Genomic DNA, 57,671 nt, shown 5'->3' with positions numbered 1-57,671 from the left:
TCAGTGCATTTGCCATATCCAGGATATCACCCGCAGTCTGAATTTCAGCTTTCTGGGTAAGATCACCTTCAGAGATGGCACGTACTACTCGAGACACTTCCAGCACCGGCGTAACTATAGATTCTAACAGATCATTAAGTGTATCAACCAGTTCTTTCCAGCTACCACCCACGCCTTTCAGTGTAGCGCGTTCTGTCAGTTTACCTTCCACACCCGCAACTCTTGCCACACGAGATACCTCACCAGCCAGTCTGTTCAGGTCAATCACCATGGTGTTGATCGTTTCGGCAAGTTCTGCTACTTCACCACGTGCTTCCAGGCTTAGTTTCTGGGTAAGGTCGCCTTTCGATACCGCTGTTACTACTTTTACAATACCTCGCACCTGTGTTGTAAGGTTCGATGCCATCGTATTTACGTTATCAGTAAGCTCTTTCCAGGTACCACCAACGTTCGGCACTACTGCCTGACCGCCAAGTTTACCTTCCGTACCTACTTCAAGAGCCACACGAGTTACCTCACCGGCAAATATGTTCAGGGAGTCAACCATCTGGTTAATGTTCTCTTTCAGTAAGAGCATCTCTCCTTTTACATCAACTGTAATTTTCTGGGTAAGGTCACCTTTCGCAATGGCAGTAGAAATGTTCGCGATATCACGTACCTGCAGCGTAAGGTTGGCAGCCATCGAGTTTACATGGTCTGTAAGGTCTTTCCATACACCAGCCACATTCGGAACTATAGCCTGACCGCCCAGTTTACCTTCCGTACCTACTTCACGTGCCACACGGGTTACCTCGTCAGCAAAGATATTCAGGGAATCCACCATCTGGTTCATGTTCCCTTTCAGGTCGGCAAGCTCGCCTTTTACATTCACCGTAATTTTCTGGCTCAGGTCACCTTTCGCTACCGCAGTCGCTACATTTGCAATGTCACGCACCTGGCTGGTAAGGTTGCTGGCCATATAGTTTACGTTGTCGGTCAGGTCTTTCCATACACCACCAACGTTCGGTACATTTGCCTGGCCACCCAGTATACCCTCGGTGCCTACCTCACGTGCCACACGCGATACTTCCGCGCCGAACACATTCAGTCTGTCCACCATTTCATTCAATATATCCTTCAGGTCACCCAGCTCACCTTTCACATCCACAGATACTTTCTGAGTTAAGTCACCCTTCGCAACCGCGGTTGCTACGTTAGCGATATCTCGTACCTGAAGTGTTAAGTTAGAAGCCATCAGGTTTACATTTTCAGTAAGCTCCTTCCAGGTTCCTTCTACTTTTGGCACATTTGCCTGGCCACCTAATTTACCTTCTGTACCTACCTCGCGGGCAACACGGGTTACCTCACCAGCAAAGATATTCAGGGAGTCCACCATTTGGTTGATGTTCTCCTTCAGGTCAGCCATCTCACCGCGAACATTTACCGTGATTTTCTGCTTCAGGTCGCCTTTCGCAACAGCAGTTGATACGTTTGCGATGTCACGTACCTGAGAAGTCAGGTTCGATGCCATCGTGTTCACGTTATCAGTAAGTTCTTTCCAAACACCACCAACATTAGGCACTTTCGCTTGGCCGCCCAGTTTACCTTCCGTACCCACTTCACGTGCCACACGGGTTACCTCGTCAGCAAAGATGTTAAGTGAGTCCACCATCTGGTTTACGTTATCCTTCAGTTGGGCAATTTCACCACGAACATCCACCGATACTTTCTGAGTAAGGTCACCTTTCGCAACCGCTGTAGATACGTTGGCAATATCACGTACCTGAAGTGTCAGGTTGGCAGCCATGGTATTTACATTATCGGTCAGGTCTTTCCATACACCCGCTACGTTTGGTACCGATGCCTGGCCACCCAGTTTACCTTCCGTACCCACTTCAAGCGCCACACGGGTTACCTCACCGGCAAACAGGTTCAGGTTGTCGATGGTACGGTTAATCGTTTCGGCCATCACCTTAAAGTCACCCGATACCGGGATCTGGAATGTTTCATCCAGGTTACCGCGCGAGATGTTCTTAAGTACTTTACCTACCTCGAGTACCGGTACCGCAATCGAATCCACAAGACCGTTGATGTTGTTGATCATGTCCTTCCAGAAACCGGAAGCGTTCTCAGCAGAAGCACGGGCTTTCAGGTTACCCTCCACACCGGCTACTTTTGAGATACGTGACACCTCGCCACCCACACCACCGATCATTTCCACCATCGAGTTATAAGCTTCTGCTATCTCGGCAAAAATATCGTTGTTCTGTTTGGTAAGTCGCACCGAAATATCACCTTTTTTAAAGGCATCGAGTGCGTAAAGTACCTTGTTCAGCTGCTCGTTAATGTAATCAGGGTTTTGCAGCAGGCTTTCATCTGTAATGCGGGCATCCTTGCCGTTTGTTGATTTTGGGGGCATCGATGCTTTATTAAGGTCTGAAGGTTTATCTGCGGTTGCAGTGTTCAGTGTTGCTGTTGCATCGGGTGTGTCTGCAACGGCCGTTGAAGTAGCCTTTTTGCTACGCTCGGCTTTAGGTGCCGGTGTAGTTGCTGTACTGCCTTCTACGTCACTGATGAGCTTGTCCTTACTCAACTTCAAGTTTTTACCTAAGGCCATATGTGTTTTGTTGAATTGCTTTTTGAATTGTACTAAAAAGGCCGGATATGCCTTTAACACACTTCGCTCCTGTTACCGGATAAAAATGTATGACATGCAAATTAATCAAATTAATCGGATCGTTCAAATACTGTTGTAAAGGTTGCTTACCTGGATATAAATTCGTCAGCAAGCGCCATGTAGTCTTTTGCACCATTCGATGTTGCGTCGTAGTCTAAGATGCTTCTACCAAACGAAGGTGCTTCGGCAAGTTTAACATTAAGACGTATGTTCTGTTTAAAAATGTACTCTTTTATATTCTGCTGCAGGTAATCCAGCACTTCCTGGCTCAGCTTTCTGCGCATATCAAACATGACAACTACGATCCCTTTTATTTTAAGTTTCGGGTTAAACGCTTTTTTTACTTTTTCTACTGTATTTAATATCTGATCGAGGCCCTGAAGCGTCAGAACCTCCATTTGTAGCGGTATCAGTACTTCGGTTGCGGCAGTAAGTGCATTCAGTGTTAAAACCGATAAGGAAGGCGGACAATCTATCAAAATATAGTCGAAGCCTTTCAGGTCTTTGATCATTGTTTGCAGAAATTTCTCACGCTCGGGCTGAGACACAAGCGATATCTCTATATCAACCAGCTCGTTAGAACCTGGAGCAACCCAGAGGCCGTCTTTTTCTACCAGCACATCCTGTAAGGAAGTATTTCCTAAAAAGGCATCGGCCAGAGTTGCTTTTGGCTCTGTCACAGCTAAGGAATAAGAAAGATTGCCCTGCGGATCGAGGTCGAGCAGTAAAACGCGTTTACCCTGTTTGCTTAAAGCACTTCCTAAGTTTATAGTTGTAGTGGTTTTACCTGTGCCGCCCTTCTGGTTTATGACGGCTACCGTGGTTGTTGCCATTGCGTGTTTTTGTTGAAATAGATCAGCTATAGTTAACTGCAGCCCTAATCTAAGTATAAATTAAGTTTAAGCCAAAACTAAGGAAACTTACATGGCCTGCGAAAAACTATCGGCAGCAATTGTTCCGGAAGTTATATAAATGTCCTGCCAGTGTTCCAGGTCTATAGACACAACTATAACCTGACCCGGCTCCAGGTACCCTAAGTTACTGTTCACCAGGTTCCTCACCATTTGGGTGAGTGCCGGGTTGTGCGAAACGATCAGAACTTTCGTAACTGAATCAGGGAGATGGCTTAGCGATTGAAGTAACTGGGCCTCTCTGGGATTATAGATTTCGGGGTCGTAGGTAATTTTATCCTGATCGAAGTATAACCTGTTGGCTATGATCTGGGCTGTAGCGCTGGAGCGGCGTGCCGGACTTGCTACTATAGCATCTAATTTCAGGTACTTTTCCCGCACCCATTTGCCCGTTTCGTTTGCCTTCCGTATACCTTCAGGTGTGAGCTCCCGTTCAAAGTCGGGTTGTAGAGGATAAGGGTCGTAAGTTTCTGCGTGTCGGCAGATAAGTACATATCGCTGCATAAATTTTGCAAATGTGGTCGTATAGCTGCTTAAAGGAAATAACTGCTTCTGTAATAAAGGTAATTTAAGCACTATTAAACCTATGTTATATGCCAGAGGTTGTAAAAGTCAGAAAAAAAACATGAACTTTGGGCAAAATTGAGCTCCGACCGGTTGTAACTATAAAGGATGATAAAAAACTTAGTCATAGTAGAGTCGCCTGCCAAGGCCAAAACGATAGAAGGGTATTTAGGAAAGGATTTCATTGTAAAGTCGAGTTTCGGCCACGTACGTGATCTGCCTAAAGACAACAATGCTATCGACATCGAAAATGGATTTAAGCCCACTTATGTTATTAGTAGCGACAAAAAAGAAGTAGTTGCTCAACTCCGTAAACTGGCAAAAGAAGCAGATACCGTATGGCTGGCATCGGATGATGACCGCGAAGGAGAAGCTATTTCGTGGCACCTGACCGAAGCCCTTAATCTAAACGACTCTAAAGTTCGCCGCATTGTATTCAGGGAGATAACCAAAAACGCTATCCTGAACGCGATTAATTCGCCGCGCAACATAGACATGGACCTGGTAAACGCACAGCAGGCCCGCCGTATACTTGACCGCCTGGTTGGTTTCGAACTTTCTCCTGTTCTCTGGAAAAAGATCAAGACCGGTTTATCAGCTGGCAGAGTGCAGTCTGTGGCTGTGCGTCTGGTAGTAGAGCGCGAGCGCGAGATAGAGAAATTTAAATCAGAAGCATCTTTCAGAATCACGGCCTCTTTTGATGTACAGGGCAAAACTCTGGAAGCTGAACTGCCAACAAAGTATAAAACCGAAGAAGAAGCACAGGCCTTTTTAGAAAAATGCATTGGAGCAGCTTATACTATAGAGAACCTGGAGAAAAAGCCGCTGAAGCGCAGCCCCGCTCCTCCGTTCACGACCTCTACCTTACAACAGGAAGCCAGTCGTAAACTATATTTCTCAGTTGCGCAGACCATGACGGTAGCTCAACGCCTGTACGAAGCCGGTAAGATCTCCTACATGCGAACTGACTCCGTTAATTTATCGGAAGAAGCTATACAGGGTGCCTCTAACGCTATCCAGAATTCGTTTGGGGAGAAATTTGTAAAAACACGTCGTTTTAAAACTAAGTCAGCATCTGCTCAGGAAGCGCACGAAGCCATCCGTCCGACTGATTTTTCGCAGCTAACCGCCAGCAACGACCGCAATGAGCAGCGTCTGTACGAACTTATCTGGAAACGTGCCATCGCCTCGCAAATGGCTGATGCTGAAATAGAGAAAACAACGGCAACTATAGGGATCTCTACCCAACCAGAAAAACTTATTGCTACTGGTGAGGTCATCAAATTCGAAGGTTTTTTGACGGTTTATATTGAGTCGAAAGATGATGATGATGCTACGGATGAAGATGTAAAAGGCATGCTCCCTCCTATTTCTGTGGGACAAACTATAAGCCTGCGCCAGATGCTGGCTACACAGCGTTATAGCCGCCCGGCAGCCCGTTATACGGAAGCCAGCCTTGTAAAGAAACTGGAAGAAATGGGAATTGGACGCCCTTCTACTTACGCACCTACCATCTCAACTATACAGAAGCGCGGATATGTAGAGAAGGACAGCAGAGAAGGTAAAGAAAGACCTTATCGTGTGCTCACGCTCAGCAAAGACCAGGTTAGCAGTCAGACCAAAACAGAAATGACCGGCGCTGAGAAGGCGAAACTCTTCCCTACGGATATGGCCATGGTGGTAAATGACTTTTTGGTAGAGCATTTTCCGACTGTCATAGACTATTCATTTACAGCTAAAGTTGAAGCTGAATTTGATGAGATCGCGCAGGGAAATGAAGAGTGGAAATCGATGCTTGATAAGTTCTATGGTAAATTCCATGCACGTATTGAGTCGAGTGAAAACATTAATCGTGCAGATGTTTCGGGTGCCCGCGAGCTTGGAACAGACCCCGTTTCCGGGGAGAAATTAATTGCCAAACTTGGTCGTTTCGGGCCGTATGTACAGTTGGGCGAAGAAGATCCTGAAACTGGTAAAAAACCAACTTATGCCAGCCTGCGCAAAGGTCAGTTTCTAGAAAGTATTACGTTAGAAGATGCCTTGGAATTGTTTAAACTGCCACGCGTGGTTGGTATGTATGAAGATAAGGAAATGAAAGCTGCAATTGGTCGTTTTGGTCCGTATATCAGCCACAACAGCAAATTCGTGTCGTTGCCGAAGCACCTTGATCCAATGCTTGTAACACCAGAAGAAGCTATTGCTCTGATTGAGCAGAAACGTAAAGCTGAAGCCGAAAAGCTGATCAAATCGTTTGACGAGAATCCGGATGTACAGGTGCTGAACGGTCGTTATGGTCCTTATATAGTAGTTGGTAAGAAAAACGTAAAGATCCCGAAAGGCAAAGAACCTTCAGAACTAACTTTACAGGAATGTCTGGACCTGGCTGAAGCAACGCCTGAGAAAAAAGGAAAAGGCGGGTTTAAAAAGAAAGCTGAAACTACTACAACTGAAAAGAAATCAGCTACCAAAAAAGCTCCAGCTAAAAAAGCAGCGGCTAAGCCGAAGGCTGCAGCAAAACCCAAAACTGCAGCAAAGCCTAAAGCTAAGAAGTAAACTATAGTTTATTATTAGAAATTGAGAAGCGCAGCAAGTTTATACTTGTTGCGTTTTTTTTATACCAGCTGTCCTTTTAAACTACCTCTAATCCTGGGAGCTTTACTTACCTATAGTTTCATCTTCAACTTGGCTCCCTCACGGCCGGGAGGCCCCGTCTTCGGGCATCGCGCTGTGCGAATCTCTTTTGCTCCTGCGTCGCAATGCCTGCGGCACCAGATATTCACAAGGCGCTCAACCCAAAGACTGCGATCTTTCGCATCGCAACCGCCTATCTATAGTTTGAAATTGTAAGCTTCGAGATTTATCGTGGTTGTATTTCCATAGGCACAGGTCACGACCTGTCCGTGGATGGACTGCAACTATAGAACTATAAAGCCAAAGGAAACAATAGTAGAAAGTCCCCCTTTGAAGGGGGCGAAGGGGGATGTTAAACTGTATCAGATCTCTCACGCTGTTCGAGATGACAAAGTAAAAAGCAGAAAACTCCCCGCCTTAGTTAAGGAGGGTTGGGGATGGCTGGACCACGGAAACTATAAAACCAGACTCTTGCAGTAGCTGCGCACAATGCTAGGTCTATAATAATCCTGTAAATCCAAACTAATTCTGAAAATCCTGATTCAGAAAATTATAGCCTCCTCAACCATTCCTCCACTGCATGCTCATCAACACTATAGTTTTCCGACACATCTCCAGCCGATCCAACTATAGAACTATAGTTAAATCCTAAGCCTTTGCATAGCAGGAAATAATGCGTTTTAATGAGGTTAGCCGGGTGAAACTCCAGAACATTGCAATGCTCAGAGAATAAAAGGTTGGTCAAACCGGCACCGTGTGGGGCAATTACAGCTTCAGTGTTATAAAATAGCTGCACTTGCTGCTGGTAGGTCATCTCTTCTGCCCGGATCACTTCAAAGCCATAGTTGCTAAGCAAAGACAACAGCTGGGTTTCGTTAAGCACACGGCGGGTTTTGGCATTGGCCCTGCTGATGTAGATTCTTTTTTTCTGGCTGGTCTTCTCTACCTTATAGCCTTTCCATATCTTTTCGCGAAGCCATGCGCTTATAGGTTGCGGCAGGTAACCACTTTGGGCATTACTTACAAAAGACGGAAGAATGTATTGCTCTGTTTCCCACTTCTCATGTTTGCCGATATATACCACTTTTGCCTTCGGATATTCAGAAAGTATAAACAGCATAGTTTCATGCTGGTAGGCTGGCAGGTCGCGGCGCATAATGATGTTGATTGGCTGTTGTATAGTTTGCAGCACATGGTATATGCGCGGCAGACAATCGAAGAACCAGTGATAGTTGTTATTTTCGGCCCAGGGAAAATGCAACACTGACGTATAAAGGCCCTTTTTATAGTTTGAGAGCAGCAACGCAGGTGTTTTAAAAGCAGGGGATTTTGCAAGTCGGCTCACATCAAAAACCGACTCCACTACAACTTTCCCATCCTGAACTACAGCCCCTGAATTGCCTAAGATCACAGCTTTGTTCAGCGTAACTAAAAACTGCTCTTTCTGCCGGTAACCCAAACTATAATCCAAACTATAGTTAAAACTGGCCGCCGATTTTTCCAGGAAGTCCCTCTCCTCTTCATTAAAAAACAACACCTGTGTTTGCGCCAGTACCCGTTTAGAAGGATGATGCAGTACCGATGTGTAACGAAAATAATAACCGGCCGAATGAAGCAGTTTAAACAGTAGCTTTTTTATCATGAGGGCAAAACTATCCCCGAAAGTACGAATTATAGTTTATAGTAAAGAAACTGCTCTATCCCATAAATTGACAACATATAACAATTAATCTATTCAACAATTAATTCAATCAACAATTAAATATTTAACTTGCACCTTGTGTCGGGTAACCACAACGTGCCCGGTGTATTAAGCAAAAAATAAAGCATGGCATTAGACCTCAATAATAAATCTATACTGGTAACGGGTGGCACGGGCTCGTTTGGAAAAAAATTCGTGGAGATGGTATATGCCCGTTTTCCGGATGTGAAACGACTGGTGATTTACTCACGCGATGAGTTGAAGCAATTCGAAATGTCTCAGACCTTCCCGCACAGCAAGTACAAATCTATCCGCTACTTTATTGGTGATGTGCGTGATGGCGAGCGCTTTAAACGTGCCTGCGAAGGGATCGATATCATTATCCATGCGGCTGCCATGAAACAGGTTCCTGCCGCTGAGTACAACCCCATGGAGTGCATCAAAACCAATGTACTGGGTGCAGAGAATATCATTAATGCGGCCCTGGATTGCGGCGTAAAAGACGTGGTTGCTCTATCAACAGATAAAGCGGCTGCCCCTATTAACCTATATGGCGCTACCAAATTATGTTCTGATAAGCTGTTTGTGGCAGCTAATAACATGAAAGGCAAGCGCGATATCAAGTTCTCGGTAGTGCGTTACGGAAACGTAATTGGCTCCCGTGGCTCAGTAGTACCGTTTTTCCTGAAGAAGCGCGAAGAAGGTGTTTTACCGATCACGCACCAGGACATGACACGCTTTAATATTTCGCTGGAAGAAGGTGTAGAAATGGTGTTCCATGCGCTGGAAACACATTGGGGCGGTGAGATTTTTGTTCCGAAAATTCCATCATATGTGATCACAGAACTTGCAAAAGCCATTGGTCCGAATTGTAAACAGGAGATCGTAGGTATTCGTCCGGGAGAGAAACTGCATGAGGAAATGATAACCGAAACCGACTCGCTGAACACAGTAGAGTTAGATAAATACTACGTGATATTGCCATCTACGCCAACCTGGACAACTGAAGATTTCCTGAAAGCCTTTAATGGTAAAATGGTTGAAATTGGCTTTAAATACAACTCCGGCACCAACGACGAATGGCTGTCAGCAGAGCAACTCCGCGACCAGATACGCCAGCACGTAGATCCGGAGTTTAGTGTGTAATTATGAATGACTAATTCTCATTTTATTACATCACTTATTACTCATTAATCATTCTTAATTACTCATTATATGGAGCCAATTCCTTACGGCAGGCAGCACATTACACAGGACGATATTGATGCGGTAGTGGCTACGTTGCAATCGGATTTCCTGACGCAGGGACCTAAGGTGGCGGAGTTTGAGCAGTCTTTTGCCAACTATGTGGGTGCAAAGTATGCGGTGGCGGTAAGCAACGGAACGGCGGCACTGCATTTGTGCGCGATGGCGTTAGGTGTAAATGAAAAATCTCGGGTAATTACAACCCCTATCACGTTTGTGGCATCGGCTAATTGCGTGCGCTATTGCGGCGGAACTATAGAGTTTGTTGATATCGACCCTACTACTGCCCTACTGGATATAAATAAAGTACGCGCGTTGCTCGAGAGCAAACCCAAAGGATACTATACCGGCATCATTCCTGTTGATTTTGCAGGAAATACCGTGAACCTGGAAGAATTCAGGAAACTGGCTGATGAGTATGGTTTATGGATAATCGAAGATGCCTGCCATGCACCGGGCGGTTATTTTATTGATAGTAACGGCGAAAAGCAGCTCTGCGGAAACAGCAACTATGCTGACTTGGCTATTTTCTCATTTCACCCGGTAAAACACATCGCGACCGGCGAAGGCGGCATGATCACCACTAACGACGAAGCCCTTTACCAGAAACTACTGCTTTACCGCACCCACGGCATCACCCGCGACCCGCAACTGCTTGAAGAAAACCACGGCCCATGGTACATGGAAATGCAGGAACTGGGCTACAACTATAGAATTCCGGACATGCTGTGCGCCTTAGGTATTTCGCAGTTACAACGTGCTGATGCCGGACTGGCAAGACGACGGGGAATTGCCAAAGTATATGACGAAGCATTTGCTTACGTAGACGGCATAGAAATATTACAGACTGCCACTGAGGCGCTGCAGGAAGACAGCGAAACCGGCCATGCCTACCACCTGTACGTGATAAAAGTAGCTGATCGAAAAGGCCTGTATGATTTTCTTAGAACGCACAATATTTTTGCACAGGTACATTATATCCCGGCCCACACTATGCCATATTATAGAGATCTTGGCTTTAAAAAAGGCGACTACCCCGAAGCCGAACTATACTATAGCCAGTGCCTGAGTTTGCCTATGTACCCGAGCCTGACGGCAGAGGAGCAAGAATTTGTGATTGAGAAGGTAAAGGAGTTTGTGAAATAGTGAACGCAGCCGGAGCGAAAAATATAGCGAAACTGGTGTTGGGCACAGCCCAGTTCGGGCTCAACTATGGCATCAGCAACCAGCGTGGCCAACTGCAGTTACCCGAAGTACAAACTATACTTTTAGAAGCTAAAAAAGCCGGCATCACAACCCTGGATACGGCGGCCGCTTATGGTAACAGCGAACAAACTATAAAACAAGCTATTTCTGCCTCCGGCGCACATTTCAAAATCATATCCAAGTATCCGCCTAATAAACCTGAGCTAACTATAAAACAGGCTTTTGAGTCATCTCTGGAGCAATTGGGTGTAGATAATTTGTATGGTTACCTGTTGCATAGTTATAGTTCGTATAGCAGTGATCCGGCAATTATAGAGCAACTACTGGCGCTTAAAACGAAAGGTAAAGTACAGAAGATCGGTATCTCGCTTTATCACCCTGCCGAGGCCGAAAAACTGCTTAACCAGAATGCCCCGATCGATATAGTACAGTTGCCCTATAGTATCTTTGATAGGCGGTTTGAGCAGATCCTGCCTGAACTACAAAAACGCGGCATCGAAACGCATGTGCGCTCGGTATACCTGCAGGGACTGTACTTTATGCAACCGGATCAATTACCAGAACATCTTGCACCCGTAGCTGATAAAATTACGACATTGCAGCAGCTGGCAGCAAACTATAACCTGCCTGTTGGTGCTGTTTCCTTGGGTTTTGCTCTTGCTAATAGTAATATTAACAACATAGTTATCGGCATAGAAAGCCTGCAAACCTTACAGGAAAACATCAGTTATTGTGATCTGGAATTTCCGAAAGAACTTTTGTCAGAATTACAGCAACTTAGAGAAGATAACGAAGACATCATACTACCTTATAAGTGGCCAACTCCATGAATCAAACTATAAACCAACTGTTTTCTCTGGAAGGTAAAGTAGCGCTTGTTACGGGCGGTTACGGTCATCTGGGTACGGCTATAACAAAAGGCCTTGCCGAAGCTGGCGCTATAGTTTATGTGCTGGGCCGAAGCCAGGATAAATTCAACGATGCATTCCCGGGGATTCCGGAAACTATAAAATTCCAGTACTGCGACATAGCTGACACGCAAACTATTAAAGATGCCTTTGAAACTATAAAACAAGAGGCAGGAACGGTAGATGTGCTAGTAAACAACGCTTTTTACTCCAAAGGCCAGAACCCGGAAGCGCTGACAGATGAAGAATGGGCGTATGGCATTGACGGCAACCTGAACAGCGTGTACCGCTGCATCCGGGAAGCAGTGCCATTCCTGAAAGAGCGTGGCGGACGCATCATAAATGTGGCTTCTATGTACGGTTTGGTTTCTCCGGACTTTAGTATTTACGACGACAACCCATCTTTCCTGAATCCGCCGCACTATGGTGCTGCCAAAGCCGGCGTACTGCAGCTTACGCGCTACTTTGCTTGCTACCTGGGTAAATATAGCATTACTGTAAATGCCGTTACGCCTGGCCCTTTCCCAAGTGAAAATGTACAGCAGAGTGAGAAGTTTATAACGCAACTACAGCGTAAAAATCCATTGAACCGCATTGGCAACCCTGATGATCTGAAAGGCGCTTTTGTGTATTTGGCATCTGACGCTTCGGCGTTTATGACCGGACAAAATATGGTGATAGACGGAGGCTGGACCGCATGGTAAAAGTTGGCGCGATCATCCAGGCACGCCTTGGCTCCGAGCGGTTGCCTAACAAAGCCTTGTTGCCACTGCCCTTTAGCGGTGGCCCTGCCCTGCTGCAGCATGTGATAAACCGCGCCAAAGCAGCCACTAAAGTTGATGAAGTTATAGTTGCCACGACTGAAAATACTGCAGATAATGCCATTGAAAGTTTATGTAAAGAACAGGCTATAGTTTTCTTTAGGGGCGATGAGCAGGATGTGCTTGACAGGTTTGTAAAAGCAGCTGCCAACTATAATCTTGATATTATCGTGCGCCTGACAGGCGACAACCCGTTTATATCGCCCGAAACTATAGACGCAGCCATACAGCACCATATTTACAAAGATGCAGATTATACTATAACCGAGGGCCTCCCGCTGGGAACGAACATAGAAGTTATATCTTTTTCGGCATTAAAACTGGCTGCTGACAAAGCAAGCGAGCAGGCAGACCGTGAGCATGTAACACCGTATGTCCGAAGAGAAGCTGGTTTTAACAGGCTAACTATACCTTTTGATTTTCCGGTAAAAGATTTGCGCCTGACTGTAGATTATCCTTCGGATTACGCACTGGCATCGTTGCTGTTCGAAAAGATGTATCCTGCACAGCACCTTTTTGGTTTTGAAGAAATCGTGGAACTACTGCAGAAGAACTTGTGGCTAAAAGACGTGAATGCCGGAAACACACAACGAACCGCTTTTGCTGATGAAGCAGATGAAATACAACAGGCGAAACAATTGCTGCAAAAAGCAGGTTTTACACGGGCACTGACCAGATTATAAATAAATGAACACAAACCGCCGTATCATTTTCAGGGCAGATGGCAACAGCCGCATAGGCTTGGGTCATGTGGTGCGTTCGCTGGCGCTGGCGGCTATACTGCGCGATGACTTTGAGTGCGTGTTTGCGATACAGGAACCCGACAAAGCTTTAAAAGAACAGATACTCCAGACTTGTCACGGACTAATAACATTACCGGTCTGCACCCCCGGCGAAGCCCGATTTACCTATGAACTGGCGGCCTATATTTCGGAAGAAGAGATCGTGGTGCTGGATGGCTATAATTTCGGCACGGAATACCAGCAAACTATAAAATCGCGTGATGCGGTGTTGGTTTGTATTGATGATATTCACTCCTACCCTTTTGTGGCGGATGTGATACTGAATCAGGCAGGCGGTGTAGAAGCATCAAACTATAGAACTGCGCCTTACACCAAACTGCTGCTCGGCCCGGAATATGCTTTGCTGCGGGAGCCATTCTTAAAAGCATCAAAAGCAAAAAGAGAATTACCGAAAGGCAAGCTCAAGATCCTGCTAAACCTGGGCGGCGCCGATCCAGATAACCATACCTTACAAATAGCTAAGGAACTGGCAGAAGTGCAAACTATGGCAACTATACAGGTTGTAGTTGGAAGCGCTTACAAACATTTACCTGAACTACAGGATTGGCTGCACGCGCACAAAAACTATAGACTGCACCAAAACCTGGACGCCTCACAAATGGCCAGCCTGATGAAAAAGTGTGCAGTAGCTATTACATCGGCAAGCGGCGTGGCATACGAATATGCAGCAGTTGGCGGTGTGCTTTTTGTAAAACAGACAGCCGATAACCAAGCCGGTTTATATAAATTTCTGACAGAGAACGGAGTTGCACAGGTTTATAGTTCTGATGCTTTAAAGCAGGACGTGCCGGATCAGTTTGAAGCGCAGATAGCTGTTCAACGACAGTATTTTGATGGCAACAGTGACGAACGGTTACGTCAGGTATTCCAGCAACTTAGCCTTACTACCAACCTTGCTTTGCGCCACGCTACTATAGAAGATATAAAATTGGTTTTCGACTGGAATAATGATTCTGAAGTTCGTAAGCATTCCTTTAATCCGGAGCCAATTTTACTTGAAAACCATATCCGTTGGTACAAGGCAAAACTGGAAGATGCCAGCACTACGTTTTATATTGCAGAAATAATTGGCACTCCTGCCGCACAGATCCGGTTTGATGTGAACGCTGACACGGCAACAATAAGCTACCTGATCAGCAAGGGCTTCAGGAGCAAGGGACTTGGCCACAGTGTTTTACAAAAAGGAGTCAGCAAACTCACTCGTGAGAATAAAACTATAAAAACTATAGTAGGGCTGGTGCAGAAGGATAATTTAGCCTCGGTAAGGGCATTCGAGAAAGCCGGTTTTGCCTATGACGCACCAGATCCGCAACATCCCGATGCGCACCGTTTTGTGCTGGATTTGCCTCAAAAAGTATAGATTTAAACAATCATGATCAAAGATATAAACATAGCCGGCCGCATGGTTGGGCCAAACCATAAGCCTTTTATCATTGCCGAAATGTCGGGCAACCATAACCAGTCGCTGGAGCGCGCGCTGGCTATAGTGGATGCTGCTGCCGATGCAGGGGCCGATGCCATAAAGCTGCAAACCTACACCGCCGACACCATGACATTGCCGGGCGCTTTCACTATTGAGGACCAAAATTCGCTTTGGAAAGGCCGCGAACTATACGACTTGTACAAAGAAGCTTACACGCCCTGGGAGTGGCATAAACCAATTTTCGAAAGAGCAATAGAGCGAGGCATGATCGCTTTTTCGTCGCCTTTTGATGAAACTGCTGTTGATTTCCTTGAAGAACTAGGCGCTCCGGTTCATAAGATTGCATCGTTCGAGAACACTGACCACCCACTGCTGCGCAAAGTGGCTGCTACCGGCAAACCGGTTATTATGAGCACAGGCGCTGCTACTGTGCAGGAAGTAGCCGAAGCGGTAGAGGTTTTGCGTAATTCCGGTTGCAAGGAGCTTATCTTACTGAAGTGTACAAGTACCTATCCATCTACCCCCGAAAACACGAACCTGCTAACAATACCGCACATGCGCGAACTATACGGCGTGCAGGTCGGCCTGTCGGACCATACCATGGGTGTGGGTGCAGCAGTGGCTGCAGTGGCATTGGGTGCTACCGTTATTGAGAAACATTTTACACTGCGTCGTGCTGATGGCGGGGTGGATTCTGCTTTTTCGCTGGAGCCGGAAGAGCTGCAAATGTTAGTGGTGGAATCGGAAAGGGCGTGGCTGGCGATGGGGCATGTACAGTATGGCGTTCAGAAGGCCGAAGAAAAAAGCCGTTTGTTCAAACGCTCAGTATATGCAGCCCAGGATATTAAAGCCGGCGAAACACTTACCAAAGAAAATATCCGGGTTATTCGTCCGGGACTAGGCTTGGCACCAAAACACTACGACGAACTACTGGGTAAACCTGCAGCTACCGATATTAAAGCCGGAACTCCGTTCACCTGGGACATGGTATAGCCCATGAAGAAATGGTACACCCTCTATAACAACATCTTACACCTGCACTTTTCAGAAGGCTTTTATAGTTTACCGGAGAGTGCCAGGAACGCCGTATCTCCTGCCCAACCGCCTAAACGCTTTTTAAAAGTAGCCGGCTATAGTTTGATCAGGCTGATCGGGAACATGTTTAAGCAGGTGAAGCAACCAGAGAAACTGCAGGGAAAGGTGTGGTTGTATGTGGTAAGCCAGAATAATTACGACAGCCTGAAGTTTATAGAAGCAGGTTTGTCTGATGCTGTTTTTGTGGCCGGTCAAAGTAAGGATATCGGGAAATACAATGCTATAGTTAACCGGCTGTCGCTTCGCAGAAAAGTAGTTTATTACTATAAATTTCTGCCACTCTACCTGGAGTTCCTGAAACACAAAAAAGAAAGCACACTTCGTTTTTATGATGTGCTGTTTGATGCTGTCGGGTTTTATGAAGTGTACCTGCAGAAGCTGCGAAAATACAAGCCAGCAACTATAGTTTTCGCTAACGACCACAACCCCGATGCACGTGCCATGTTGCTTGCCGCAAAAGCTGCCGGAATCAAAACAGCTTATATTCAACATGCCAGTATAAGCCCGATCTTCCCGCCCCTGCAGTTTGACCTGAACCTGTTGGAAGGCCAGGACGCGCTGGATAAATATAAATTATGCGGGCCTGTGGAAGGCAAAGTAGAGTTGATCGGAATGCCGAAAGCTGATGCGTATGTCAACTATAGAAACCACAAAAGAAAAATAAAAACTATAGGAATTGGCTGCAACTTGATGGATGATATTTCGGAGGTAGAAAAGTTATTGTGCCAGTTGACTCTAGATTTCCCAACTATAAATTTTATCCTTCGCCCCCACCCACGCGATACCCGCAGCTATAGCGCTATCACAGCTATAAGCTCCAACATCAGCATTTCAGATGGACGTACAGAACCGACCTTTGATTACCTGCGCCGGATTGATGTACAGTTAAGCGGAAACTCTGGTATACACCTGGAAGCTGTTTTGCTAAATGTTTGGTCGATATTTTATAATATGAACACGAAGGAGAACCTGCACGATTACTATGGTTTTATAGCACAAGGCTTGGTGGATGCTTGTACAGACTATGAGGGCTTGAGGGCATTACTACAGGAGCATCTGCAAAACAAACCTGACGTGTACCAGCGGGCTGCTTACTATAACGCTACCGTTGGTACCGAATATGATGGTAGAAGCGGTGAACTGGCATTGCTTCACATCAAATCAATTTTAAAATAGGGAAATCTCTATTATATTTAGATTACTAAAATTACAATCATATTTTATTCAGCGCCCTTGAAAACAACTCTAAACTTCCTGTTAGTTTTAATACTCCTTTCAGTTTCGAATTTATCAAGTGCACAGGGGCCTGGCAAGGCTATTAGTTTAGATGGAAATGATGATTATATAGAATGCGGGACTAATAATAGAGGAATTACATCAACTATTACTGCAGAAGCTTGGGTCAAGACCAGTTCTTATAAATACCATTGGATAGTTGGCAAATATGACAGAGATGCTCAGGGTGGCTATCATTTAATTATCAAAGAGGGAAAAGCAGCATTTGCTGGCAGAGATGGCTCTGGGATTTATAAAATATCAGGTTATTCCAGCGTGTTAGTTAATGATAATCAATGGCACCACCTTGCCGGGGTTAGCGAAAACGGTACCTGGCAAATTTATGTAGATGGCATTTTACAGAACCAATTAGTTTCTGGCTACAACGCTACCAATCTGACAAGCACAGCCATGATGGCAATTGGAAAAGATTTCCTGGCAAATAATGAAAACTATAAAGGCCAGGTAGATGAAGTCAGAATATGGAAAAGAGCGCTTTCTCAAGATGAGATCCGCCAGAATATGTGTCAGAAAGTTCTACCTACATCTACCGATCTTGTAGCTTACTTTAATTTAAATGATGGTACAGGCAGCACTATACAGGACTTAAGTGCATCAAAAATAAACGGTACCTTTAAAAACATGAGCCCAAGTTCAGCCTGGGTTATTTCAGGTGCGCCGATAGGCGATATAAGCGTATACAGATATACAAACAAATGGGATAGCTCACTTGAGTTGGTCACTACTAATGTTTCAAACTTCTCTGTATTAAATGTTGATCCAACTATAATGGGCTTTCATCTTTACAAGGTCAATTCACCACCGGCGCAAACAAATGGCATAAATAATGCTCAGACAGTAGATGCCTATTTTGGCGTTTTTAAAGTTGGAAACAGTAACAAAAAGTATAAAGTGTCTTATAAAGATTATGCGCTTACGTGTGGCATTACTTTATACAGACGTTCAGATAATACTGCCTCAAGCTGGCAAGCAGTAGCCGATACTATAAATTCACCTGTTATACGCTATAATAACGCTTTTAATTATGGTGAATTTGCGATAACCTCTCGTAACCTGCCTTCAACAAATACAGAAGCTTCAGAATACTTGTCCTGTAACGATACCCCTGTAACCTTAAAGGCTCCAATCAGTCAGAATTCTGTATACTTATGGAGTAACGGGCAAACATCACAAGCTATTCAGGTTAAAGCAGCAGGTACCTATAGTGTAACAACTACAACTTCCCAAGGCTGTCAAATAATCACAAATTTTAATGTGGAAGCTGACGAATGCCCTATCATCCCAAACATCATCACGCCTAACAACGACGGCAAGAATGACACCTTTGTGGTAGGTGGCTTAAACATTGATAACATCGACATAGAGATATTTAACCGTTGGGGCAAAAGCATCTACAAACGTTCGGGATATGATAATACCTGGACTACCGGAGCTACCGGAATTTACTACTACAACATAAAAAGCCGGCTTACCAAAAAAGACTATAAAGGCTGGTTAGAGGTTGTAAAGTAACTATAGTTGCCCTTATTTTATTTATTCATACAAGCCCCAAAACCTTTACCTTTGCTACCTGACTTTAGCCAATGAGTAGAACTTTACAGCGCGAAGGTATCTGGAACACCGTGATCTCGTATGCCGGTATCGCGATCGGTTACGTGAACGTGATCCTGCTTTTCCCGAACATCCTGAACGAAGAACAGGTGGGCTTGACGCGCCTTTTGCTTACCATTTCCGAAATGTTTGCCCAGTTTGCGGCACTCGGTTTTGTAAACATGAGCGTGCGCTACTTCCCCTACTTCCGCGACAAAGCAAAACAACACCACGGTTTCCTGTTTCTGCTGCTCTCGGTGCCTATGCTGGGTTTTGGGCTAATAACAATCCTCTTTCTGCTGTTTAAGCCAGCTATATCCGACTATTACCGCGAAAACTCCGGCCTTCTGTTGGATTACTATTACTACATCATACCGCTGGCCTTTTTCACGCTGTTGTTCAACCTGTTCACAGCTTACCTCCGGTCGCTTTTCAAAACTATAGTTTCGTCGTTTGTAAAGGATTTCCTGTCGCGCTTCCTGATTCTGGTGCTACTGGTGGTGTATACATTCGGCGTGATGGATTTCCATACGTTTGTGGTGCTGTATGTGGGCATTAACTCGGCTATTGCGCTGGTGCTGATGGTGTATACCATGTGGCTTAAACAGTTTCACATCAGGCCGTCGCTGGCGGTGGCTGCCGGTATAATTCCGTTGCGCGAAATGCTGTTCTTCGGGTTGTTCACGTTCATGGGCAACGTGTCGGTTACCATCATCAAAACTGTGGATCAGGTCATGATCAGTGCTGTTAGTCTCGGCGCTAATGGTATCTACACCACAGCATTTTTTATTACCAGCGCCATTATTACGCCGGCACTGGCCATCTATAAAATTGCCTTTCCGCAGGTAGCCGAGTTCTGGAAAGACAAGAACCTGCCGGGCCTAGGTAAGTTCTATAAACAGATTACGCTCATCAACCTGATTATCGGTTTACTTCTTTTCGTAGGCATTTGGGCGAATATTGATAACCTGTTCTCGTTTATGCCAGAAACGTACCGTCAAGGCAAATACGTGGTACTATTACTGGCTATAGCCCGACTCGTAGACCTGGCAACCGGCATCAACGGCATCATCCTGGCTACTTCCGACAAATACCGCTGGGACCTTCTTTTTAATATCGTACTGGCCGGCCTTACTATCTGGACCAACTATATTTTTATACCCCTTTATGGCATGAATGGCGCCGCTTTTGCAACTATGCTGTCGCTGGTTTTCATCAACCTGTTGCGGATGTTCTTTGTGCAGTGGATATACAAAATGCAACCATTCGCCTGGAGTTCAGTGGGTATAACTATAATTGCAGCTGTTGCGCTGGGCGTTTCTTATCTGATTCCTTACCTCGGCAATGTGTTCCTGGATATAGTCGTGCGCTCCGTGGTGATAACTATAGTTTACGGGTCGCTGACGCTGGGCTTTAAAGTATACCCGGAGCTGAATGACTGGGTGCGAAAGCTTATAAGAACCTACACTGGGTGGTAATTACCTATCTGGCTGCAACCCTCGTTTTATGGAGCCGTTAACCTGAGTTAAGTATCTCTATAAGACTATACTATGACACAGAAATTTTATACTTACCTCTCTTTCTCCCTGGCCTTGCTATTCTTCTGCAACTGCAACGGGGACCGCGACAACACAAACCAGGAAGCACTCCAAAACTATAAGAATTTTGTAACGCAGGTAGAAAAAGATACTGCCCGCGCTATAGATGGTTCCGAACCTGACAGTATCTGGCTGACACGGACCAACACCCTGCTCTTACAGCATGATAGCCTTGAGAACCAAGCCTTAATAGCCAAAGATTATTACTCGCCAGAGCAGGAACAGGAATTTGAGGACCTGGGTAATCGTTTTGAGGAAGCTGAAGGAAAGATTAAGGTGAAGCAGGAAGAAATCAGCAAACGCTACAAAATGCGTAAAGACATGCTTGGCTTAAAAGTGCAGACTGATGATATGTCGGTGCTAACGGCAGCGGACCTGGCTCCTACTTACAAACATTTTGTAGAACAAGTAAATGCAAACTATAAAAACTATACCTACACAGATTGGCAACTGATTGAAGGCTGGTGGAATGCGTTGAGTAACAGAGCCGAAGGCCTGTCAAAAGAATTGACGCCGGAAGCTCAGTCTGAAATTGAAGCGGCCAGAAACGAATACATCCGCATCCGGAAAGACGCGAACATCACCCAGCCAGCAGATTAATTAGTAATTGGCTGTCGTGAACGCGAAGGTTTCTTTATTAGAGTCTAGTACCTTACCGCTTTCGCACTTAAGTACCCGTTTCGGGTAACGGTTGATGATCTCGTAGTTGTGCGTTGCCATCAGTACGGCCGTACCGCTGTTGTTGATCTCCATGAAAAGCTGCATGATGCCATCGGCTACGATCGGGTCAAGGTTACCCGTTGGTTCATCAGCAATAAGTATAACCGGCTCGTTCAGCAGGGCGCGGGCAACAACAATACGCTGCTGCTCTCCACCCGAAAGCTGGTGGGGCATTTTGTTCGCAGCTGAGTCCAGGCCTACACGCATCAGCACTTCCGAAATACGTTGCTTTATCTTGCTCTTATCCTTCCAGCCGGTTGCGCGCAGCACAAAACTCAGGTTCTCGGCTACGCTACGGTCAAACAGCAATTGGAAATCCTGGAAAATGATACCGATACGGCGACGCAGAAAAGGTATCTTTTTACGCGGAAGTTTAGTTAAATTAAAATCAGAGATGAACGCAGAACCTGTTAACAAAGGCAGGTCAGCGTAAAGAGTTTTCAGTAACGAACTTTTCCCGCTGCCTGTGCGCCCTACAAGGTACACAAACTCACCTTTTTCAATATCAAAACTTACGCCACTCAATATGGTGTTGCTGTCCTGGTAAACAGCTACATCGCGAAGGGATACTACGGGTGAAGAAGAAAAACTCATTTATACTTAACGCTACTTAAATCTCTAATTTCTGCAGTTTACCAAATTCCAACGACTCTATCAAAGCCGCCAAGGCATCTTCCTTCCCTTCCAGACCATAACGATCCAGATTTTTCAATGGTCGGTCGGCCCGGAAATACGCTATGAGCACGAAGTTGGCATCGCGCAGCTGTATGTAATCCGGAATTTTAGCCTTGCCTTTTACTTTGATGATATACATTGATTGGAGAATTAAAAATTAGTAATGACTAATAATTAATTAATAGAACTATAAATGAACAATGATTAATGAGCTGAAAAAGCAGAGAACGATGTCCCTATTTTTCATTACTCATTAACCATTATTCATTAAAAGAGTTATTTATTGCCTTTGGCGTGGTCAGCCAAAAACTTAGACAAACCAATATCAGTAAGTGGGTGGTTCAGCAGGCTTGTAATTACGTTAAGCGGGCAGGTTACCACATCAGCACCAATCTCAGCGCACTGCACCAGGTGCATTACGTGGCGAACCGAAGCAGCCAATACCTGTGTCTGGTAGCCATAGTTGCTGTAGATCTGCACGATCTGATCGATCAGTTGCATACCGTCTGTAGAAACATCATCTAAACGACCAACGAACGGAGAAACATACGTTGCACCAGCTTTAGCAGCCAAAATAGCCTGGCCAGCAGAGAATACCAGCGTGCAGTTAGTTTTTATGCCTTTTTCGCTGAAATAACGGATCGCTTTCACGCCGTCGCGTATCATAGGCACTTTTACCACGATGTTCGGGTGCAGCTCAGCTAAGAATTCGCCTTCTTTAATGATGGTTTCATAATCTGTGGCAATAACTTCAGCACTGATGTCACCGTCAACGATCTCGCAAATTTTCTTGTAATGCGCCATTACATTGTCGTGGCCGAAGATACCTTCTTTCGCCATCAGCGATGGGTTGGTAGTAACGCCGTCCAGTACACCAAGATCGTGCGCTTCCTGAATTTCCTGCAGGTTTGCAGTATCGATAAAGAATTTCATAATAGATGGGATGTTTATAGTTACAAAGCTAAACTATAAATCCTGAAACCGGAAAGAAAGCGGATAATTTTAAGGTGGCTGGGGATGAGCCTTGAGGTATGGGCAAAAAAAAGTGGCAAACCAACATCGCGCCGCTTCGACCGCCTACCCTTGCTACCTTCCGGTCCTGGGGGATTTGGCAGGAGCTGGCCGTGCCGATTTGCCGTTACAAAAGTACGTAAATTCTGATGCAATGCAAACTATAGAACTATAAAATCTGATATAATTCGACTCATTAACTATAAATCACATATTGTCAGATGATTTCATTTTAATCCAATCTACTATCATATCATTTATAGCGTAGCTGAAGGGTATTATGTGTCCTATAGTCTAATTAGTCTTCAACCTGAACCAAGTCATAGTTGCAAATTACTTCTAATCCTGGGAGCTTTACTAACCTATAGTTTCATTTCCAGCTTTGGTGCCCTCACGGCCGGGAGGCCCCGTCTTCGGGCATCGCGCTGTGCGAATTTCTTTTGCTCCTGCGTCGCAATGCCTGCGGCACTAGATATTCACAAGGCGCTCAACCCAAAGACTATGATATTTCTCATAGCATCTGCTGAACTATAGTTTGAACCGATAAGCTTCGAGATTTATCGTGGTCATAGTTCCGTAGGGACAGGTCGCGACCTGTCAGATCTTAGGCTGTAACTATAGAACTATAGCTACCAATTATAGCAACAACAGAAATTCCCCTCTTGGGAGGGGCAGGGGTGGGTTAAGATGCCAACAATAAAAAGATATCTCCAAGCGATAACTATAAAACAACAACCGAAGAAATTACTGAAATCCTCAACCGCCCAGCACATATCTTCAAAACTATTGGCAATTACTATAAAAGCACCTTACCTTTGCGCATGCCAGAAAAAATTCTCATCCTCGACTTTGGCTCCCAATATACCCAGCTTATAGCAAGACGGGTTCGCGAGCTTAATGTATACTGTGAGATTTACCCGTACAATAATGTACCTCCCCTCTCAGATGATGTAAAAGGTGTAATCCTGTCAGGTAGCCCCTGCTCAGTACGCGACGCCGAACACCCAACTATAGATCTCGATCAGTATTTAGGCAAATTGCCGGTACTGGGCGTATGCTATGGGGCGCAGCTGATTGCACATGAGAGCAAGGGTGAAGTAACGCCATCAACAATCCGCGAATATGGCCGTGCAAGGCTTTCGGAGCTACACAATGCCAACCGCCTGATGAAAGAACTCACTCCCGGTTCTGTAGTCTGGATGTCGCATGGCGATACGATAAAGGAAGTTCCGGACAATTTCGAGATTATTGCCAGTACCGAAACCGTACGTGTAGCGGCATACAAGCTACGCGATCAGGAAACCTACGGCATTCAGTTCCACCCCGAAGTAACGCACTCCGACGAAGGAAAAACCTTATTAAGAAACTTTGTAGTTCACATCTGTGAGTGCCAGCAAGACTGGACTTCTGACCAGTTTGTGGATGCGACCGTTGCGGATTTAAAGCAACAGCTTGGTGATGACAAAGTAGTTCTTGGACTTTCAGGTGGAGTGGATTCTAGTGTGGCTGCCATGCTCATCCATCATGCCATTGGTAAAAACCTGTATTGCATATTTGTAGACAACGGCCTGCTACGCAAAGACGAGTTCGAAAATGTTCTTGACTCTTATAAGCACATGGGCCTGAATGTGAAAGGCGTTGATGCGAAAGATAAGTTCTATTCGGCCCTTGCTGGTTTAACTGACCCGGAAGACAAACGCAAAGCCATTGGCCGTGTGTTTATCGAAGTGTTCGACGAGGAAGCCCATAAAATTGAAGACGTGAAGTGGCTGGCGCAGGGTACCATTTACCCGGACGTGATCGAGTCGCTGAGCGTAAAAGGACCTTCGGCAACTATAAAATCGCACCACAATGTAGGTGGCCTGCCCGACTTTATGAAACTAAAAGTGGTAGAACCGCTTAAGACCTTATTTAAAGACGAAGTGCGACTGGTAGGTAAAACCCTGAAAATTGATGATGCCATTCTAGGCCGTCACCCGTTCCCGGGTCCCGGCCTTGCCATTCGTATCATGGGCGATATTACGCCGGAAAAGGTACACGTATTGCAGCAAGTAGATCATATCTTTATCAGCAACCTGAAAAAATCAGGCTTGTATGATGATGTGTGGCAGGCTGGGGCTATACTTACTCCTCTACAGTCAGTGGGTGTAATGGGCGATGAGCGTACTTATGAAAATGTAGTTGCCCTTCGTGCTGTAACAAGTATAGATGGCATGACCGCCGACTGGAGCCGCTTACCATATGAATTCCTGGCTGATGTTTCGAACGAGATCATAAATAAAGTAAAAGGCGTAAACCGCGTAGTATACGACATCAGCTCAAAACCACCGGCAACTATAGAGTGGGAATAAGTTAATGCATGAATTTTGATTGAATAAATGAGTGATTAACAATAATAATTCACTCATTTACTCAATCACTCCTTCAAAATTAAAAATATGAAGAACAACTTCTGTAAGCGTTTATTTTTTGTGTTATCGCTGACGCTGGCCACACCTGTTTTTGCACAGCAGAACGAAGATGTAACCTATAGTAACGGTAAAATACTGTTGCAACAGCAGCGCTACGAACAGGCAATGGCTGAATTTATGCCGCTAACTATAGCCAGTTCTGCATATGCCCCGGAAGCTTCATATTTTTATGCCTTATCAGCTTTTAAAGCTAAAAGATACAAGGAATCGCAGGAAATGCTGCAGCAACTAAAATCTCAGCATCAGGATTGGGAGCAGATGAATGACGCTACTTACCTGCTGTCCAACGTACTGTTTGAAAGAGGTAACTACGACGAGGCACTAACGCAATTACAACAGCTCGCCAATACCCCACTTGCTAACGAAGCAGCCTCCCTGGAACGCTTTTATCTTCAGAAACTGACTGATAAAAAGGAGTTTGAAAAACTGGTGCAGCGTTACCCAAACGACAAGGTGCTGGGAAAAACATATGCCGACAAATTGATAAGTGTATGGTATAACCCAGCAAACAAAGCAACTTTAGAGCGCTTGATAAGTAAGCACAATTTAGATCGTAGCAAGTATCTGAATGCAGCAGCCCGCCGAAAGCAAGGTTATAATGTAGCACTCCTCCTTCCGTTCCAGTTAAACCAGGACCTGAGCCATAATGTACGTAAGAACCAGTTCGTAAACGACCTGTATGCGGGCATGCAGCTAGCTCAGGATGTAATGGAAGAGCAGGATATAAAGCTTAACCTTTTCACCTACGATGCCGGAACGGATACCTCAACTGTAAACCGTATTTTCAGTTTACCCGAAGTAAAGCAAATGGACCTGGTAATAGGACCGGTTTATAAAAGCTCAGCCCCTATCGCTACCAGATTTGCCCAACAAACCGGCATCCCGGTAATCAATCCATTGTCGCAGGATATAGAAATAGCCGGGCAAAATAGTAATGTATTCCTTTTTGAGTCTTCGGTAGCTACGCAGGCGCGCCAGGCTGCTGCTTATGCTTACAATACCTTCTCTCCTAAAACAGCCGTCATTCTTTTCGAAAAATCAAACGACGACACAACCTTTGCTTACTATTATAAAGAGCATTTCAAAAAACTGGGAGGAAAAATTAAGGCGTATAAAAAGATCAACTCAGCCCAGTCCACTACCACAGCTTCTACCTTCAAAAACCTGGTATTAACAGAAGTGGGCCACATGGCGGTTTTCTCCGATAAAATGACTGCTGCCGTAAATGCTACAAGTAAACTACAATCAACAGCAGCACAATTACCACTCATAACCTACCAAAGCTGGCTAAATATTAACCAAATTACCTTGCGTCAGCTCGATAATCTTGAAGTGTATTTCATAAGCCCTAAGTTTGTGGATGCTACATCACCTGCGGTAAAAGATTTCAGAGAACGCTATCTAAGTCGATATAACATCCCGCCTTCGGTATATGCTTATGCAGGTTTCGAGATGCTGTATTTTTATGGCTCGATGCTGCAACAATATGGTCCTAACCTGACGCAGGCTTTACTGGAAACCGGCATTAAACCTGGCGCCCTTTACCCTGCTGTAGGCTACACAAACCGATCAGACAGAAACCAATTACACCCGGACAACCAGTTTGTACCGATCATTAAATTAGAAAACCTTCAACCTATAGTTGTAAACACGGTTTACTAACTATACCATAAAAACTATACCGATGAAGACAGCACCCATCAGTGAAGAACTGTTTCAGAGAGCTAAAAACTTTATACCTGGCGGCGTAAATTCACCTGTAAGAGCTTTCAGAGCTGTAGGTGGCAACCCGCGCTTCATAAAATCAGCCAAAGGCGCCTACTTATTCGATGAAGACGGTAACCGTTACATGGAATTCATAAACTCGTGGGGACCTATGATACTGGGCCATGCCGCTGAAATTGTACAGGAAGCTGTAATGCAGGCAATTCCTAATTCTTTATCCTTTGGTGCGCCTACCCGCAAAGAGATTGAGATAGCCGAACTGATCATCAGCATGGTACCTAGCATCGAAAAAGTGCGCATGGTTAACTCTGGTACTGAAGCAACTATGTCGGCCATCCGTGTGGCGCGTGGCTATACTGGTCGCGATAAAATGATCAAATTCGAAGGCTGCTATCATGGCCACGGCGATTCTTTCCTGATAGCTGCCGGTAGTGGTGCTATTACCCTTGGTGTTCCGGATAGCCCGGGTGTAACCAAAGGCGTTGCTAATGATACGCTTACTGCTCCCTATAACAACCTTCAGGCTGTACAGACATTAGTTGATGCTAACAAAGGACAGGTAGCAGCTATTATTTTAGAGCCTGTTGCAGGTAACATGGGTCTGGTACTTCCAACTCAGGAGTTCCTGCAGGGCTTGCGCGACCTGTGTACCAAAGAAGGCATTGTGTTGATCTTTGATGAAGTGATGACAGGTTTCCGTCTGGCACCGGGCGGAGCACAGCAATTGTTCGGCGTTACACCGGATATGACCACCTTAGGTAAAATTATAGGTGGCGGTATGCCGGTTGGTGCTTATGGCGGTAAAAAAGAGATCATGGATTGTGTGGCTCCTGCCGGTCCGGTTTACCAGGCGGGTACTTTATCAGGTAATCCAATTGCGATGTCGGCTGGCATGGCCATGCTGAACTATTTGAAAGACAATCCGCAGGTTTATACGCAGCTAGACGAAACGACAGAGCGCATGATCACAGGCATGAGTAATAACATGCAGCAGCTTGGCTTGAACTATATGATCAATAAGGTTGGCTCCATGTTCACGATCTTCTTTACAGACCAGCATGTTACAGATTTCGACAGCGCTAAAACGTCGAACACTGCTTTATTTGGCCGTTACTTTAACGAAATGCTGCAGCGTGGCATATACCTTGCTCCATCTCAGTACGAGTCACTGTTTGTTTCTACAGCCATCACACCAGAATTAGTTGATGAATATGTACAGGCAAATTATGAGGCGCTGAAAGCTATTCAGGGTTAAAACCTATAGTTATAACTATAAAATAAAGCGGCAGTGCCTGTAAATGGTGCTGTCGCTTTATAGTTTATTTTGGTGTATATAGCCTTAATTCATTACTTTTACACTCAACTTTTTAGCGTGCATTTCCCATGATCTTAACAGATAACCAGATTTTAAAAGAGATAGAAAAAGGTACTATCCTGATAGAGCCATTTAACCGTAATAGCCTTGGCACAAACTCTTATGATGTGCATTTAGGACGTTACCTGGCAACCTACCGCGATGAGATACTGGATGCACGCATGCACAATGAGATCGATGTGTTTGAGATACCGGAAGAAGGAATTGTTCTTCGCCCGGAGACGCTGTATCTAGGTGTAACATTAGAATACACTGAAACGCACGCACATGTACCTTTCCTAGAAGGTAAATCAAGTGTTGGACGTTTAGGTATCGATATTCATGCTACGGCTGGTAAAGGCGATGTGGGCTTCTGTAATACCTGGACCCTGGAAATTTCGGTTACACAACCAGTACGCGTTTATCACGGAATGCCTATTGGACAGCTGATCTATTTTGAGGTGAGCGGCGGTATCGAGAACTATTATAACAAGAAAGAAAACGCTAAATATAACAATCGCACCATTGCTCCCGTTGAATCCATGATGTGGAAGAACAACTGGTAACATTTAGTAAAAAAAATTGAAATAAAAAGGCCATTCTTTACAAGATTGGCCTTTTTGGCATAATTACTGCACTATAACTACCATAAGTCAATCAGTTGAAAATCAGAAATAAATTATCTGAAAACGGAATTAAAAACGCTCCGGATTGGTTTACAAAAAGACAACAGGGAATAAAGTAAAACAGGAAAAGACAAACACTATGAAAAGATTATTGGTATTAACATTCGCACTTTTAGGTTTCATCTTCACAGCATCAGCTAACGGAAATGAGAAAGCTGTAACTGTAGAAAACAGAGCCAATCATCTTTCTGATCAAATGATCCGTGAACTGCGCCTTAACAATTACCAGTCTAATAAGATCAGAGAAATAAACCTGGATGTAGTTGCTAAAATGATGGCTGTTGAAGCTGAGTTTAATGGCAACCAGGAACTGATAGAGCAGAAATGCAAGGCAATTTGCGCTGAGCGTGATGTGAAACTGGAAAATGTGTTAAGTACTGTACAGTATAACGACTATTTCGGTGACCGTACATACTATAGCAATTTCGATAAGGAATTTGTAGCAAGCGCTGGCCAAACAATTAACAATTCAAATGCCTTGGCTAACACGACAACTGCTAACACAGCATCAAATACGATTAACTAGTCTATATCCAATCTATAAAACAAAAGGGCCGCTAACTATAGCGGCCCTTTTGTTTTATAGTATATACTATTGATTGCTCTTCTGACGTTCAGCTTCTACGTGGTTCATCAGGTCTTCGCAAAGCGCTTTCATCTTCTGAGCCATCACGGAGTCGCTGGTAGCTGTAGCTATACTTTGTGCCATCGCTCCTATTGTATCAATGTAAAAATATTTCATCTCATCAACAGGCATATCTTTTGTCCAAAGATCAATTTTCATGGTACCGGCTTCGTCTCTGTCCCAAAGCGATATGTTGATGGCTTTCGCAAAATGTATCTTTTCTCCGGCATCAGTCGCACGCCAGCTAATGGCTTCCGGTATCTTCTGATCATCAAGAGCTATGCTAAAGTATATTTCTGACTTCTTCATTTTCTTAATTTTTAAACTTTATAGTATCTAAATCTCGTAATATGCCTGATTACATATATTACCTACAAAGTTACGCGATGCGCCACGGAATAAAAACTCTCTTTACGCTTTTTACCCTTATCACCCTGTCCGGCTGTGCCAGTATCCTGTCTAAGTCAGATAAAACGTATGCTGTTGGCTTCTATAACCTAGAGAAACTATACGATAGCAAAGCCAATGCGCGCAATATGGACTATACGCCAAACGGCTCAATGAAATGGGATGACGAACGCTATCAGCATAAACTTAAGAATTTAGCGCAGGCTATAGTTACGATCGGCGGCAAAGACGGTCCTGCTGTATTGGGCATAACAGAAGCTGAAAGTAGAAAAGTACTGGACGAGCTTGTGCAAACGCCCCCACTCAAGAAAAAGAAATATCAGGTTATTCATTTTGAGTCGGAAGACCCGCTGGGTCTGGATGTGGCCTTACTATACAACCCAAAACGCTTTAAGCCTACTCTACAAAAAGTTGTGAAAGTAGATTATCCGCAACGCAACTTTAAAGGCAAAGACATACTACTGGTAAAAGGCATGATGGCTGGCGAGCCTGTAACTATATATGTTAACCACTGGCCGCCAAACTATGGCAATACACGCCAGGGAAGCCGTAACAGACAAGCAGCTGCCAGAAAGCTGCGTCAGCAGATAGACGCAGAACTTAAAACCAACCCAGACGCTAATATTATAGTTATGGGCGACTTTGACGAAGAGCCAAAGTCAAGGATACTACAGCAAACCCTGAAAGCGAACGGCAGACCAAACCCACTCTATAAAGAAGACCTGTTTAATACCTTTTATATAAACTATGTACAGGGCCTGGGCAGCTTTCATAAGCGCGGTGACTTTAAAATGTTAGATCAGGTGCTGGTATCTAAAGGTATGCTGGACAGCAAAGGATTGGAATATGTAATGGGTTCAGCGCAGATCCACGATCCGGAATTTCTGAAATACACCTTTGGCAAGTACAAGAACACGCCAAGAACTACTTATTCGGGAACCACCTACATTGGTGGTTACTCGGATCATTTCCCGGTGTTTATAAAGGTTAAGGTAATGAAGTAAGAAGCACTCAGGCAGGAGAATACTATAAGGCGCAACTTCAGCGTCTTTTTTTTATGCCTTATAGTTTGGACTAAAATACAGAAGTCGGGCTTTGTGGGCCCGCCTTCTGCGCGTTAGGAGAAATATATATCCTTATACGTAATTGTTAAGCATTACAGGCATTACCAGCATCAAAACATTTTCGTTGTCTTCGTTGGCAAGTGGCATAAGCAAACCAGCTCTGTTCGGAGTTGAAAGCTCAAATGAGATCTCATCAGAATCCATGTTGTTCAGCATCTCAACCAGGAACTTGGCATTGAAACCGATCTCCATGTCTTCGCCATCGTACTGGCACGCTAAACGCTCATTTGCCTCGTTCGAGAAATCCAGGTCTTCAGCAGATACCTGCAACTCAGAGCCAGACAATTTCAGACGGATCTGGTGTGTAGTTTTGTTTGAGTAGATAGAGATACGCTTAACAGAGCTTAATAACGCCTGGCGCTCAATAACCAGTTTGTTAGGGTTCTGTACTGGTATCACGTTCTCATAATCCGGGTATCGCTCATCAATCAGACGGCAGATCATACGGATATTATCGAAGCTGAAGAATGCATTTGAGTTATTGAACTCTACGCGAACTGCAGTAGCTTCTGTTGGTAATGTAGATTTTAACAGCGTGAAAGCCTTACGCGGAATAATAAGCGATGCTTCCTGGCTTGTAGCAATGTCGGTACGACGGTAGCGTAACAAACGGTGACCGTCTGTCGCTACAAACGTAACGTTATCAGAACGCAACTGCACAAAAATACCTGTCATGGCCGGGCGAAGCTCATCGTTGCTAACCGCAAAAATGGTCTTGTTAATAGCACGTGCCAATACATTTGAAGGAATTTCAATGGCATTACCACCTTTAACAACCGGTACACGCGGGAAATCAGTAGCATTCTCGCCAGACAGCTTGTAACGGCCGTTGGAAGAGCTGATCTCGATCGTATAGGTTTCTTCGTCGATAGTGAAAGTAACCGGCTGGTCCGGCAGGTTCTTCAGAGTATCAAGCAATATTCTGGCAGGAGCAGCTATACGGCCGTTCTCTTTCGCTTCAACAGGCAACTCCGTTATCATAGAAGTTTCAAGGTCGCTGGCTGTGATAGTAAGTGTGCTGTCGCTTATCTCGAACAAAAAGTTCTCAAGAATCGGCACGACCGGGTTGTTGGTTACTACCCCATTTATGCTGGCTAACTGCTTAAGCAGCGCAGATGAAGAAACTATAAATTTCATTCTATATCGCTATAATGTTATTTAGGCAAAGTTAAAAATAATTCGGATTTATACTACCTATATCGGCAAAGGTTTTCGAGTTTTATACCTGTTTCGGCATGTATTTCTAGAATTTTTCGTACCTGCGTTTGCGCATATAGTAACGCGTTATACCAAACAATGCCAGCAGGGCAATCGGAGCAACCAGGTTAAGTATCTGCCAATACGTTTTGTCTTCCTGCACACGTACTCTGTCCAGTGGGCGAAGCTTGATTTCCTTGCTTCTAATATTGATAAGACCTTCTGAATCCAGCAGGTAATGGATGGTGTTCATGGCCAGTTCTTTGTTCGCAAATTTAATGTTGTTAAACCTATCGAAACCTAGTTCATAAGCCTGCCCGGTTCGTGGGTTTACATCGTTGCGAATCAGGTCGCCATCTGAGAAAACAGCAATTTTAGTTGGTACGCCCTGCTCTTTTATAGTTGTATTCGGGATTCCTTCCGGTGCACGACGGTTGCGGAACAGCGATGTAAAGGAGCCTTCCAATAAATAGCCAACCGGCTGCTCCCCTGCCTGGTATTGTTCCGGGTTCACTTCCATACGGGCTTCTTCCAGGGTTAGCGGAACAGGAGCCTGCATAATGCGCGAGTATTGAGAGGTATAAATCAGTGGCGTTTTACGGATTCCGACAGCTTTAACGGTATCTATAGTTCCGATAAACTTGCTATAAACGGCATCCAGGTTTCGGGTTACGGGGTGTTTGCTAAAGGTATTAAGAAGTGGATAAAAGCGCCAGTTGATCATTTCGGTCTGTGGCTTGCCCCCGGTAAAACCAGTTACCAACGGAATAAAACCAGAGTTCAGGTCCATGATAAGTGTTTGATTCAATCGCACGCCATAACGGAACAACATATCATCTATGTTCAGGTTATAAGGCATGGCAAACGTACCGCCTCTTCCCAAACTATCCAGATCTGCATTCAAGGCGTCAACAAAGAACACAGCCTTGCCACCGTTCATGATGAACTGGTCGATCTTAAACTTATCAGCTTCGGAGTAAGCGGAAGTTGGCTTGGCAACTATTATTAGGTCCAACCCTTTTAATGTCGGAATCTGGTCTAGGTCTCCCAAGGCAACTCTATAGTACTCCTGCAGCGAACCAAGCAGGTCGGTAGCATGCTGTTGTGGCAACTCACCTTGACCGGTAATGTAGCCTATCACTTTATTTCCCTGGAAAGCGACTTTACGCACTGCCGCGGCTAACTCATACTCCACTCCTTCCACCGACTGGTTCAGGCGCTCATCCGGCGAAGCTGCCAGGTTACCTTTTAGAAAATTAACAGCAGTCTCTTTGCCTTTGTACCGAACTATAGCTCCCGGAAATACAAGGCGTTCTACCTGCTTTCCCTCTTCGGTTGCTTTAAGGTTGGTTGGCTGTATTCCTTTCTGGGCAAGTTGCTGCATAAACTCTGTTCGCTTCTGCTCATCGGTTATCGAGTTCGGGTCGAAGAAAACAAAACGAACCTTACCATCCGAATAGATTCTGAACTCTTCCAGGGTTTCTCTGACAGACAGTTGCAAACGCTTGAACCCTGCCGGGAAATCCCCTTCCAGGTAAACTTCAACAAACACTTCTTCCTGCAGGTTTCCCAGCATTTGCTCTGTTACCGGTGCTATTGAATAGCGTTTATCTTCCGTCAGATCTAATCTAAAGAAATAGTTATAAACCAGCATGTTAACCACCACCAGTACAACTATAGCTATAACATAGCGGGTAAGGTCGCGGCGGCGTTTGCTGGTTGGCTTATTAATTTCCTGCGTTACCATTTTCTGCTGCTTAATACCAGTTTAGTTGATAGGATCATGATGGAAATTACTGTTAAAAAATACAGCACATCACGCGAGTCGACAAGCCCTTTGCTGATGGCATCATAATGGTAAGAGATACCCAATTGACTGATCGCGTAACTATAGTTTGACAAGGCCGGAATAGATGCCAGCAGGTCGAAGCCGGTGTAGATGAGATAGCACATGAACAGCGCAACTATAAACGAGATGATCTGGTTACTGGAAATAGAAGACGCAAAAACCCCGATCGCACAGAATACACCTGCCAGGAAAATCAACCCTAAATAAGAGCCAACTACAGCTGCAGAATCTACGTTGCCCTGCGGATTGCCCAGTTCGTAAACCGTATAGTAATACAGCAGCGTAGGCACCAGCGCAAATAAGGCCAGCAGCAGCGCAGCAAAGTATTTACCGAGTATAAGTTGCAGATCAGTAATGGGTTTAGTGAGTAGCAGTTCTATAGTTCCTTCACGCTTTTCCTCAGCAAACGTACGCATGGTTATAGCTGGTATCAGAAACAGGAATAGCCACGGTGCCATCGAGAAGAGCGTCTGCATATCGGCAAAACCATAGGTAAGTACGCTGCTCTCCGGGAACACCCACATAAACATACCAGTAGCCACCAGAAATACCGCAATCACCATGTAAGCGATCAGCGAGTTCAGGAAGCCATTAAATTCTTTTTTAAGTATGGATAACATCTACGATGTAATTAAAAATTATGAATTAGAAATTAGAAATTAAGCGGCCTGAGTTGCGAACTATAGTTATTGGCGAGCTTTTCTCTCCTCATCTCTAATTTTTAATTTTGAATTTCTAATTATTTAGTCAATTGTTGGAAAATCTGTTCGAGTGAGTTTTCTTCCTGGCGAAGTCCAACCAACGGCCAGTTCTGTTCAGCCGCGATCCGGAAAACAGATGCGCGTATATCTGCGTCCTTACTGGATGTAATGCGGTAGGTATTGTTTTGCACCAGTTCCACTTTCTCAACACCAACTATAGTTTGCAGCTGATCTATGTTTATCGGTTGCTCAAATTCTACCAGGGTTGATTTTCCTCCCCTGTTACCGGCCTGCAGGCTTGCCACATCGCTGTTAGCTACCAGTTTGCCACGATTTATGATCACGACACGATCGCAGATAGCAGTAACTTCCTGCATGATGTGGGTGGAGAAAATAACGGTTTTGTTCAGCCCGATGCGTTTGATAAGTGAGCGGATCTCTACGATCTGGTTCGGGTCGAGGCCGGTAGTTGGTTCATCCAGGATAAGTACCTGCGGGTCGTGCACGAGGGCCTGCGCCAAACCAACCCGCTGCCGGTAACCTTTCGACAGTGCTCCGATCTTTTTACCCTGTTCCAATGTCAGGCCGCATAATTCAACCATTTCCTGTATGCGTGCTTTTGCTTGTTTGCCTTTCAGGCCATAAACAGACGCAACAAACTCCAGGTACTCATGCACATACATATCCAGGTAAAGCGGGTTATGTTCCGGTAGGTAGCCAACCATGCGGCGCACAGCTATCGGGTCCTGCACCACATCGTGGCCATTCACAACTATAGTTCCGGAGGTTGGTGGCAGGTAACAGGTCGCGATCTTCATGGTCGTGGATTTACCGGCACCGTTAGGACCCAGGAAACCCAGTATCTGCCCTTGCTCTACCGTAAACGAAATGTCATCTACAGCGCGCTGCTCCCCGAATATCTTGGTAAGGTTCTTTACTTCTACAGACAAAGTTTAGTTAATTAAGAATGACGAATTAAGAATACAAAAGAGAATTCTTAAAATGTAGCTACCTAAAAAGCTGGGCTCAAAAATAGCAAAAATCCTGCCTTCCTTCTAATATTAAAAATCTTAGTCCTACTTCTGTATTCTGCCTTTTGGCATTAACGGGCGAACTTCAATATCAACGTGGTGGTAATTCGGGTGCGACTCCAGGGCATGAACTATAGTTGACGCGATGTCTTCAGGGCGCATCATGTTTTCACGTGAGGTTATGTTCTCGAAGTTATCGAAGAAGTTGGTATTAACAGAGCCCGGGTAAATGCAGGTAACTTTGATGCCATAGTTGCGAACCTCTTTATACAACGACTGCGAAATACCACGCACCGCATGTTTAGAACCACAGTAACCCGACATTTCTTCAATACCAGTAGTGCCTGCTATAGATGATATGTTAATGATGTGGCCTTCGCCCTGCTCTTTCATTTCCGGTAATACAAGGCGAGTACAGTAAAAAACACCATTTACGTTCGTCTCAAACATGGTTTGCCAGTCATCAATACTTTGCTCATCCAGCTTTCCAGCTATACCTAAACCGGCATTGTTTACCAATACAGCTATATGCACCCCTAAGCGACTTAAAGTCTGGTCGAAAGCGTTCTGTACTGAGTCCGGGTAACGCACATCGCATTCAAAGAAATGGAAATCCTGGTGCTCTAACGCAGGCTTCGTTCTGCCCCAACCGGCAACTATAGCACCTTTCTCTAACAGCGCCTCAACTGTTGATAGACCTATTCCTTTACTTACGCCGGTTACTACCGCTATCTTACCTTGTAAATCCATAGTTTTATAGTTTAATTTTGAACGTGTATTTTAATTGTTGATTGTTTAAAGGTTGAATTGTTAAATTGCTAAATGGTTAAGAAGCACAACATTGCATCTCTATATGCCCTTAACTTTATAACTTCCAAACTTTCTAACCTTCTAACTTCATTAACTCTCCAACTCCCAAACTCTTTAACTTTTAAAGGTCTCCCAACTGTGGCCTAATCAGAATTTCCTCCACAACACTATTCGCCGACATTGTATAAGCTCCCCATATAGCCTGTGCCACGTCTTCTGATTTCATAAAACGTTCCGGTGGCAGGTCTACTCCTTCCCAGCTGGCAGTTAAGGTTGCACCAGGCAGTATAGCTGTTACTTTTACGTTATGCTCTTTTGTTTCTTCGCGCAGCACCTTGGTCATGCCATACAACGCAAATTTAGATATACAATAAGAGCCGCCATTTATATAGGGTGTAATACTGGCTGTAGAACAGAGCGTGAAAATATGACCGCTACGGCGCTTTATCATATCTTTAACCAGTGTTTTAGAAATATAATAAGCACTGTACAGGTTAGTATTGATCATAAAAGGCAACGCTTCATCGTCTTCTTCTGTAATCTTTCCGGGTATAAATAAGCCACTGTTATTCACCACAACGTCCAGCTGCACCTGCAGGCTCTGCACATATTTCAGGAACAATTCTACCGACTTTCGGTCACTCAGATCGGCCTGCTGATAGAACACTTTTGAAAAAGTATACGCTTGTTCTATCTCTAACTTCAACTTTTGTAAGTCTTTTTCGTTTCGGGAGCAGGTGATGATGTGGAACCCTTCTTTTGCGAATTGTTCTACAACCGCTCTTCCAATACCTTTCGTGCCGCCTGTAACTACAATGTATCGTTGCATGTGGTATAGTTAAATTAATATGTTTCTTAATTTTAAGCGTAAGATAGGTATTAATAGAGTATTTTTGACCAAAACTTATCTAAACAACGACTCCTGGAGATCGACACCCCTATGCTGGAGCATTTCGGAAAATATTTATTATTTATGAGCACCCTGGTGGTGCGGGGCGAGTCGCCACGCATCCTCTTTAACAGAACTATAGATGAAGCTATACTCATTGGAATAAACTCCATTATGATCGTGGCTATTGTATCTACGTTCATTGGTGCCGTAACATGCGTGCAGGTTTCCTATAACCTTACGAGCGCACTTATACCTCGATCAACGATAGGCTTTATGGTGCGCGAAATGACCATACTGGAACTGGCGCCAACTATAACATCTATCGTTTTGGCTGGTAAAGTTGGGTCCAGTATTGCAGGCGGGCTTGGCACCATGCAGATAACAGAACAGGTTGATGCCCTCGAAGTGATGGGCATAAACTCTGCCAGCTACCTGGTGCTTCCTAAAATTCTGGCTTCGCTGCTGGTTTTCCCGATGCTGGTTACACTGGCCATGTTCCTGTCGATAGCAGGTGGTTATGTAGCAGGTACGTTAACAGGTGCGCTTACTGCCCAGGAATACATTACTGGTATCCGCGACGCATTCATTCCTTACAACATAGTATTTGCCCTTATAAAGTCAATCGTTTTTGCATTCCTTATCTCATCTCTGTCATCTTTCAGAGGGTATAATACATCTGGCGGAGCCCTTGAAGTGGGTGCTGCCAGTACTACAGCCGTAACAAACAGTGTTATAGCCGTGCTGATAGCGGATTACGTTTGTGCCGAGCTGCTCCTATAGTTAGATCAATCATGATAGAAATACATAACATACATAAAACGTTCGGCGATAAAAAGGTACTGGATGGCGTAAGCGGTGTTTTTGAAACAGGCAAAACAAACCTGTTGCTTGGCGCCAGCGGAACCGGTAAAAGCGTACTGCTTAAGTGTATTGTTGGCCTTGTAAAACCCGATATAGGTAGTGTTACTTTTGACGGCACTTACTTTACCAACAACAAGTTGGACATCCGCCAGGAAATACGTCGTAAAATAGGAATGCTGTTCCAGAGCTCCGCGCTCTTTGATTCGATGAACGTGCAGCAGAATGTGGAATTTCCGCTTAAGATGCTTACCCCGGACATGAGCAAAAGCGAACGCATGGACCGTGTTAACTTCTGCCTCAAGCGTGTCGGATTGGAGGGTTCTAATAAGAAAATGCCATCTGAACTGAGTGGTGGTATGAAAAAACGCGTAGGTATTGCACGCGCCATTGCCCCAAACTGTACCTACCTGTTCTGCGACGAACCAAACTCCGGTCTCGACCCGTTGACAGCGCTAAAGATTGATGAGCTCATAAAGGAGATTACCGAAGAATACAACATTACAACTATAGTTGTAACCCACGACATGAACTCTGTTATTGAAATCGGCGATAAAATCATGTTCCTGTACGAAGGCAAAAAACTATGGGAAGGTACCCGTGACGAGATCATGGACACCGATATCAGGGAACTAAACGAGTTTATATTTGCTAACCGCCTGATGCGCGATGCTAAAAAAGTGGAGGAAGAAGAACGTGAGGAAGAACGCGAAGAACAGCAGGAAACTAAAAGCGAGAATCAGCAACTATAGCTTAACTCAACCAACTATAAAACAAAAGGCTTCCGGGTAACCAGAAGCCTTTTGTTTTATAGTTGAATTACTTTTTAGAACGAGTATAACATACCGGCTACAGTTGCAGACATCATACAAGCTAATGATGCACCTAACAAGGCCAGTAATCCCAGCCTCGAGATGTTGCCCTGCTGGCTTGGCGCCATACTACCAATACCACCCACCTGAATGGCAATGGAACTGAAGTTAGAAAAACCACAAAGCGCATATGTAGCCATAATAATAGACTTTGTTGATAACGTACCTGCAGCTTTCATATCAGCAAGATCCAGGTAAGCAACGAATTCATTTACTGCTGTTTTCTGGCCAAGCAAACTACCTACCTGTAAGGTATCAACCCAGGGCACACCCATTATAAAGGCAAACACCCGGAAGATCTGACCCAGGATATACTGGAATGAGAAACCATCGAACTGGCCGCTCGTGCTGGCAATTACCAGTTCGTTAAGTCCGGTAACTGCACCAATTTTCATTAATGCATAGTTTAATAGCGCTATAACTGCAATAAAGGCTAGCAACATCCCACCTACGTTGGCAGCAAGTCTCAACCCATCAGCTGCCCCCCTCGAAACGGCATCGATCAGGTTTACACCAATCTGCTCCTGGTTTACTTCCAGCCTGGTGTTGATCTTGTCTCCTTCGGTTTCAGGTACCAGCATTTTGGCAAGCACTATACCTGCTGGGGCATTCATAATAGAGGCAGTCAGTAAGTGAGCTGCAAAAACAGCCTGCTGTGCAGGGTCGCTACCACCCAGGAAAGATACATATGCAGCCAGTACACCACCAGCCAGTGTAGCCATACCGCCTGTCATCAAACACATCAGCTCAGAGCGCGTCATGTGCGGTATGAAAGGTCGCACTAAAAGCGGTGCTTCCGTCTGGCCCATAAATATGTTACCAGCTGCAGAAAGGCTTTCAGCACCAGATAAGCGCATCCCTTTCGACATCACCCAGGCAATACCATACACGATCTTCTGCAGAACGCCTAAATAGTATAAACCAGAAGAAACAGCTGAGAAGAATATGATTGTTGGAAGAACGTTGAAGGCAAATATAAAGCCTAGTCCGGCATTTTGAGAAGGGTCGGCAAGGTTACCGAACAGGAAACGGGCGCCTTCGTTTGAGAAACTTAGTAATTTAACAAAGGCCCTGCTGACAAAAGCAAAGCTGTCGGCCACAAGCGGCACTTTGGTTACCAGCACTCCAAAAAGTAACTGCAGGAAAACACCATAAGCTACAATTCTCCAGTTGATTGATTTTCTGCTGGTTGAAAACAGAAAACCAATAGATAACAGGGCTACAAGGCCTAGTAATCCTCTAAAAATATCAAACATAAAAAGGCTAAAAATTTGTCAAAAATAAGGCTTATAAGTTATAAAACAAAAAGTCCTGCACCGGAATGGCGCAGGACTTTTAAAGCAATAATTTAGCTATCTTAATTGCGTTTATTTAGCTCGTCACGGATCTTGGCTGCCTTTTCGTAATCCTCTTTCTCAAGTGCTTCATTCAGCATTTTGTTAAGCTCATCAACCGAGGTCTGGTTTAACGGTTCTTTAGAACTGCTGCTGCTGGCGGAACTAGCGCTCTTTACAGTTGCTGCTTCTTCGCTGTCCTCTTCCTCCTCTTCCAGGTCGCTTAAAATAATGCCGGCTTCAGAAAGTACGCTCTCTACAGTGTAGATTGGAACCCCGAAGCGCAGCCCTATAGCAATGGCATCTGACGGACGTGCATCCAGTTCAAACTCCTTCTCGCCATCGGTGCACATGATTTTCGAGTAGAACACCCCTTCCTTCAGGTCCGAAATTAAAACTTCGGTGATGCTGACATTTACCTGCTCAGCAAACGACTTGAACAGGTCGTGGGTAAGCGGGCGGTTAGGGTTTATCTTTTCGATCTGGATCGCGATAGATTGTGCCTCAAACATACCGATAATAATCGGCAGCCTTCTGTTTCCATCTTTCTCGCCGAGCACAAGCGCAAACGAGCCCGTTTGCGACTGGCTGGAAGAAAGTCCGAGTATCTCTAATTGAATTTTTTTCACAATTAAGCCTTCTTAGTCTATTTGTCAAGGGCCTTGGCGGCCTCTATTAATTTAGGAACTACGTCAAAAGCGTCTCCAACGATGCCATAATCGGCAGCTTTAAAGAACGGCGCTTCCGGATCCTTGTTAATAACGACAATAACTTTAGAAGAGTTAACACCTGCTAAGTGCTGAATAGCACCCGAAATACCGATAGCAATATACAGGTTAGGGCTTACCGTGATACCAGTCTGGCCAACATGCTCGTGGTGAGGTCTCCAGTCAAGGTCAGATACAGGCTTAGAGCAGGCTGTAGCAGCACCAAGCGCTTTGGCAAGGTCCTCAACCAAGTGCCAATTCTCAGGTCCTTTCAGACCGCGTCCACCCGATACTACGATCTCCGCTTCCGGCAGCAATATACCACCGTCTGTGTCCTGCATTACTGTCTCCTTAGGAGCAGCAGCAAAGTCAGCATCAGTAAGATCAGCAGAAAGTTTTTCTATAGTTGCATTTGAGCCACCAGTATGTGCTACTTCAAAGGCATTCTTCTTAACCGCTATGATCTTTACATCAGATGTAAGGGCCACATCGGCGAAGGCCTTGCCTGAGAACACACCGCGTGTAACTACAAAAGATCCGCCATCTGTTTTTGGCAGCGTAGTTACGTTGGTTGCCAGCGAGCCATTTAAGCGCACCGCCAGTTTAGAACCAACTGCCGCGCCAACGTTAGAGTTAGAGAATACAAGTACTTTAGCGCTCTCCTGCTGGGCCGCTTTCGCGATTACTTTTACATAGGCATCTGCAACAAACTGATTCAGGCGGCTGTCAGCATCGTACAACACTTTGCTTATTCCGTGCTCACCTAGTTTGGCCAGTGCATCTTCGTGCACCTCGCCTATAGCTACTGCTGTAGCTGTTGTACCAAGTTGCTGTGCCACCTGGTTGCCGTAAGAGGCAGCTTCTAACGAAGATTTTTTGATCTCCCCGTTAAAGCCTTCTACAAATACTAATACAGACATGGTTATAGTACTTTAGCTTCGTTTCTTAATAATGAGATTAATTCACCGGCATTTTCAGCGTCGATCAGTTTCACGCCGCCTTTTTTCTCCGGTTTACTGTAGCCTACATATTCCGCTTTTGCTTCTGCAGAAACAGGTTCTACTACTTGCAAAGGCTTGGTACGGGCCGTCATGATGCCGCGCATGTTTGGTATACGGGGCTCCGACATTGGCTGCTGTGCGCTGGCTACAAATGGCAGTTTTACTTCCACCACTTCTTTGCCACCTTCTATTTCACGCTCTAAACGGGCTGTGCTGTCATCAACCAAATCCAGTTTAAAGGCCGGCGTTACCGACGGAATGCCCAGCATCTCGCCTACCATGTTGTGTACCTGGAAGCCGTTATAGTCGATAGACTCTTTGCCCATCAGGATCATGTCGTAATTGTTCTGCTTTGCAATAGCCGCTATCTGCTGCGCTACAAAGAAGGCATCCTTCGGATTCGCATTTACACGAATGGCATCGTCAGCGCCGATTGCCAGCGCTTTACGGATGTTTGGCTCGGCATCTGCCTCGCCTACGTTCAGTACTGTTACATTACCGCCTTTTGCTTCTTTCAGCTCAATAGCGCGTGTCAGCGCGTACTCGTCCCATGGGTTTATCACGAACTGTACACCGTTCTTATCAAACGACTTGTTATCGCCTGTAAAGTTGATCTTGGATGTGGTATCCGGAACGTTACTGATGCAAACTAATATTTTCATATAATAAAATAGTTAGCTTATTAAAAGTTAAATTTGTTGCGAAGTTAGTTAAAATATAGCCAAATCGAAATGTCACAAGATAGAATAGCACAACTTCATAAATTCCTGGAAGAAGACCCGAATGATCCCTTCACGATCTATGCCCTGGCCATGGAATATAAGCCCACAGACCAGGAAAAAGCACTAGCCTACTACACACAACTCCTCTCTGACCATGAGCGTTACGTGGGTACGTACTACCACGCAGCTAAGCTGTACGAAGAGTTGGGACAAAACGACGAAGCAGAACGCATCTATAAAAAAGGAATGCTCATCAGCAGGCAAGAAGGTAACCTGCATGCCTTCTCAGAATTGCAGCAGGCGTACAACAAGCTGATGGGCCTTGATTACGAAGATGACTAAACTGCCGGCTGCATGAACCAAAAATAGTATGCATGCAGCATATTTCCAAACTATACTTATATAACTTATTTAGGGTGGTTTTGTTACGGTGGGGTTGTGGTTAATCTTTAGTTTATAGTGCTTAAAACTTAGAAGGATGAATAACTGGAAAGAATATCTGGAACGTAAGTTTTCTGACACATCTCTTTATGAAATTGAAGATAAGACTGACCTGAACTCAAGTGGTTTTTACACTATAAAATCAAAAACAAATCAAACTATAATTGATTTTATCTGGCCTGATGAAGATTGGTATACTATAGAAGACATCCAATTTTATAGTAAATCTGCGAATGGTTGGTCAGGTGAATTTGACAATTTGGAATTTAACAGCTTTAATCCTAGAAGTGTATCTTATGTAGATGAATGGTTATCTATTCCGATTAATAAAGGATGGATAAGTGAAGAGTTTTACATAAATGAAAAGCTATTTAAGGCTGTTTCTTATGTAAACGACCAGCACAAAAAGGGAAAACGGCTGTTAGTTGATTTTAATTTTGGTTGTCTTGGACTGATTCTTTTTCCAGTAACTTTTATTTTAAATTTTGCTCTGGATAAAGGATTACTTGGAGAAAAGAAAACTATAGTTGTAGAGCCAATTGAAATGTCAACTTAACTTGCCGCCAGGGCGATCTTGTTGTTCTAATCTCGCAATAAAAGCTATGCTCAGATCTTCCTAGTCGTTATAATTTTGTAGGGACAGGTCGCGACCTGTCCGCTCGTGGACTGTAACTATAATGGCAACTATACCAACAGCAGAATTTTAATCAGTAAGAGAAAGCAGTTGTGTTATAGTAAAAGCCTGTCTAACCCCAACCACGGACAGGTCGCGACCTGTCCCTACAAACGCGTGACGGTAAACTATAGCAAATGCTACCAACTATAAAACAAAAGAGCAGCCTTAAACCAGCTGCTCTTCATATTTTAAATCAAACTATAGTTTACCCGCAAACATGCTCCAGGAACCGGACTTTGGTGCTGCCAGGCACTAACTTCAAACCTTTAGGTATGCCGTGGTGCGAGTCTTTGTAGTGGTTGGCGAACCAAACCTTGTAACTTTCTTCATCGGTCCAGTAAGTCATCAGCCAGATCTCGTTCTCATTCTCCTGCGGGTACATTACTTCCAGCTTCAGGAAACCTCTCTCCTTGTCTACCATGTGCGGGCGGTTCTTAAAGGCTTCTCTCACTTCTGCTGCCATATCGTTGGCGATGGTAAACGTACTCAGGGCTATAAACATATTCAGTATTTAAATTCAAATCCGGCTACTTTCAGATTGAATAGCCGAAACTATAAAGTGTGAAATTTTTAAAATTAAGAAAAACCTGACAAAACACGAACTATAGTTGGGAGGAATTTACATCACCCTAATCCCCTCATAAAAAAACAGGAGGGGAAATTAGCCCACCCTATGCTGGCGCGGGTTTGCAACCCGCGTCTAACTATAATGTCGGATTTGCAATCCGACTGGGGCAGAGGCCCAACTATAGTTCATCACGAGCGAGGACGCTTGCGCCATCTAAAAAACTTAATCCCCTTGTAGGGGTTAAGGTTGGGTTTGGATTCCCCAACTATAAAACAAAGAGCCACCCGATTAAACAAAGGCAACTCTTCTGAAATTTCCATTACCCCCGCCTGTTTTTAGGAGGAGGCTGTGGGAGATATTACGATAGCGTCAACACCAAATCATCTGTATTAACCAATGAGCCTTCAGGCAAATGAATGGCCGAGATCATGGTGTCAGCTGTGGCAGTTATAGTTGTCTCCATTTTCATGGCTTCAATAATAAACAGCGGCGTGTTCTTTTTAATTGGCTGCTCTTTTTCGACCAGTATCTTAGAAAGCATTCCTTGCAACGGTGCACCAACCTGTTTCGGGTTGGCTTTGTCTACTTTTACGTGCTGTACCTTTTCCACCTTCACCGATCTGTCGCGCACATCAATGTTACGGGTCTGGCCGTTCAGTTTAAAGAACACCGTACGTTCACCATCTTCATTCACGTGCCCCAATGACTGGTATTTGATAACTATAGACTTTCCTTTAGCTATGTCGATGATGGCTTCTTCGCCGGGCTGCATACCATAAAAGAACAGGCGGGTCGGTATTTTAGCCACTTCACCGTACTCTTCCAGGTGCTTGTGATAGCCTTCGTACACTTTTGGGTATAGTTGATAGCTTAAGAAATCAGTGTACTTGGTATGGCCGCCAAACTTCTCCTGGAACTCCGCAAACTCCTTGTTAAGGTTTATCGGCTCCATGTGTTCGTTTGGCCTGTCTGTGAATGGCACTGTGTCTTTCAGGATGATCTTCTGCAGCTTTTTAGGGAAACCACCCACCGGCTGGCCCAGGTCGCCTCTGAAGAAAGACTGCACCGATTCCGGGAACGAGATCTCATCGCCGCGCTCCAGCACATCTATAGTTGTCAGGTTGTTGGCAACCAAGTAAAGCGCCATATCCCCTACTACTTTAGAGCTTGGCGTTACTTTTACAAGGTCTCCAAACAGTGCATTAACCTCGGCGTAGGTCTCTTTTATAGTTTCCCATTTATCACCTAAGCCCAACGCATTTGCCTGCGGACGAAGGTTAGAATACTGCCCGCCCGGAATCTCATGGTGATACACTTCTGCTGTTCCGGCTTTCAAACCAGACTCGAACGGATAATAATACTCACGTACCGTTTCCCAATAATTGGAGTGGCGGTTAAGGCTTTGCTGGTCGAACTCGCGGTGGCGCTCCTGGAAACGCATAGCCTCCACCATAGAGTTAAAGTTTGGCTGCGACGTTAAACCTGACATCGATCCCAAGGCCACATCCACCACATCAACTCCGGCTTCAATTGCTTTCAGGTAAGTAGCAGATTGTATGGATGATGTATCGTGGGTATGGAGGTGTATCGGAAGTTTAACTGTATCGCGCAGCGCTTCAACCAGCAGTTTTGCAGCGTATGGTTTCAGCAGGCCGGCCATATCTTTTATAGCCAGTATGTGAGCGCCGCTGTCTTCTATTTGCTTCGCCATCTGCAGGTAATACTCCAGGGTATACTTGGTCTTGGCAGGATTCAGGATATCGCCGGTGTAGCACATAGAAACCTCGGCCAAACCGCCTGTACGTTTGCGTACAAAATCAATGCAAGGCTCCATGCTTTTCATCCAGTTCAGCGAATCGAAGATGCGAAAAACATCCACGCCCGTCTCCCACGATTTCTCTACAAAAGACTCAATCAGGTTATCAGGATACGCCTTGTACCCTACCCCGTTCGAGCCACGGATAAGCATCTGTAACAGTATGTTTGGTACGGCTTTACGGATCTGGGCAAGTCTGTCCCACGGATCTTCGTGCAGGAAGCGCAGGCACACATCAAAGGTAGCGCCGCCCCAAACTTCCATACTGAATGTCTGCGGATGGTCTTTGGCAAAAGCCTCTGCCACCTTCATCATATCAAACGTACGCATGCGCGTCGCCAGCAACGACTGGTGCCCATCCCGGAAAGTGGTATCGGTATAGTGTATCTGCGGATCTTTGCGGAGCCATTTCGAGAACTCGTCGGGGCCTAACTGCGTGAGCAGGTCTTTGGTGCCGGGCTGGTATTCTTTGTTCAGGTTAAAGCCGTGATAATCCGGCTTGGTCAGCACACGGTCTTTGTCAACTTTCTTTACATCCGGGTTGCCATTAACTATAGTTTCGGCCAGGAAGCCCAGCATTTTAGTAGCGCGGTCCTGGGGTTTTTTAAAGATGAACAGCTCTTTATGGTCCTTTACAAAATCAACAGTGGCATCGCCTGAAACAAAAACAGGGTGGTTAATGATGTTCTGCAGGAACTGTATGTTGTGCTTCACCCCACGGATTCGGAATTCATCAAGGGTGCGCGACATTTTCATGGCGGCATGGCGCAGCGTTGGTGCCTGCGCCGACACTTTTACCAGTAACGAATCGAAGAACGGGCTCACTTTTGCGCCCTGGTATACACTGCCCTGGTCAAGACGAATACCGAAACCACCTGCACTCCGGTAGGCTATAATGGTACCATAATCTGGTTTAAAGTCCTGTTCCGGGTCTTCGGTGGTGATACGGCACTGAATGGCTACGCCGTTTGCACGAACGATATGGTTCGGCCCCAACTGCACTTCTTCATGATCTAATCTATAACCGTCGGCTATAAATATCTGCGTTTTTATCAGGTCGATACCGGTTATCATCTCCGTAACGGTATGCTCAACCTGTATGCGCGGGTTAACTTCTATAAAGTATATGTTATTGGTGTGCGGCTCAACCAGGAACTCCACTGTACCAACGTTATTATAGTTTACCGCCGAGCATATCTTAATGGCATAGTCGTATAGTTTCTGACGGGTTTCTTCATTCAGGCTGATGGCCGGAGCTACCTCCACTACCTTCTGAAAGCGGCGCTGCACCGAACAGTCGCGCTCGAAAAGGTGCGTTATGTTGCCATAATTATCAGCCACGATCTGGACTTCGATATGCTTCGGGTTCTCTACATATTTCTCCAGGAAAAGCGTATCGTCGCCGAAAGCTTTAAGGGCTTCGTTCTTTGCTTCAAAAAAGCCTCTTTCCAACTGCTCGTCATCCCTAATCACTCGCATACCACGACCGCCACCACCTGCAGCGGCTTTCAGCATTAGCGGGTAGCCAATACGGTGAGCTTCTTCCAGGGCCGTATCATAGGTATTCAGGTCAAGTGTGTTGCTCTGAATAATTGGGACATCGCAGCTTAGGGCTACTTTTTTGGCAGCTATTTTATCACCCAATGAGGCCATTACTTTTGGCTTCGGACCGATAAAAATGATACCGTTATCAGCGCAGCGCTGCGAAAAATGCTGGTTCTCAGACAGGAAACCATAGCCCGGGTGAATCGCATCAACGCCGTTCTCTTTCGCAATTTTTATGATGGCATCAATATCTAAATAAGGCTGCAGGGGCTGGTTATCCTTGCCAACCTGGTAAGCTTCGTCTGCTTTGTAGCGATGGAGAGAGTAACGGTCTTCATACGTATAGATGGCAACCGTTTTAATATTTAATTCGGTGCACGCGCGCAACACACGTATGGCAATCTCGCCACGGTTAGCAACAAGTACTTTTTTTATGTTCATAAAGGTGAGATGAAAATAGTAAGTATAAATAGTCGCTTCGGCGCACCCCAGCTGGCTACGCACCCAACTTTAAATTCCTAAAAAAGAGATAACAGTGTTATTTGCCCGGAATAAATTGTAAAAACTAAACTTTGTAAGGCACCCGTTAATACCGATTTTTGATACATAAGGTTATACTCTAATTGCACTATATTTCAACATTACCGTGAGGGTAATTTTATAGTTTAAATTACAAAACAACCAGACATTTAACGCGCCAGCTATAAACTATAACCTGCATTGCATATCTTTGACCAATGCTGAAACAACTGGCTATACTTCTATTGCTGTTCTGTATGCTGTTGCGGTTTACTCCTGCGTCGGCTGCAACTATAGTTTCAGCAGATTCCGGGCAGGTTAATAAGCAGAAGTTGCTGGTTTTAGGCGCTGGCTTTACAGCCGGATATTCCGCAATGATTGTGGGGCTTAACAACGCCTGGTATGCCGAACAGGAACGAACAGATTTCCATTTTTTTAATGATAACAGCCAATGGCGGCAGGTTGACAAGGCCGGGCATTTCTGGGGTGCTTTTCACCAGAGCCGCGCCGGAATAGATATGCTGCGCTGGGCTGGCGTGCCTGATAAAAAAGCAATTCTTTATGGCGGCTTGCTGGGTGTAGTACTTCAAACACCTGTAGAAGTGTTTGACGGATACCAGAAAGATTACGGCGCATCGGCAGGTGACTTAATTGCGAATACGGCAGGCTCAGCGGCTATAGTTGCCCAGGAATTGGCCTGGCACGAAGTAAGAATTATGCCGAAATATAGTTTCCATACGACACGCTATGCAGCTGAAAGACCAAATGTATTAGGCAAAAGCTTAGCTGAACAGGCACTCAAAGACTATAACGGGCAAACGTATTGGCTATCAGGTAATGTAGGTGATTTTCTGCCCAAACAAAGTAAGTACCCGAAGTGGTTAAGTATTGCTGTGGGTTATGGCGCCGAAGAAGTAGTGTACAACCACGAAGCCACAAACTATAGATCTGGTTTTGATGCGCATCGCCAGTATTACCTCAGCCCCGACCTGAACCTGTTGCATTTTAAAGGCCGAAGTAAGATTCTGAACACCGCTTTGTATGTATTGAGCATCGTAAAAGTGCCTGCCCCTACCCTGGAATATAACCGCAAAGACGGCTTTAAGCTGCATGCGTTATACTTCTAAAATCCACACCCAAAACATTCGTATCTTTGCTATAGTTGATAGGTAGGTACAGGAGTTTTTACCCCCCCTAACCCCTCCGAGGAGGGGAATTATCTGATAAATCCTTATTCCCCTCTTGGGAGGGGTTAGGGGGGGTTTATGTTGGCTGAAATTATCGGCATTTATAAAAAGACCATTTACAAATAAACAAACTATGAACGTAGGAGACCGCGTGCGACTGATGTCTGGTCGCGAGGAAGGCATTATTACCAGGATTCTGGATAACAATATAGTTGAAGTTGCCATTGATAACGACTTTACCATACCGGTAGCTCGCCGCGAAATTGTGGTGATTGCTGCCGAGGAGAACAAGTACATGCGTTCTGACGATATAATTGAGGCACCAACACGTAAGCAGCCACCTGCACCGGTTTTGACTGAAAAAGGAATTTACCTGGCCATGGTACATCAGTCGGAAGAATTACTGGCGGCAACTATAGTTAATAACACTGATTACGATGTGCTGTTTACCACCGGCGAAGAGCGCAACAACCAGTACCGCGGCCTGCAAAACGACAAACTGGCTCCGAAAGCTACGCGGGTTATCTCGCATTACCACCTGAAAGACTTTGAAAAATGGCCAAGTTTGGTGGTGCAGTTCCTGCAGCACAGAAATGGTGCCCCTGCTTTGTTTGAGCCGGTTACCAAACGTGTACAATTCAGAGCCAACTCTTTTTACAAAAGCAAAAAAACGGCCCCGGTACTTAACAAAGAAGCTTACCTGTTTCAGCTCGACACTAAACCAACTATAGTTGACACTGATAAAATTAAAGAGCAGTTAGCCGACAAACCAGAACAGAAAGAAAACTATAAACTACAGGCCCCGGAGCACGAAATTGACCTGCACATCGAAAAACTGACCGAAGACCATACCGGCATGAGCAACAGCGCCATGTTAAAACTGCAGCTAGAGACTTTTCAGAATGCATTGGACAGAGCTATGGCCGCCAACATGCACGAGATCGTGTTCATACACGGGGCAGGCAACGGCATACTTCGCAAAGAGATCCAAAAACTACTGAGCCGCACACCAGGCATTAAATTCTTTGAAGACGCCAAGAAGGAGAAATTCGGCTATGGCGCTACGTTGGTGAGAATAAAATGAGTTAAAGAGTTTGTGAGTTTAGGAGTTAGAAAGTTTTTAAATCTTTAATTCCTAAACTCACAAACTCTTTAACTCTTAAACTAAAAAAACGCTACTTTTGTAGTCTATAAAAGAGAAAAGCAGCAAGCCGTCTTATCGCTGCGAAGAAATTCGGAGAGGAAAGTCCGGGCAACGCAGAGCATCCTGCTTCCTAACGGGAAGGGTCTGTTTTGGTGACGAAACAGATACAGCCAGTGCCACAGAAAATAACCGCCAGTGTAAGCTGGTAAGGGTGAAAAGGTGCGGTAAGAGCGCACCAGCGGCTGGGTAACCAGTCCGGCTGGGTAAACCTCAGGAGTTGAAAGACCAAATAGGCCGGCAGCGTCTTGCTTCGGCAGGACTAAGGGCTGCTCGTCCGATGTCGGTGGGTAGGTCGATGGAGCCTGTGCGCGAGTGCAGGCCTGGATAAATGATAAGACGCGCACCTTCGGGTGTAGCGACAGAACCCGGCTTACAGGCTTGCTGTTTTCTTTTTTATAGTTTCACGTCTCCCCTGTTTACATTCCATTTCCCTGCAACTATAGTTCTGTTTGCCAAGAGGTATACAGCGATGTTTGTTATCTTTGCACCGCAAAATGTACAAGCCATGGCCGACCTCAAACTATACGACCCGTTCCCGAAAATGCAGTTCACAGATGAGCACTGCTTTTTGTGCGGCACAACTATAACTACAGCTGATAGAACACCGGTTTTCGGTGAGTGGATGCAGGATAACTATAACCTGCGCGACAAAGAACTGCTGCTGCTCGATAAAAGCGTTACCACCTTCAACCGCTTAACAATCCCCTGCTGCCAGCATTGCCATACCAACTATATACTACCACTCGAAAAAGAAATAGAAGCAGCTGCCGAAGCTGGTTATGAAGGCATTAATTCACTTGACCCGAAAAGACTTTTCCAGTGGATTGGCAAAATGTATTACGGTACGCTGGTTACAGAACTGATCAAAGAAAAAGACCCGTTAATTCTGCCTGAGAACCCGGTAAGCGAAAACCCGCAGATGCTGGGCAAGTTCAAGACCTTTTACCAGGTGCTGCAGTCACTGCGCGTGCCTATGGAGTTTTCTGATTTTCTGCCCTGCTCCCTGTTTATTTTGCAGGTTGACCCAACCGAAGACGAACTACCATTTGAGTACCAGGACGAAATTACAACTATGGCTTTCAGTATTAAACTTGGCCCTGTGGTTATAGTTTGTAAACTGCTAGATAACGGCATTATCCGGAATGTACTGAACAGGCTTTATAATTTAACAGAAGGTCAGAAATTACATCCGATCCAGGTAGCAGAATTTAAAGCCCGTGTTTTCTATGCCGCTTACATCTTTAATGTGGTCCCGGATTATTTTATCAGGCCGGGCAAGGCAGATGATGAGCTCCTAACTATAGATACGCTGATTGACGACATCACCAACGATGTGTTCAACCCGTTTGAGCCGCTGGCTTACGCACACATGCTCGAAGAAATGCTGAAACCCTGGAGCATCCGTGAACCCGAGATCCTGAAAGACCCCGCTAAGCCCCTCACCTTCCTGACAAACGAAGATGGCACACTCCGGGAAATAACGAGTTTTGAAAAGTAAAACAAAAGGCTTCCGCTAAACTGCAGAAGCCTTTTTCATTGAGTTACAACTATAGCTTCTTAATTCTCGATAATAAAACTAACACTTACATTAGAGGTAATAACAACTTCGCCGGCAGCTATCGTTGGACCTTCAGATCCGGCGCTATCCTGCATCTTCATCATGGCTGCTTCGGCATATGGCATTGGCCTGCCTCCCGAGGTGCTTTCGTTTATAGCGTAAACCCTACCAACCTTTGCACCCAGTTCGGTAGTAAGCAAAGTAGCTTTTTGTTTAGCATTATTAACTGCAAGCTTACGTGCCTGGTTTCTGTACTTCTCCATATCCGACACCTGGAACGAAACACCTTCTACCCTGTTCACACCCGCACCATATAATCCCGACATAAGATCATCGAACTTGGTCAACTTTCGCACCAGCACCGTCATAGTCTTTTGGGCAGTGTAAAAATCAGGCGTAGTACGGCCATATTCCCCACTTGTATAGATAGGGTAAATACTCATATACGAGGTCTGGATATCTTTTTCGCTGATGCCCTGCTTTTTAAGGTATGCAATGATAGCAGAGGCTTTAGAATCAGCTTGTTTTCGAGCCTGTTCAAGTGTTTTTTCACGCACATCCACGCCCATCGTTAAAATTACCTGGTCAGGCTGCACACGCACTTCACCAATGCCATTTACATTTACCAATGGCGGCATAGTCTGTTGTTGGGCCTGAACCTGTAGCAGCGTTATTGTAAATAATGCCAGCAATACAAATACGCTCTTTTTCATAAGTTTATAATTTAAGGTTGGGATTAATATAGTTATCTCCTATATAGCCGGGATTACAAATCTTGTACCACAAAACCAAAGTACAGAAAATAAAAAAAGCCTTTACCGTAAAAGGCAAAGGCTTGCAATCTGATTCTTGCTACTTATTCAGTAGCATACTCATATTCATCATCCATACTGTAACGAGCCAATAATACAGCTCCAACAGTTAAAACTCCGGCGGCAAGTATAAGCTGTGTGGTTGTTAATTTTTTTGAAGCTTTGACTATAATATTACCTACATCCTGTAGCAGATCAGGTAATTTTTCGTGGTTGCCCTGCATCACATGCATCACCGACTCAATCGTTTTAGACATATCGTGAGGCTGTAGCAACTTTAGCACACTTTCTTCCGAATTATTGTTCTTTCCTTTTGCTTCGTTACTATTAGTCTGGTTCTGTTTATTATCGTTTTCCATAGTTCTTTTAGTTGAATTTGCGACTTAGATATTAATCAAGTTTGTATTTATACGATATTTCGTACCATTGGAGGCTATTTACGAAACTGTTCTTCCTCCATATTCTTCTACCATTTGTGTCATACGCTGCACCAGGCTATTCTCATTCACCATCATACTGGCAGGAAAACCAACGCTCAGATCATTTATCTGTAAACTCTGTGAATCAGAATTATAGTTGTACTTCGCATTTATTCCTTTTTCGCTTATGTTTCCTTCGTTACCCTGCAACGTAAGTCCCAGTTGTTTCAGTTTATCTTTTAAATGATTAAAAGCTTCCGGACTTACACTGGTAAAATGTACTTGCTTTGACATATAGTTTTGTTCTTTGATTATAGTCTGTAAATCTACAATAACGGTATAAATAAACTAATTGTTAAACTATAACTGGTAGAGAAGCGAGGCAGAAGATATATCGGGATAAAAAATTTACTTAATTTAATCTCCCTCGTATTTGTTTTTAGCAAACAGCCTATTATCTTTGCACCGCAATACAGCAATTGCACGGTCCGTTCGTCTAGGGGTTAGGACTTCAGATTTTCATTCTGGCAACAGGGGTTCGATTCCCCTACGGACTACACGATAACCCATTAAAACCCGCTTATTTCAACAAATAAGCGGGTTTTTGCTTCCAGAGTAACAGAAAAGTAACAAAAAAGATTTTCTAAGTTGTTAACCGCTTTTTCTTTTCTTGTTTGAGCTCCTACCCGATTAGCACTTTCTTCAGTATTTCGTTTTTCGCTCTACCTATTCCAGCTGCTACCTGATAGCTTATGTCCTCTCCATGTACGGCTGCCAGCTTATGATCAACACCTTTTCTTCAGGTAGTAAATATCCATAGTCATAGCAGAAGTGATAGGCATTCTCTTTTGGGTGCGGTACAAATGTGTGAGTAGCAAACGCCAGCTGCTGCACCCACTGCAAGTTCTTGGCTAACTATATACAGGTGAAAACTTAAGCTGCTACTTATTGCTGTACCTGGCCTCTATAAAAACGAATAGACTATAGCAGATCAGACCAAGCGCCACTGCCCCCAGCAGGTAGGCTCCGTAGGAGGCACTTTCAAGAAAATAGAAGGCACTTCCCCCAGCACTCTTCTTGGCGCCCAGGGCTGCTCTTACAAGCAGATAGCTAAAGATGCCCCACACGGCGCCACGGGAGACATGGCCTATCTTTCCTGTCTTAATCATTAACTCTTCAGATTTGTGGTCTAAACCAGCCTCCTTTATCTTGTCCCGGTACCCTTCAGAGAGGCCTTCATAAATAAAATAAGCCCCGCCCAGACCAATGAGTACTGCTCCGAAGAGAAGCAGCCACTGGCCCATGGGCTTTTGCAACACCTCCGTAATGAATGTCTGCTTGATGCTATCGCTCCCAGTGCCGCTACTCATTGCCAGCCTGCCCGACAGGAACGCCAAAAACCCATAGAATGTCCCGCTGGCTCCGTAACGGGCCCTGTAGATAAGCCCCCTGATGCCGGTGCCTTTTTCTTCCGTGTCGGTAATGGCCTGCAGCAGCCTCCAGACACAGTAGCACGCCAGACCGATGGAAAAAAACAATAACAGAACCTTCCCCAGGAAAAGCTCCTCTATAAAAAGGAAAACCTCTTTTCTGTTTATCTCCTGTGCCTCCTTACCAATCTCAAAAGCCGCCGCCAGTGCCAGCACTCCCAGCAGGAAGTATACAGTGCCTTTTGCAACAAGGCCCACCTGGGCAAAGCGCTTTACCCATTTGGGGGGAATGGCAGGGATATATGCAGCAGGATCTAATTGCTTCAGTTTCATAAGGTCGGAGTCTCTTTGAGACAGTTGGTCTGCTCCTACACAAATCCAGCTTGACGATTTCTTACTTTTATAGGACTTAGGCTCTTCAAGCTATACGTTACCCATTAAAGTATCCCTTGTATGTGGTATATGTTCTAAACGGCAACAGAAAGCAATAAGGTAATGGGGTATCCGATGCTTCATGTATTTCTAGTATTTACCCTCTGTTGGGTACCCGGCAGCGCCGGGTAAAAAGCCACTATACTTGGGTTATACCAAAAACATCTTCTTATTAAAGGTTAAAACCAACAACTCATGCTGCTCAACTTGTTACAGCTACTTGCCGGTTTTATTCTCCTGATCTTTGATTTATATTTATAGAAAAAGGCCACAGTTAGCTCTATTTTAATAGCAGCTTTAACTTTAAAAAATGTGTGCACTTTAAAGTTAGCCTCCACGCTGAGTGAAGCTATTGCAACATCTGTTCCACTTCAAAAAGAGATAGGATGGGCTTCGCTTCAACAGATGTGTCTCTCTTAATTAAAGCAAAGCAGCAGTAGTTCATGCACAGAATACTGCTGTTTCCATCCTTTAGAAGGTAAAGTGGAATTTGGCTATAAAATGCTGCCTACTGCTATGCTGCCTACTGCTGCCTTCTTTTAGCCTGTTCTTCAAGCGCCTTGAGCTCGTGCTCAGCCTCCTTTAGCCGATCATTGGCAGCCTTTTCCCGCTGCCAGGCTTCTTCGGCCAGTCGTTAGGCTTCCCGCACTTCAGCCTCTAACCTTTCCACCTGCTTTTGCTGTGCGGCCACGGCTGGATCATCAGACATGCTGTTCCCTATAATAGCTGAACAGCTAGAAAATATCCAAAGCAGCGCCCAGACTCCTATGTATGTAACTACTCTTGTTGCTTTCGTAGTTTTTTGATGTTGGTATTTTAGTTGGAATTTATTCCTGGAACTTTACTTTCTAAAAAGCTTAACGATAAAGTAAATAATACCCACCACAATAGCGATGATGATCAAAGCTACCCAGAACCCGAATTCCAGTACATCACCGACAAAATCACAGCCAGATAGGGTAAGCGAAAAGAAGATGAACAGCAAGCTTAGGAGTAAATGTATGTAGTTGTTTTTCATATGTTCTTATTTACATGTTATACATAGAGCAACAGGTGCTTCCTATAATTTGTACCTGTTACAATACACTAAAGTTACAATTGTTCTTGGCCACTACCATACCAGCGTGCGCTGCTGCTTCCATCAGACAAGTCCAAACCAGCTCAATGCAGCCAGCAGGCACAGCAGCACTCCCGCCCCGGTCTGTGCAAAGTTTTGCCACTTGACAGTCACTTTTCTACCTACATTCAGGCCTAGCCAGGTGTAGAGCACAGAAAAGGCTGCAATGGTAGCTGCCAGCAGTAAAGGAGATATGTTTACATGTCCCAACCCGATGCCAAAGCCGGCCAACAGGTTATCCAGGCTCAAGCCTAGCTCGAGTAGGACAAGGTCTTTCCAGGTGGTCAACTTATCTGCCAGCTTTCGATCTGTCTTTGCTGGCTTGATTGCTGCGTAAAAGGCCAGTACCGCAAGTCCCAGTAAAACTAGCACTGAAAGCACACTACCAACTTCTCCCACCACTGTAGATGCTTTTTCACCGGCCCATACTCCCAGTAGGGGCATCAAAAACTCAAACACCCCAAAAACAAGAAAGATGCGCCACCGACGCTCCACTTGTCCCAGTGTCCCAAGTGTCAGGGCGGCCGCCAGGTTATTGGATCCAATCACAAAGCCCATAAGAAGAAGGGTCAGCACCATATTTAAATAGCTATATTATTTTGCAGCACTATATTCTTTCTTTTTCGGCTCACCTACCAAACCGCTTACTAATCCAGGTAGTACTTGAGCAGCAAGCCGTTGGCATCGAGTGTTTGAGCAGGAGGATTATCATCTTTTTTAATTTT

The 57,671-nt window shown here is 44.9% G+C and carries 51 protein-coding genes, 1 tRNA gene and 2 other RNA genes (1 of these 54 running past the window's edge); 27 read left to right on the top strand and 27 right to left on the bottom strand.

What is annotated here, in order from left to right:
* The 3 genes from ABS362_RS14605 to ABS362_RS14595 form a co-directional block, all read right to left on the bottom strand.
* Positions 1 to 2,578: the 5' portion of a HAMP domain-containing protein gene (locus tag ABS362_RS14605; RefSeq protein ID WP_350413235.1), read on the bottom strand. The gene continues 1,085 nt to the left of window position 1, outside the view; 2,578 of the gene's 3,663 nt are visible here — the first part of the coding sequence; its start codon is at positions 2,576 to 2,578; its stop codon lies off the left edge, out of view.
* Positions 2,579 to 2,742: 164 nt separating this feature from the next.
* The gene (locus ABS362_RS14600) at positions 2,743 to 3,489 is read right to left on the bottom strand and encodes a ParA family protein (RefSeq protein WP_350413234.1); all 747 of its coding nucleotides are present in this window, start codon (positions 3,487 to 3,489) and stop codon (positions 2,743 to 2,745) included.
* A gap of 87 nt (positions 3,490 to 3,576) precedes the next feature.
* Positions 3,577 to 4,071 carry a SixA phosphatase family protein gene (locus ABS362_RS14595; RefSeq protein ID WP_350413233.1) on the bottom strand — a complete coding sequence of 165 codons (495 nt, stop codon included), beginning with the start codon at positions 4,069 to 4,071 and terminating at the stop codon, positions 3,577 to 3,579.
* Positions 4,072 to 4,239: 168 nt separating this feature from the next.
* Between ABS362_RS14595 and topA the strand changes: the two genes are divergently transcribed.
* Positions 4,240 to 6,684: a type I DNA topoisomerase gene (topA, locus tag ABS362_RS14590; protein ID WP_350413232.1), complete on the top strand. Its 2,445-nt coding sequence runs from the start codon at positions 4,240 to 4,242 to the stop codon at positions 6,682 to 6,684.
* A 628-nt stretch (positions 6,685 to 7,312) separates the two neighbouring features.
* Here the strand turns inward: topA and ABS362_RS14585 are convergent.
* Complete coding sequence (locus ABS362_RS14585) at positions 7,313 to 8,404, bottom strand: glycosyltransferase family 61 protein (protein ID WP_350413231.1); 1,092 nt, start codon at positions 8,402 to 8,404, stop codon at positions 7,313 to 7,315.
* A gap of 186 nt (positions 8,405 to 8,590) precedes the next feature.
* Between ABS362_RS14585 and pseB the strand changes: the two genes are divergently transcribed.
* The 11 genes from pseB (at position 8,591) to ABS362_RS14530 (ending at position 21,049) form a co-directional block, all read left to right on the top strand.
* Positions 8,591 to 9,610, top strand: a complete 1,020-nt coding sequence (gene pseB, locus ABS362_RS14580) for a UDP-N-acetylglucosamine 4,6-dehydratase (inverting) (protein WP_350413230.1) — start codon at positions 8,591 to 8,593, stop codon at positions 9,608 to 9,610.
* Between the two features lie 69 nt (positions 9,611 to 9,679).
* A complete protein-coding gene (gene pseC / locus ABS362_RS14575; RefSeq protein ID WP_350413229.1) occupies positions 9,680 to 10,855 on the top strand; it encodes a UDP-4-amino-4,6-dideoxy-N-acetyl-beta-L-altrosamine transaminase in 1,176 nt (391 codons plus the stop codon).
* Positions 10,855 to 11,745 (top strand): aldo/keto reductase, encoded by an 891-nt coding sequence (locus tag ABS362_RS14570; protein WP_350413228.1) that lies wholly within the window; start codon positions 10,855 to 10,857, stop codon positions 11,743 to 11,745. The genes pseC and ABS362_RS14570 overlap by 1 nt, the downstream gene beginning before the upstream one ends.
* On the top strand, positions 11,742 to 12,527 hold the full coding sequence (locus ABS362_RS14565; RefSeq protein ID WP_350413227.1) for an SDR family NAD(P)-dependent oxidoreductase: 786 nt from the start codon (positions 11,742 to 11,744) through the stop codon (positions 12,525 to 12,527). The genes ABS362_RS14570 and ABS362_RS14565 overlap by 4 nt, the downstream gene beginning before the upstream one ends.
* A complete protein-coding gene (locus ABS362_RS14560) occupies positions 12,521 to 13,327 on the top strand; it encodes a cytidylyltransferase domain-containing protein (RefSeq protein ID WP_350413226.1) in 807 nt (268 codons plus the stop codon). The genes ABS362_RS14565 and ABS362_RS14560 overlap by 7 nt, the downstream gene beginning before the upstream one ends.
* A gap of 4 nt (positions 13,328 to 13,331) precedes the next feature.
* Complete coding sequence (gene pseG / locus ABS362_RS14555; RefSeq protein WP_350413225.1) at positions 13,332 to 14,807, top strand: UDP-2,4-diacetamido-2,4,6-trideoxy-beta-L-altropyranose hydrolase; 1,476 nt, start codon at positions 13,332 to 13,334, stop codon at positions 14,805 to 14,807.
* 12 nt (positions 14,808 to 14,819) lie between these two features.
* Positions 14,820 to 15,863 (top strand): pseudaminic acid synthase, encoded by a 1,044-nt coding sequence (gene pseI, locus ABS362_RS14550; protein ID WP_350413224.1) that lies wholly within the window; start codon positions 14,820 to 14,822, stop codon positions 15,861 to 15,863.
* Positions 15,864 to 15,866: 3 nt separating this feature from the next.
* On the top strand, positions 15,867 to 17,141 hold the full coding sequence (locus ABS362_RS14545) for a glycosyltransferase family protein (RefSeq protein ID WP_350413223.1): 1,275 nt from the start codon (positions 15,867 to 15,869) through the stop codon (positions 17,139 to 17,141).
* A gap of 57 nt (positions 17,142 to 17,198) precedes the next feature.
* On the top strand, positions 17,199 to 18,773 hold the full coding sequence (locus ABS362_RS14540; protein WP_350413222.1) for a LamG-like jellyroll fold domain-containing protein: 1,575 nt from the start codon (positions 17,199 to 17,201) through the stop codon (positions 18,771 to 18,773).
* 71 nt (positions 18,774 to 18,844) lie between these two features.
* Positions 18,845 to 20,329, top strand: coding sequence for a lipopolysaccharide biosynthesis protein (locus tag ABS362_RS14535; RefSeq protein WP_350413221.1), 1,485 nt, complete (start codon positions 18,845 to 18,847; stop codon positions 20,327 to 20,329).
* 72 nt (positions 20,330 to 20,401) lie between these two features.
* Positions 20,402 to 21,049 (top strand): hypothetical protein, encoded by a 648-nt coding sequence (locus tag ABS362_RS14530; RefSeq protein WP_350413220.1) that lies wholly within the window; start codon positions 20,402 to 20,404, stop codon positions 21,047 to 21,049.
* On the opposite strand, the gene ABS362_RS14525 is transcribed toward ABS362_RS14530, so the two are convergent.
* The 4 genes from ABS362_RS14525 to ffs all read right to left on the bottom strand — a co-directional run bounded on the left by ABS362_RS14525 (position 21,050) and on the right by ffs (position 22,983).
* Positions 21,050 to 21,763 (bottom strand): cell division ATP-binding protein FtsE, encoded by a 714-nt coding sequence (locus ABS362_RS14525; RefSeq protein WP_350413219.1) that lies wholly within the window; start codon positions 21,761 to 21,763, stop codon positions 21,050 to 21,052.
* A gap of 16 nt (positions 21,764 to 21,779) precedes the next feature.
* Complete coding sequence (locus ABS362_RS14520) at positions 21,780 to 21,983, bottom strand: fructose-6-phosphate aldolase (RefSeq protein WP_199111277.1); 204 nt, start codon at positions 21,981 to 21,983, stop codon at positions 21,780 to 21,782.
* 137 nt (positions 21,984 to 22,120) lie between these two features.
* Positions 22,121 to 22,777 carry a fructose-6-phosphate aldolase gene (gene fsa / locus ABS362_RS14515; RefSeq protein ID WP_350413218.1) on the bottom strand — a complete coding sequence of 219 codons (657 nt, stop codon included), beginning with the start codon at positions 22,775 to 22,777 and terminating at the stop codon, positions 22,121 to 22,123.
* Positions 22,778 to 22,886: 109 nt separating this feature from the next.
* Positions 22,887 to 22,983: signal recognition particle sRNA small type (gene ffs / locus ABS362_RS14510), an RNA gene on the bottom strand.
* Between the two features lie 693 nt (positions 22,984 to 23,676).
* Here ffs and guaA point away from each other — a divergent pair.
* The 5 genes from guaA (at position 23,677) to ABS362_RS14485 (ending at position 29,617) form a co-directional block, all read left to right on the top strand.
* Complete coding sequence (gene guaA / locus ABS362_RS14505; RefSeq protein WP_350413217.1) at positions 23,677 to 25,206, top strand: glutamine-hydrolyzing GMP synthase; 1,530 nt, start codon at positions 23,677 to 23,679, stop codon at positions 25,204 to 25,206.
* A gap of 87 nt (positions 25,207 to 25,293) precedes the next feature.
* Positions 25,294 to 26,988, top strand: coding sequence for an ABC transporter substrate-binding protein (locus ABS362_RS14500; protein ID WP_350413216.1), 1,695 nt, complete (start codon positions 25,294 to 25,296; stop codon positions 26,986 to 26,988).
* 22 nt (positions 26,989 to 27,010) lie between these two features.
* Positions 27,011 to 28,306 carry a glutamate-1-semialdehyde 2,1-aminomutase gene (gene hemL / locus ABS362_RS14495; protein ID WP_350413215.1) on the top strand — a complete coding sequence of 432 codons (1,296 nt, stop codon included), beginning with the start codon at positions 27,011 to 27,013 and terminating at the stop codon, positions 28,304 to 28,306.
* Positions 28,307 to 28,434: 128 nt separating this feature from the next.
* Entirely contained in the window at positions 28,435 to 28,971 is a 537-nt protein-coding gene (gene dcd / locus ABS362_RS14490) for a dCTP deaminase (RefSeq protein WP_350413214.1), read from the top strand.
* 199 nt (positions 28,972 to 29,170) lie between these two features.
* The gene (locus tag ABS362_RS14485) at positions 29,171 to 29,617 is read left to right on the top strand and encodes a DUF4890 domain-containing protein (protein ID WP_350413213.1); all 447 of its coding nucleotides are present in this window, start codon (positions 29,171 to 29,173) and stop codon (positions 29,615 to 29,617) included.
* Positions 29,618 to 29,683: 66 nt separating this feature from the next.
* Here the strand turns inward: ABS362_RS14485 and gldC are convergent, their stop codons facing one another.
* Positions 29,684 to 30,025, bottom strand: coding sequence for a gliding motility protein GldC (gene gldC, locus ABS362_RS14480; protein ID WP_162426554.1), 342 nt, complete (start codon positions 30,023 to 30,025; stop codon positions 29,684 to 29,686).
* A gap of 41 nt (positions 30,026 to 30,066) precedes the next feature.
* Here gldC and ABS362_RS14475 point away from each other — a divergent pair, with 41 nt between their 5' ends.
* Positions 30,067 to 31,128 carry an endonuclease/exonuclease/phosphatase family protein gene (locus ABS362_RS14475; RefSeq protein ID WP_350413212.1) on the top strand — a complete coding sequence of 354 codons (1,062 nt, stop codon included), beginning with the start codon at positions 30,067 to 30,069 and terminating at the stop codon, positions 31,126 to 31,128.
* 132 nt (positions 31,129 to 31,260) lie between these two features.
* Here the strand turns inward: ABS362_RS14475 and dnaN are convergent, their stop codons facing one another.
* From dnaN to ABS362_RS14445, 6 genes are all read right to left on the bottom strand, one after another.
* Positions 31,261 to 32,385, bottom strand: coding sequence for a DNA polymerase III subunit beta (gene dnaN, locus ABS362_RS14470; protein WP_350413211.1), 1,125 nt, complete (start codon positions 32,383 to 32,385; stop codon positions 31,261 to 31,263).
* Between the two features lie 106 nt (positions 32,386 to 32,491).
* Positions 32,492 to 34,192: a gliding motility-associated ABC transporter substrate-binding protein GldG gene (gldG, locus tag ABS362_RS14465; protein ID WP_350413210.1), complete on the bottom strand. Its 1,701-nt coding sequence runs from the start codon at positions 34,190 to 34,192 to the stop codon at positions 32,492 to 32,494.
* Positions 34,186 to 34,914, bottom strand: coding sequence for a gliding motility-associated ABC transporter permease subunit GldF (gene gldF, locus ABS362_RS14460; RefSeq protein ID WP_350413209.1), 729 nt, complete (start codon positions 34,912 to 34,914; stop codon positions 34,186 to 34,188). Before gldF ends, gldG begins: the two co-directional genes overlap by 7 nt.
* Positions 34,915 to 35,033: 119 nt before the next feature.
* Positions 35,034 to 35,945: a gliding motility-associated ABC transporter ATP-binding subunit GldA gene (gene gldA / locus ABS362_RS14455; RefSeq protein WP_350413208.1), complete on the bottom strand. Its 912-nt coding sequence runs from the start codon at positions 35,943 to 35,945 to the stop codon at positions 35,034 to 35,036.
* A 126-nt stretch (positions 35,946 to 36,071) separates the two neighbouring features.
* Positions 36,072 to 36,776: an SDR family oxidoreductase gene (locus tag ABS362_RS14450; RefSeq protein ID WP_350413207.1), complete on the bottom strand. Its 705-nt coding sequence runs from the start codon at positions 36,774 to 36,776 to the stop codon at positions 36,072 to 36,074.
* A gap of 181 nt (positions 36,777 to 36,957) precedes the next feature.
* Positions 36,958 to 37,665, bottom strand: a complete 708-nt coding sequence (locus tag ABS362_RS14445) for an SDR family oxidoreductase (protein ID WP_350413206.1) — start codon at positions 37,663 to 37,665, stop codon at positions 36,958 to 36,960.
* Between the two features lie 111 nt (positions 37,666 to 37,776).
* On the opposite strand from ABS362_RS14445, the gene ABS362_RS14440 reads away from it, so the two are divergent.
* The gene (locus ABS362_RS14440; RefSeq protein WP_350413205.1) at positions 37,777 to 38,508 is read left to right on the top strand and encodes an MlaE family ABC transporter permease; all 732 of its coding nucleotides are present in this window, start codon (positions 37,777 to 37,779) and stop codon (positions 38,506 to 38,508) included.
* A gap of 11 nt (positions 38,509 to 38,519) precedes the next feature.
* Entirely contained in the window at positions 38,520 to 39,338 is an 819-nt protein-coding gene (locus tag ABS362_RS14435) for an ABC transporter ATP-binding protein (RefSeq protein ID WP_350413204.1), read from the top strand.
* Between the two features lie 74 nt (positions 39,339 to 39,412).
* On the opposite strand, the gene ABS362_RS14430 is transcribed toward ABS362_RS14435, so the two are convergent.
* The 4 genes from ABS362_RS14430 to ABS362_RS14415 form a co-directional block, all read right to left on the bottom strand.
* Positions 39,413 to 40,714, bottom strand: coding sequence for a NupC/NupG family nucleoside CNT transporter (locus ABS362_RS14430; protein WP_350413203.1), 1,302 nt, complete (start codon positions 40,712 to 40,714; stop codon positions 39,413 to 39,415).
* 101 nt (positions 40,715 to 40,815) lie between these two features.
* Complete coding sequence (locus tag ABS362_RS14425; protein ID WP_350413202.1) at positions 40,816 to 41,421, bottom strand: bifunctional nuclease family protein; 606 nt, start codon at positions 41,419 to 41,421, stop codon at positions 40,816 to 40,818.
* 17 nt (positions 41,422 to 41,438) lie between these two features.
* On the bottom strand, positions 41,439 to 42,419 hold the full coding sequence (locus tag ABS362_RS14420) for an electron transfer flavoprotein subunit alpha/FixB family protein (protein ID WP_350413201.1): 981 nt from the start codon (positions 42,417 to 42,419) through the stop codon (positions 41,439 to 41,441).
* Between the two features lie 2 nt (positions 42,420 to 42,421).
* Positions 42,422 to 43,162, bottom strand: coding sequence for an electron transfer flavoprotein subunit beta/FixA family protein (locus ABS362_RS14415; RefSeq protein ID WP_350413200.1), 741 nt, complete (start codon positions 43,160 to 43,162; stop codon positions 42,422 to 42,424).
* Between the two features lie 69 nt (positions 43,163 to 43,231).
* On the opposite strand from ABS362_RS14415, the gene ABS362_RS14410 reads away from it, so the two are divergent.
* Together ABS362_RS14410 and ABS362_RS14405 are read left to right on the top strand one after the other, a co-directional pair.
* Positions 43,232 to 43,564 (top strand): tetratricopeptide repeat protein, encoded by a 333-nt coding sequence (locus tag ABS362_RS14410; protein ID WP_350413199.1) that lies wholly within the window; start codon positions 43,232 to 43,234, stop codon positions 43,562 to 43,564.
* A gap of 136 nt (positions 43,565 to 43,700) precedes the next feature.
* Positions 43,701 to 44,219 (top strand): hypothetical protein, encoded by a 519-nt coding sequence (locus tag ABS362_RS14405; protein WP_350413198.1) that lies wholly within the window; start codon positions 43,701 to 43,703, stop codon positions 44,217 to 44,219.
* Positions 44,220 to 44,544: 325 nt separating this feature from the next.
* Here the strand turns inward: ABS362_RS14405 and ABS362_RS14400 are convergent, their stop codons facing one another.
* Both ABS362_RS14400 and ABS362_RS14395 read right to left on the bottom strand, forming a co-directional pair.
* Positions 44,545 to 44,841 carry an antibiotic biosynthesis monooxygenase family protein gene (locus ABS362_RS14400; protein ID WP_350413197.1) on the bottom strand — a complete coding sequence of 99 codons (297 nt, stop codon included), beginning with the start codon at positions 44,839 to 44,841 and terminating at the stop codon, positions 44,545 to 44,547.
* A 424-nt stretch (positions 44,842 to 45,265) separates the two neighbouring features.
* Positions 45,266 to 48,709: a pyruvate carboxylase gene (locus ABS362_RS14395; RefSeq protein ID WP_350413196.1), complete on the bottom strand. Its 3,444-nt coding sequence runs from the start codon at positions 48,707 to 48,709 to the stop codon at positions 45,266 to 45,268.
* A gap of 296 nt (positions 48,710 to 49,005) precedes the next feature.
* Between ABS362_RS14395 and ABS362_RS14390 the strand changes: the two genes are divergently transcribed.
* From ABS362_RS14390 to ABS362_RS14375, 4 genes are all read left to right on the top strand, one after another.
* On the top strand, positions 49,006 to 49,914 hold the full coding sequence (locus tag ABS362_RS14390) for a DUF2279 domain-containing protein (RefSeq protein ID WP_350413195.1): 909 nt from the start codon (positions 49,006 to 49,008) through the stop codon (positions 49,912 to 49,914).
* Positions 49,915 to 50,107: 193 nt separating this feature from the next.
* Positions 50,108 to 51,058 carry a DUF2027 domain-containing protein gene (locus tag ABS362_RS14385; protein ID WP_350413194.1) on the top strand — a complete coding sequence of 317 codons (951 nt, stop codon included), beginning with the start codon at positions 50,108 to 50,110 and terminating at the stop codon, positions 51,056 to 51,058.
* A 119-nt stretch (positions 51,059 to 51,177) separates the two neighbouring features.
* Positions 51,178 to 51,567: RNase P RNA component class A (rnpB, locus tag ABS362_RS14380), an RNA gene on the top strand.
* 80 nt (positions 51,568 to 51,647) lie between these two features.
* Positions 51,648 to 52,676 carry a hypothetical protein gene (locus ABS362_RS14375; RefSeq protein WP_350413193.1) on the top strand — a complete coding sequence of 343 codons (1,029 nt, stop codon included), beginning with the start codon at positions 51,648 to 51,650 and terminating at the stop codon, positions 52,674 to 52,676.
* Between the two features lie 59 nt (positions 52,677 to 52,735).
* On the opposite strand, the gene ABS362_RS14370 is transcribed toward ABS362_RS14375, so the two are convergent.
* The 3 genes from ABS362_RS14370 to ABS362_RS14360 form a co-directional block, all read right to left on the bottom strand.
* A complete protein-coding gene (locus ABS362_RS14370; RefSeq protein WP_350413192.1) occupies positions 52,736 to 53,449 on the bottom strand; it encodes an SIMPL domain-containing protein in 714 nt (237 codons plus the stop codon).
* A gap of 143 nt (positions 53,450 to 53,592) precedes the next feature.
* Entirely contained in the window at positions 53,593 to 53,907 is a 315-nt protein-coding gene (locus ABS362_RS14365; RefSeq protein WP_350413191.1) for a hypothetical protein, read from the bottom strand.
* 78 nt (positions 53,908 to 53,985) lie between these two features.
* A complete protein-coding gene (locus ABS362_RS14360) occupies positions 53,986 to 54,261 on the bottom strand; it encodes a hypothetical protein (protein ID WP_350413190.1) in 276 nt (91 codons plus the stop codon).
* A gap of 191 nt (positions 54,262 to 54,452) precedes the next feature.
* Between ABS362_RS14360 and ABS362_RS14355 the strand changes: the two genes are divergently transcribed.
* Positions 54,453 to 54,524, top strand: a tRNA-Glu gene (locus ABS362_RS14355).
* A 384-nt stretch (positions 54,525 to 54,908) separates the two neighbouring features.
* Here the strand turns inward: ABS362_RS14355 and ABS362_RS14350 are convergent.
* The 3 genes from ABS362_RS14350 to ABS362_RS14340 all read right to left on the bottom strand — a co-directional run bounded on the left by ABS362_RS14350 (position 54,909) and on the right by ABS362_RS14340 (position 57,504).
* Positions 54,909 to 55,730, bottom strand: a complete 822-nt coding sequence (locus tag ABS362_RS14350) for a DUF1206 domain-containing protein (protein ID WP_350413189.1) — start codon at positions 55,728 to 55,730, stop codon at positions 54,909 to 54,911.
* 940 nt (positions 55,731 to 56,670) lie between these two features.
* Positions 56,671 to 56,847 carry a hypothetical protein gene (locus tag ABS362_RS14345; RefSeq protein ID WP_350413188.1) on the bottom strand — a complete coding sequence of 59 codons (177 nt, stop codon included), beginning with the start codon at positions 56,845 to 56,847 and terminating at the stop codon, positions 56,671 to 56,673.
* 123 nt (positions 56,848 to 56,970) lie between these two features.
* On the bottom strand, positions 56,971 to 57,504 hold the full coding sequence (locus ABS362_RS14340) for a manganese efflux pump (RefSeq protein ID WP_350413187.1): 534 nt from the start codon (positions 57,502 to 57,504) through the stop codon (positions 56,971 to 56,973).
* Positions 57,505 to 57,671: the final 167 nt, after the last annotated feature.

It is taken from the genome of Pontibacter populi, from assembly GCF_040278685.1.
GTDB lineage: Bacteria > Bacteroidota > Bacteroidia > Cytophagales > Hymenobacteraceae > Pontibacter > Pontibacter populi.
Note: the sequence above shows the minus strand (reverse complement) of the source record. Positions and strands in the feature narration are given on the sequence as shown.

Coding starts and splice junctions, on each gene's coding strand:
- ABS362_RS14600 (WP_350413234.1), bottom strand. CDS start 3,489: ATGGCAACAACCACGGTAGCCGTCATAAACCAGAAGGGCGGCACAGGT.
- ABS362_RS14595 (WP_350413233.1), bottom strand. CDS start 4,071: ATGCAGCGATATGTACTTATCTGCCGACACGCAGAAACTTACGACCCT.
- topA (WP_350413232.1), top strand. CDS start 4,240: ATGATAAAAAACTTAGTCATAGTAGAGTCGCCTGCCAAGGCCAAAACG.
- ABS362_RS14585 (WP_350413231.1), bottom strand. CDS start 8,404: ATGATAAAAAAGCTACTGTTTAAACTGCTTCATTCGGCCGGTTATTAT.
- pseB (WP_350413230.1), top strand. CDS start 8,591: ATGGCATTAGACCTCAATAATAAATCTATACTGGTAACGGGTGGCACG.
- pseC (WP_350413229.1), top strand. CDS start 9,680: ATGGAGCCAATTCCTTACGGCAGGCAGCACATTACACAGGACGATATT.
- ABS362_RS14565 (WP_350413227.1), top strand. CDS start 11,742: ATGAATCAAACTATAAACCAACTGTTTTCTCTGGAAGGTAAAGTAGCG.
- ABS362_RS14560 (WP_350413226.1), top strand. CDS start 12,521: ATGGTAAAAGTTGGCGCGATCATCCAGGCACGCCTTGGCTCCGAGCGG.
- pseG (WP_350413225.1), top strand. CDS start 13,332: ATGAACACAAACCGCCGTATCATTTTCAGGGCAGATGGCAACAGCCGC.
- pseI (WP_350413224.1), top strand. CDS start 14,820: ATGATCAAAGATATAAACATAGCCGGCCGCATGGTTGGGCCAAACCAT.
- ABS362_RS14545 (WP_350413223.1), top strand. CDS start 15,867: ATGAAGAAATGGTACACCCTCTATAACAACATCTTACACCTGCACTTT.
- ABS362_RS14535 (WP_350413221.1), top strand. CDS start 18,845: ATGAGTAGAACTTTACAGCGCGAAGGTATCTGGAACACCGTGATCTCG.
- ABS362_RS14530 (WP_350413220.1), top strand. CDS start 20,402: ATGACACAGAAATTTTATACTTACCTCTCTTTCTCCCTGGCCTTGCTA.
- ABS362_RS14525 (WP_350413219.1), bottom strand. CDS start 21,763: ATGAGTTTTTCTTCTTCACCCGTAGTATCCCTTCGCGATGTAGCTGTT.
- ABS362_RS14520 (WP_199111277.1), bottom strand. CDS start 21,983: ATGTATATCATCAAAGTAAAAGGCAAGGCTAAAATTCCGGATTACATA.
- fsa (WP_350413218.1), bottom strand. CDS start 22,777: ATGAAATTCTTTATCGATACTGCAAACCTGCAGGAAATTCAGGAAGCG.
- guaA (WP_350413217.1), top strand. CDS start 23,677: ATGCCAGAAAAAATTCTCATCCTCGACTTTGGCTCCCAATATACCCAG.
- ABS362_RS14500 (WP_350413216.1), top strand. CDS start 25,294: ATGAAGAACAACTTCTGTAAGCGTTTATTTTTTGTGTTATCGCTGACG.
- hemL (WP_350413215.1), top strand. CDS start 27,011: ATGAAGACAGCACCCATCAGTGAAGAACTGTTTCAGAGAGCTAAAAAC.
- dcd (WP_350413214.1), top strand. CDS start 28,435: ATGATCTTAACAGATAACCAGATTTTAAAAGAGATAGAAAAAGGTACT.
- ABS362_RS14485 (WP_350413213.1), top strand. CDS start 29,171: ATGAAAAGATTATTGGTATTAACATTCGCACTTTTAGGTTTCATCTTC.
- gldC (WP_162426554.1), bottom strand. CDS start 30,025: ATGAAGAAGTCAGAAATATACTTTAGCATAGCTCTTGATGATCAGAAG.
- ABS362_RS14475 (WP_350413212.1), top strand. CDS start 30,067: ATGCCTGATTACATATATTACCTACAAAGTTACGCGATGCGCCACGGA.
- dnaN (WP_350413211.1), bottom strand. CDS start 32,385: ATGAAATTTATAGTTTCTTCATCTGCGCTGCTTAAGCAGTTAGCCAGC.
- gldG (WP_350413210.1), bottom strand. CDS start 34,192: ATGGTAACGCAGGAAATTAATAAGCCAACCAGCAAACGCCGCCGCGAC.
- gldF (WP_350413209.1), bottom strand. CDS start 34,914: ATGTTATCCATACTTAAAAAAGAATTTAATGGCTTCCTGAACTCGCTG.
- ABS362_RS14450 (WP_350413207.1), bottom strand. CDS start 36,776: ATGGATTTACAAGGTAAGATAGCGGTAGTAACCGGCGTAAGTAAAGGA.
- ABS362_RS14445 (WP_350413206.1), bottom strand. CDS start 37,665: ATGCAACGATACATTGTAGTTACAGGCGGCACGAAAGGTATTGGAAGA.
- ABS362_RS14440 (WP_350413205.1), top strand. CDS start 37,777: ATGCTGGAGCATTTCGGAAAATATTTATTATTTATGAGCACCCTGGTG.
- ABS362_RS14435 (WP_350413204.1), top strand. CDS start 38,520: ATGATAGAAATACATAACATACATAAAACGTTCGGCGATAAAAAGGTA.
- ABS362_RS14430 (WP_350413203.1), bottom strand. CDS start 40,714: ATGTTTGATATTTTTAGAGGATTACTAGGCCTTGTAGCCCTGTTATCT.
- ABS362_RS14420 (WP_350413201.1), bottom strand. CDS start 42,419: ATGTCTGTATTAGTATTTGTAGAAGGCTTTAACGGGGAGATCAAAAAA.
- ABS362_RS14415 (WP_350413200.1), bottom strand. CDS start 43,162: ATGAAAATATTAGTTTGCATCAGTAACGTTCCGGATACCACATCCAAG.
- ABS362_RS14410 (WP_350413199.1), top strand. CDS start 43,232: ATGTCACAAGATAGAATAGCACAACTTCATAAATTCCTGGAAGAAGAC.
- ABS362_RS14405 (WP_350413198.1), top strand. CDS start 43,701: ATGAATAACTGGAAAGAATATCTGGAACGTAAGTTTTCTGACACATCT.
- ABS362_RS14400 (WP_350413197.1), bottom strand. CDS start 44,841: ATGTTTATAGCCCTGAGTACGTTTACCATCGCCAACGATATGGCAGCA.
- ABS362_RS14395 (WP_350413196.1), bottom strand. CDS start 48,709: ATGAACATAAAAAAAGTACTTGTTGCTAACCGTGGCGAGATTGCCATA.
- ABS362_RS14390 (WP_350413195.1), top strand. CDS start 49,006: ATGCTGAAACAACTGGCTATACTTCTATTGCTGTTCTGTATGCTGTTG.
- ABS362_RS14385 (WP_350413194.1), top strand. CDS start 50,108: ATGAACGTAGGAGACCGCGTGCGACTGATGTCTGGTCGCGAGGAAGGC.
- ABS362_RS14375 (WP_350413193.1), top strand. CDS start 51,648: ATGTTTGTTATCTTTGCACCGCAAAATGTACAAGCCATGGCCGACCTC.
- ABS362_RS14370 (WP_350413192.1), bottom strand. CDS start 53,449: ATGAAAAAGAGCGTATTTGTATTGCTGGCATTATTTACAATAACGCTG.
- ABS362_RS14365 (WP_350413191.1), bottom strand. CDS start 53,907: ATGGAAAACGATAATAAACAGAACCAGACTAATAGTAACGAAGCAAAA.
- ABS362_RS14360 (WP_350413190.1), bottom strand. CDS start 54,261: ATGTCAAAGCAAGTACATTTTACCAGTGTAAGTCCGGAAGCTTTTAAT.
- ABS362_RS14350 (WP_350413189.1), bottom strand. CDS start 55,730: ATGAAACTGAAGCAATTAGATCCTGCTGCATATATCCCTGCCATTCCC.
- ABS362_RS14345 (WP_350413188.1), bottom strand. CDS start 56,847: ATGAAAAACAACTACATACATTTACTCCTAAGCTTGCTGTTCATCTTC.
- ABS362_RS14340 (WP_350413187.1), bottom strand. CDS start 57,504: ATGGGCTTTGTGATTGGATCCAATAACCTGGCGGCCGCCCTGACACTT.